45 protein-coding genes and 1 tRNA gene (1 of these 46 running past the window's edge) are annotated in these 43,627 nt (G+C 68.2%); 28 read left to right on the plus strand and 18 right to left on the minus strand.

All coding sequences use genetic code 11. The annotated features are described in order from the left end of the window. Nucleotides 1-339 carry the 3' portion of a sensor histidine kinase gene (locus VJ693_RS13725; RefSeq protein ID WP_324154958.1) on the plus strand. Its footprint begins 1,086 nt before the window's first position, so 339 of the gene's 1,425 nt are visible here — the last part of the coding sequence; the start codon falls outside the window, past its left edge; the stop codon is at nucleotides 337-339. Between the two features lie 15 nt (nucleotides 340-354). Here the strand turns inward: VJ693_RS13725 and VJ693_RS13730 are convergent, their stop codons facing one another. After that, on the minus strand, nucleotides 355-825 hold the full coding sequence (locus tag VJ693_RS13730; protein WP_324154960.1) for a DUF192 domain-containing protein: 471 nt from the start codon (nucleotides 823-825) through the stop codon (nucleotides 355-357). Nucleotides 826-928: 103 nt separating this feature from the next. Between VJ693_RS13730 and VJ693_RS13735 the strand changes: the two genes are divergently transcribed. The 9 genes from VJ693_RS13735 to VJ693_RS13775 all read left to right on the plus strand — a co-directional run bounded on the left by VJ693_RS13735 (nucleotide 929) and on the right by VJ693_RS13775 (nucleotide 8,785). After that, entirely contained in the window at nucleotides 929-3,271 is a 2,343-nt protein-coding gene (locus tag VJ693_RS13735; RefSeq protein ID WP_324154962.1) for a cation-translocating P-type ATPase, read from the plus strand. A 15-nt stretch (nucleotides 3,272-3,286) separates the two neighbouring features. Next, on the plus strand, nucleotides 3,287-3,433 hold the full coding sequence (gene ccoS, locus VJ693_RS13740) for a cbb3-type cytochrome oxidase assembly protein CcoS (RefSeq protein WP_324154964.1): 147 nt from the start codon (nucleotides 3,287-3,289) through the stop codon (nucleotides 3,431-3,433). 79 nt (nucleotides 3,434-3,512) lie between these two features. Further along, nucleotides 3,513-4,952 (plus strand): cytochrome-c oxidase, cbb3-type subunit I, encoded by a 1,440-nt coding sequence (gene ccoN / locus VJ693_RS13745; RefSeq protein WP_324154965.1) that lies wholly within the window; start codon nucleotides 3,513-3,515, stop codon nucleotides 4,950-4,952. A gap of 20 nt (nucleotides 4,953-4,972) precedes the next feature. Continuing rightward, nucleotides 4,973-5,593, plus strand: a complete 621-nt coding sequence (gene ccoO, locus VJ693_RS13750; RefSeq protein WP_324154967.1) for a cytochrome-c oxidase, cbb3-type subunit II — start codon at nucleotides 4,973-4,975, stop codon at nucleotides 5,591-5,593. A gap of 13 nt (nucleotides 5,594-5,606) precedes the next feature. After that, complete coding sequence (locus VJ693_RS13755; protein ID WP_324154969.1) at nucleotides 5,607-5,807, plus strand: cbb3-type cytochrome oxidase subunit 3; 201 nt, start codon at nucleotides 5,607-5,609, stop codon at nucleotides 5,805-5,807. Beyond that, a complete protein-coding gene (gene ccoP, locus VJ693_RS13760; protein ID WP_324154970.1) occupies nucleotides 5,804-6,718 on the plus strand; it encodes a cytochrome-c oxidase, cbb3-type subunit III in 915 nt (304 codons plus the stop codon). The genes VJ693_RS13755 and ccoP overlap by 4 nt, the downstream gene beginning before the upstream one ends. Nucleotides 6,719-6,727: 9 nt before the next feature. Further along, nucleotides 6,728-8,188: a cytochrome c oxidase accessory protein CcoG gene (gene ccoG / locus VJ693_RS13765; RefSeq protein WP_324154972.1), complete on the plus strand. Its 1,461-nt coding sequence runs from the start codon at nucleotides 6,728-6,730 to the stop codon at nucleotides 8,186-8,188. Between the two features lie 35 nt (nucleotides 8,189-8,223). Then, the gene (locus tag VJ693_RS13770) at nucleotides 8,224-8,496 is read left to right on the plus strand and encodes a nitrogen fixation protein FixH (protein ID WP_324154974.1); all 273 of its coding nucleotides are present in this window, start codon (nucleotides 8,224-8,226) and stop codon (nucleotides 8,494-8,496) included. Between the two features lie 40 nt (nucleotides 8,497-8,536). Continuing rightward, nucleotides 8,537-8,785 (plus strand): hypothetical protein, encoded by a 249-nt coding sequence (locus VJ693_RS13775; protein ID WP_324154975.1) that lies wholly within the window; start codon nucleotides 8,537-8,539, stop codon nucleotides 8,783-8,785. A gap of 91 nt (nucleotides 8,786-8,876) precedes the next feature. On the opposite strand, the gene fnr is transcribed toward VJ693_RS13775, so the two are convergent. Continuing rightward, nucleotides 8,877-9,632, minus strand: a complete 756-nt coding sequence (gene fnr / locus VJ693_RS13780; RefSeq protein ID WP_324154977.1) for a fumarate/nitrate reduction transcriptional regulator Fnr — start codon at nucleotides 9,630-9,632, stop codon at nucleotides 8,877-8,879. A gap of 109 nt (nucleotides 9,633-9,741) precedes the next feature. Between fnr and hemN the strand changes: the two genes are divergently transcribed. The 3 genes from hemN (at nucleotide 9,742) to icd (ending at nucleotide 13,266) form a co-directional block, all read left to right on the plus strand. After that, a complete protein-coding gene (hemN, locus tag VJ693_RS13785; protein ID WP_324155032.1) occupies nucleotides 9,742-11,178 on the plus strand; it encodes an oxygen-independent coproporphyrinogen III oxidase in 1,437 nt (478 codons plus the stop codon). Between the two features lies 1 nt (nucleotide 11,179). Further along, the gene (locus VJ693_RS13790; protein ID WP_324154978.1) at nucleotides 11,180-11,902 is read left to right on the plus strand and encodes a sulfite exporter TauE/SafE family protein; all 723 of its coding nucleotides are present in this window, start codon (nucleotides 11,180-11,182) and stop codon (nucleotides 11,900-11,902) included. Between the two features lie 110 nt (nucleotides 11,903-12,012). Then, nucleotides 12,013-13,266 (plus strand): NADP-dependent isocitrate dehydrogenase, encoded by a 1,254-nt coding sequence (gene icd, locus VJ693_RS13795; RefSeq protein ID WP_324154980.1) that lies wholly within the window; start codon nucleotides 12,013-12,015, stop codon nucleotides 13,264-13,266. Between the two features lie 190 nt (nucleotides 13,267-13,456). On the opposite strand, the gene VJ693_RS13800 is transcribed toward icd, so the two are convergent. Further along, a complete protein-coding gene (locus tag VJ693_RS13800) occupies nucleotides 13,457-13,702 on the minus strand; it encodes a cold shock domain-containing protein (protein WP_324154982.1) in 246 nt (81 codons plus the stop codon). A 234-nt stretch (nucleotides 13,703-13,936) separates the two neighbouring features. Between VJ693_RS13800 and clpS the strand changes: the two genes are divergently transcribed. Together clpS and clpA are read left to right on the plus strand one after the other, a co-directional pair. Continuing rightward, complete coding sequence (gene clpS / locus VJ693_RS13805) at nucleotides 13,937-14,293, plus strand: ATP-dependent Clp protease adapter ClpS (protein ID WP_324154983.1); 357 nt, start codon at nucleotides 13,937-13,939, stop codon at nucleotides 14,291-14,293. Continuing rightward, the gene (gene clpA / locus VJ693_RS13810) at nucleotides 14,290-16,602 is read left to right on the plus strand and encodes an ATP-dependent Clp protease ATP-binding subunit ClpA (protein ID WP_324154985.1); all 2,313 of its coding nucleotides are present in this window, start codon (nucleotides 14,290-14,292) and stop codon (nucleotides 16,600-16,602) included. Before clpS ends, clpA begins: the two co-directional genes overlap by 4 nt. Nucleotides 16,603-16,662: 60 nt before the next feature. Here the strand turns inward: clpA and eutC are convergent, their stop codons facing one another. The 3 genes from eutC to eat are packed head-to-tail and all read right to left on the minus strand — an operon-like array spanning nucleotide 16,663 to nucleotide 20,294. Further along, a complete protein-coding gene (gene eutC, locus VJ693_RS13815) occupies nucleotides 16,663-17,475 on the minus strand; it encodes an ethanolamine ammonia-lyase subunit EutC (RefSeq protein WP_324154986.1) in 813 nt (270 codons plus the stop codon). Next, on the minus strand, nucleotides 17,472-18,878 hold the full coding sequence (locus VJ693_RS13820) for an ethanolamine ammonia-lyase subunit EutB (RefSeq protein WP_324154988.1): 1,407 nt from the start codon (nucleotides 18,876-18,878) through the stop codon (nucleotides 17,472-17,474). The genes eutC and VJ693_RS13820 overlap by 4 nt, the downstream gene beginning before the upstream one ends. 39 nt (nucleotides 18,879-18,917) lie before the next feature. Next, nucleotides 18,918-20,294, minus strand: a complete 1,377-nt coding sequence (eat, locus tag VJ693_RS13825; protein ID WP_324154989.1) for an ethanolamine permease — start codon at nucleotides 20,292-20,294, stop codon at nucleotides 18,918-18,920. Nucleotides 20,295-20,437: 143 nt separating this feature from the next. Between eat and VJ693_RS13830 the strand changes: the two genes are divergently transcribed. Then, nucleotides 20,438-21,439, plus strand: a complete 1,002-nt coding sequence (locus tag VJ693_RS13830; protein WP_324154991.1) for a helix-turn-helix domain-containing protein — start codon at nucleotides 20,438-20,440, stop codon at nucleotides 21,437-21,439. Here VJ693_RS13830 and VJ693_RS13835 read toward each other — a convergent pair. The 4 genes from VJ693_RS13835 to VJ693_RS13850 form a co-directional block, all read right to left on the minus strand. Beyond that, nucleotides 21,412-22,194: a M90 family metallopeptidase gene (locus VJ693_RS13835; RefSeq protein ID WP_324154992.1), complete on the minus strand. Its 783-nt coding sequence runs from the start codon at nucleotides 22,192-22,194 to the stop codon at nucleotides 21,412-21,414. The two genes, VJ693_RS13830 and VJ693_RS13835, sit on opposite strands and share 28 nt — an antisense overlap. A 5-nt stretch (nucleotides 22,195-22,199) precedes the next feature. Further along, nucleotides 22,200-22,937 (minus strand): UDP-2,3-diacylglucosamine diphosphatase, encoded by a 738-nt coding sequence (locus tag VJ693_RS13840; protein ID WP_324154993.1) that lies wholly within the window; start codon nucleotides 22,935-22,937, stop codon nucleotides 22,200-22,202. 127 nt (nucleotides 22,938-23,064) lie between these two features. Further along, nucleotides 23,065-23,568: a peptidylprolyl isomerase gene (locus tag VJ693_RS13845; protein WP_324154995.1), complete on the minus strand. Its 504-nt coding sequence runs from the start codon at nucleotides 23,566-23,568 to the stop codon at nucleotides 23,065-23,067. A 5-nt stretch (nucleotides 23,569-23,573) separates the two neighbouring features. Beyond that, nucleotides 23,574-24,149, minus strand: a complete 576-nt coding sequence (locus VJ693_RS13850) for a peptidylprolyl isomerase (protein ID WP_324154996.1) — start codon at nucleotides 24,147-24,149, stop codon at nucleotides 23,574-23,576. A 164-nt stretch (nucleotides 24,150-24,313) separates the two neighbouring features. On the opposite strand from VJ693_RS13850, the gene cysS reads away from it, so the two are divergent. The 8 genes from cysS to VJ693_RS13890 all read left to right on the plus strand — a co-directional run bounded on the left by cysS (nucleotide 24,314) and on the right by VJ693_RS13890 (nucleotide 32,450). Continuing rightward, nucleotides 24,314-25,690, plus strand: a complete 1,377-nt coding sequence (gene cysS / locus VJ693_RS13855) for a cysteine--tRNA ligase (RefSeq protein ID WP_324154999.1) — start codon at nucleotides 24,314-24,316, stop codon at nucleotides 25,688-25,690. 1 nt (nucleotide 25,691) lies between these two features. Beyond that, nucleotides 25,692-26,348, plus strand: coding sequence for a DNA-3-methyladenine glycosylase (locus tag VJ693_RS13860; RefSeq protein ID WP_324155000.1), 657 nt, complete (start codon nucleotides 25,692-25,694; stop codon nucleotides 26,346-26,348). A 25-nt stretch (nucleotides 26,349-26,373) separates the two neighbouring features. Continuing rightward, on the plus strand, nucleotides 26,374-27,345 hold the full coding sequence (locus tag VJ693_RS13865; protein WP_324155002.1) for an acetyl-CoA carboxylase carboxyltransferase subunit alpha: 972 nt from the start codon (nucleotides 26,374-26,376) through the stop codon (nucleotides 27,343-27,345). 28 nt (nucleotides 27,346-27,373) lie between these two features. Next, on the plus strand, nucleotides 27,374-28,702 hold the full coding sequence (gene tilS, locus VJ693_RS13870) for a tRNA lysidine(34) synthetase TilS (protein WP_324155003.1): 1,329 nt from the start codon (nucleotides 27,374-27,376) through the stop codon (nucleotides 28,700-28,702). Between the two features lie 137 nt (nucleotides 28,703-28,839). After that, on the plus strand, nucleotides 28,840-30,132 hold the full coding sequence (locus tag VJ693_RS13875; protein ID WP_324155005.1) for an aspartate kinase: 1,293 nt from the start codon (nucleotides 28,840-28,842) through the stop codon (nucleotides 30,130-30,132). A gap of 57 nt (nucleotides 30,133-30,189) precedes the next feature. Then, nucleotides 30,190-30,282 (plus strand) — tRNA-Ser (locus VJ693_RS13880). A 26-nt stretch (nucleotides 30,283-30,308) separates the two neighbouring features. Beyond that, nucleotides 30,309-31,769 carry a phenylacetate--CoA ligase family protein gene (locus tag VJ693_RS13885; RefSeq protein ID WP_324155007.1) on the plus strand — a complete coding sequence of 487 codons (1,461 nt, stop codon included), beginning with the start codon at nucleotides 30,309-30,311 and terminating at the stop codon, nucleotides 31,767-31,769. A gap of 276 nt (nucleotides 31,770-32,045) precedes the next feature. After that, nucleotides 32,046-32,450: a hypothetical protein gene (locus VJ693_RS13890; RefSeq protein WP_324155009.1), complete on the plus strand. Its 405-nt coding sequence runs from the start codon at nucleotides 32,046-32,048 to the stop codon at nucleotides 32,448-32,450. Between the two features lie 138 nt (nucleotides 32,451-32,588). Here VJ693_RS13890 and pcaF read toward each other — a convergent pair whose 3' ends face one another. The 3 genes from pcaF to VJ693_RS13905 are packed head-to-tail and all read right to left on the minus strand — an operon-like array spanning nucleotide 32,589 to nucleotide 35,025. Next, entirely contained in the window at nucleotides 32,589-33,794 is a 1,206-nt protein-coding gene (pcaF, locus tag VJ693_RS13895; RefSeq protein WP_324155034.1) for a 3-oxoadipyl-CoA thiolase, read from the minus strand. Continuing rightward, nucleotides 33,788-34,240, minus strand: coding sequence for a MaoC family dehydratase (locus tag VJ693_RS13900; protein WP_324155010.1), 453 nt, complete (start codon nucleotides 34,238-34,240; stop codon nucleotides 33,788-33,790). The genes pcaF and VJ693_RS13900 overlap by 7 nt, the downstream gene beginning before the upstream one ends. Next, nucleotides 34,237-35,025 carry an enoyl-CoA hydratase-related protein gene (locus VJ693_RS13905; protein ID WP_324155012.1) on the minus strand — a complete coding sequence of 263 codons (789 nt, stop codon included), beginning with the start codon at nucleotides 35,023-35,025 and terminating at the stop codon, nucleotides 34,237-34,239. Before VJ693_RS13905 ends, VJ693_RS13900 begins: the two co-directional genes overlap by 4 nt. A 188-nt stretch (nucleotides 35,026-35,213) precedes the next feature. On the opposite strand from VJ693_RS13905, the gene VJ693_RS13910 reads away from it, so the two are divergent. The 4 genes from VJ693_RS13910 to VJ693_RS13925 all read left to right on the plus strand — a co-directional run bounded on the left by VJ693_RS13910 (nucleotide 35,214) and on the right by VJ693_RS13925 (nucleotide 40,184). Then, nucleotides 35,214-36,773: a 3,4-dehydroadipyl-CoA semialdehyde dehydrogenase gene (locus VJ693_RS13910; protein ID WP_324155014.1), complete on the plus strand. Its 1,560-nt coding sequence runs from the start codon at nucleotides 35,214-35,216 to the stop codon at nucleotides 36,771-36,773. Nucleotides 36,774-36,852: 79 nt separating this feature from the next. After that, nucleotides 36,853-37,896 (plus strand): hypothetical protein, encoded by a 1,044-nt coding sequence (locus VJ693_RS13915; protein WP_324155015.1) that lies wholly within the window; start codon nucleotides 36,853-36,855, stop codon nucleotides 37,894-37,896. Between the two features lie 19 nt (nucleotides 37,897-37,915). Next, nucleotides 37,916-39,109, plus strand: a complete 1,194-nt coding sequence (locus VJ693_RS13920; RefSeq protein ID WP_324155017.1) for a thiolase family protein — start codon at nucleotides 37,916-37,918, stop codon at nucleotides 39,107-39,109. Between the two features lie 79 nt (nucleotides 39,110-39,188). After that, on the plus strand, nucleotides 39,189-40,184 hold the full coding sequence (locus tag VJ693_RS13925; RefSeq protein ID WP_324155035.1) for a S1C family serine protease: 996 nt from the start codon (nucleotides 39,189-39,191) through the stop codon (nucleotides 40,182-40,184). Between the two features lie 49 nt (nucleotides 40,185-40,233). Here the strand turns inward: VJ693_RS13925 and VJ693_RS13930 are convergent, their stop codons facing one another. The 5 genes from VJ693_RS13930 to VJ693_RS13950 form a co-directional block, all read right to left on the minus strand. Beyond that, nucleotides 40,234-40,458, minus strand: coding sequence for a hypothetical protein (locus tag VJ693_RS13930; protein WP_324155019.1), 225 nt, complete (start codon nucleotides 40,456-40,458; stop codon nucleotides 40,234-40,236). A gap of 166 nt (nucleotides 40,459-40,624) precedes the next feature. Next, complete coding sequence (locus tag VJ693_RS13935) at nucleotides 40,625-41,290, minus strand: ankyrin repeat domain-containing protein (protein ID WP_324155021.1); 666 nt, start codon at nucleotides 41,288-41,290, stop codon at nucleotides 40,625-40,627. Continuing rightward, on the minus strand, nucleotides 41,287-42,105 hold the full coding sequence (locus tag VJ693_RS13940; RefSeq protein WP_324155023.1) for a TatD family hydrolase: 819 nt from the start codon (nucleotides 42,103-42,105) through the stop codon (nucleotides 41,287-41,289). Before VJ693_RS13940 ends, VJ693_RS13935 begins: the two co-directional genes overlap by 4 nt. Then, nucleotides 42,105-42,491 (minus strand): PilZ domain-containing protein, encoded by a 387-nt coding sequence (locus VJ693_RS13945; RefSeq protein WP_324155024.1) that lies wholly within the window; start codon nucleotides 42,489-42,491, stop codon nucleotides 42,105-42,107. Before VJ693_RS13945 ends, VJ693_RS13940 begins: the two co-directional genes overlap by 1 nt. Nucleotides 42,492-42,519: 28 nt before the next feature. Continuing rightward, nucleotides 42,520-43,530 (minus strand): DNA polymerase III subunit delta', encoded by a 1,011-nt coding sequence (locus VJ693_RS13950; RefSeq protein ID WP_324155026.1) that lies wholly within the window; start codon nucleotides 43,528-43,530, stop codon nucleotides 42,520-42,522. Between the last annotated feature and the right edge of the window lie 97 nt (nucleotides 43,531-43,627).

Below are 43,627 nucleotides of genomic sequence, written 5' to 3' on the forward strand. Positions count from 1 at the left end.
CGGGCCCATCCGATCTGGCTGGGCGAGGTGGTCAACAACCTGCTGGACAACGCGTTGCGCTACGGCGGCCCCCGAGTCACGCTGCGCGTGGCGCCTCGGGCCGAAGGCGGGGCGGTGGTAGAGGTCGAGGACGACGGCCCCGGCGTGCCGGCCGATCAGCTGTCGCGGCTGTTCGAGCCCTTCTGGCGCGGCGAGCGGGCCGACCTGCGCAACGACGGCGGCACCGGGCTCGGGCTCACCATCGCCCGCGAGGTCGTGCTGCGGCTGGGCGGCCGGATCGACGCCGCGTCGCGGCCCGATGTTGCCGGCCTGCGCTTCACGATCACGCTGGCCGCATAGGCCGGCCGAGGGGGGTCAGTTGAACAGCGGCCCCGTCAGGCGCGAGCCTGTCTTCAGGCCGCGTTTGGCGAACCAGCCCTGATTCATCTCGAGCACGAAACGCACCGGCTGTCTGGAGCAGTGCGATTCGTCCGACAGCGGCTTCATGTCCTCGATGTTGACGATGCTGCCGTCGTCGGCCACGAAGGCTGCCGACAGCGGGATCAGCGTGTTGCGCATCCAGAAGCACTGGGTGGCCGGGCTCTCGAACACGAAGATCATGCCCTCGTGGCCGGCCATCTGCTGGCGGTACATCAGCCCGGTCTGGCGCTGCTCGCCGGTCTTGGCCACCTGGGCGACGATGTTGTGCATGCCGGCGTGCAGCGTCACGGTCGGAAGTTGCTGCGGCTGGCCATCCGGCGCGGCCGGCGCGGAATGGCTGAGCGCGAGGGCGGCCAGGCCGGCCAACAAGGCAGCAGGAACACGGCGTGTCTTGATCAATGTCATGTCGGGGGTGGGGGTCGATCGGTAGATTATCGAACGCAGCAGGAGGCATGGCGCCGACAGGCTGCGTCCGAACATCTCGCCGCCAAACCGCTCCGCCGTTCCAATGAACCAGCCCGCCGCCTCCTTCGCCCCGGCGCTGGACGCGGCCGCCATGCCCACCCCGGCCGCCAACGACGACCTGGCGGTGCTCGACGACCCGATCGAACAGCAGGCCAGCACCCGCTGGGAGACAGACAGCGCCGGCCGGCGCGTGGCCGAGACCAGCCTGCTGCTGGAGGGCATGCACTGCGCCGCCTGCGCCGGCATCATCGAATCGGCGCTGATCCAGGTGGCCGGCGTCGAGCGCGCCGAGGTCAGCGCCGCCGGGCAGCGCGCGCAGGTCCGCTGGTGCCCCGAGCACACCCGGCTGTCGACCGTGATCCAGGCGGTGCGCGCTGCCGGCTACGACGCCTTGCCCGATGCGGCCGCACCGGCCCGCGCACTGCGCCAGCGCGAGCGCCGCACGGCGCTGTGGCGCCTGTTCGTGGCGAGCTTCTGCGCGATGCAGATCATGATGTTCGCCACACCCAGCTACGTGGCGGGCGCGGGTGAGCTGGCGCCGGACCTGCGGCAGTTGCTCAACTGGGGCAGCTGGCTGCTGAGCATGCCGGTCCTGCTGTTCTCGGCCGGCCCCTTCTTCCAGGGCGCCTGGCGTGCGGTGCGGCAGCGACGCATGGGCATGGACGTGCCGGTGGCGCTGGGCATCGCGGTGAGCTTCGTCGCCAGCAGCGGCGCCACCTTCGATCCGGGCGGCGTTTTCGGCCACGAGGTGTACTTCGACTCGCTGGCGATGTTCGTCAGCTTCCTGCTGGGCGCGCGCTATCTCGAAACACTGGCGCGCCACCGCGCGGCGGAAAGCCTGGAACAGGCGCTGGCGGCGATGCCGGAAACGGCCCAACGGCTGAGCGAAACCGGCGCGGCCGAGACCATCAGCGTGCACCGCCTGCGTCCAGGCGACCGGGTGCAGGTTGCGCTGGGTGCCAGCTTCCCGGCCGATGGCCGGCTGGAAAGCGGCTGCACCCAGGTCGACGAAAGCCTGCTGACCGGCGAGTCGCTGCCCGTGCCGCGCGGCGAGGGCGACGAGGTCGTCGGTGGCAGCGTCAACCTGGGCGCGCCGGTGCTGGTGCGGGTCGAGCGGGTGGGCGCCGACACGCGACACGGCGCGATCGTCAGCCTGATGCGCCAGGCGCTGACCCAGCGACCGGCGCTGGCACGCCAGGCCGATGCCTGGGCGGGGCCGTTCCTCTGGGCGGTGCTGGTGTCGGCGGCCGTCGCCGCCGTGGCGTGGAGCTGGATCGAGCCGTCGCGCGCGATCGGGGTGGCTGTCGCCGTGCTGATCGTCACCTGCCCATGCGCGCTGTCGCTGGCCGTGCCGTCCTCGCTGGTGGCCGCGGCCGGGGCACTGGCGCGCCGTGGCGTGATGTTGCAGCGCCTCGATGCGTTGGAGGCGCTGGCACGCATCGACCGCCTGTTCATCGACAAGACCGGTACCTTGACGGAGGACCAGCCGACCTGGGTCGGCACGCAGCTTGTCGACTCGAGCAATGCGCCGCTGGGCGACGTGGCGCCACCGACCCAGGTGGCCGCGGCCATCGCGCTGGCACGCTGGTCGAGCCACCCGCTGGCGCAGGCGCTGGCGGCGGCTCCGCCGCCCGCAGCCGCATCACCCGGCTGGGCGCAGGTGCACGAGCTGGCGGGCCAGGGCCTGCAAGCGCGCGATGCGAGCGGCCGCGCCTGGCGGCTGGGCAGCCGGCAGTGGGTCTGTGGCGATCGGGCCGGGGCGGGCGAGGGCGCGAGCCCCCTGCCGGCCGTCTGGTTCGGTGCGGCGGGCGCCGAGTTGTGCCTGCGCTTCGATTTCGACGAGCGTCTGCGCGCCGATGCCGCCGGAGCGGTGCAGGCGCTGCAGCAAGAGGGCGTGAAGCTGACGCTGCTGTCGGGCGACAGCCAGGCCCGTGCCGAGCGACTGGCGGCGCGCCTGGGCCTGACCGATGCGCGCGGCGATTCGACCCCGCAGGCCAAGCTGGCAGCGCTGGCTGCGGCGCAGGCGGCCGGCGAGCGCGCCGGCATGGTGGGTGATGGCGTCAACGATGCGCCGGTGCTGGCCCAGGCGGACGTGTCGTTCGCGATGGGCCGCGGCGCGATGGTGACGCGGGTGCATGCCGATGCGGTGATCGTCTCGAACCGGTTGGCCGACCTCGTGGCCGCACGGCGGCTCGCCCGACGCATGCTGCAGATCACGCGGCAGAACCTCGGCTGGGCCGCCGCCTACAACCTCGCCTGCGTGCCGCTTGCGCTCGCAGGCTACCTGCCGCCCTGGGCTGCGGGCCTGGGCATGGCCTGCAGCTCGCTGCTGGTGGTCATGAATTCGCTGCGCCTTTCGGGGAACCGCGAGCCTTCACGCAACTGACAACCGAGCAAATCGATGGACATCCTGTACCTGCTGATCCCTCTGTCCGCCGTGCTCGTGCTCGCGATCATCGGCCTGTTCGGCTGGGCCTTGCACAGAGGGCAGTTCGACGATCTGCAACGCGAAGGCGAGCGAATCTTCGACGAGCCCGACAACGGTTGATACCGATCAAGTGGTTTCAGGTTACCTCGCCGAACAATCCCGCAGGGCCTGCAAAGACGCGGGCATGAGGAGTCAATCGATGGCAATTGCTTCAGCGCCGGTGCGTCCGGCCTACAACGACACCGTCGTGCGCGGGTTCGCGCTGGCGGCGGTGATCTACGGCATCGTCGGCATGCTGGTGGGGGTGATCGTCGCCTCGCAGCTGGCGTGGCCCGAACTGAATTTCGGGATACCGTTCCTCAGCTACGGCCGCTTGCGCCCGTTGCACACCAACGCAGTGATCTTCGCCTTCGGCGGCAGCGTGCTGTTCGCCACCAGCTACCACGTGGTCCAGCGCACCTGCCAGACCACGCTGTTCCTGCCGAAGCTGGCAATGTTCACCTTCCTCGGCTGGAACCTCGTCATCGTGCTCGCGGTGATCACCTTGCCCCTGGGGCTGACGACCGGCAAGGAATACGCCGAGCTCGAATGGCCGATCGATCTGCTGATCGCGGTCGTCTGGGTGGCCTACGCAATCGTGTTCTTCGGCACCGTCGGCACGCGCAAGGTCAAGCACATCTACGTCGCCAACTGGTTCTTCGGCGCCTTCATCATCGCCGTGGCCCTGCTGCACATCGTCAACAGCGCCGAGATCCCGGTCAGCCTGACGAAGAGCTACTCGGCCTACGCGGGCGTGCAGGATGCGATGGTCCAGTGGTGGTACGGCCACAACGCGGTGGGCTTCTTCCTGACCGCGGGCTTCCTCGGGATCATGTACTACTACATCCCGAAGCAGGCCGAGCGCCCGGTGTACTCGTATCGCCTGTCGATCGTTCACTTCTGGGCCCTGATCTTCACGTACATGTGGGCGGGCCCCCACCACCTGCACTACACCGCGCTGCCGGACTGGGCGCAGTCGATCGGCATGCTGTTCTCGCTGGTGCTGCTGGCTCCTTCCTGGGGCGGCATGATCAACGGGATCATGACCCTGTCGGGTGCGTGGCACAAACTGCGTGACGACCCGATCCTGAAGTTCCTGATCGTCTCGCTGTCGTTCTACGGCATGTCGACCTTCGAAGGGCCGATGATGTCGATCAAGACGGTCAACGCGCTGTCGCACTACACGGACTGGACCGTCGGCCACGTGCACTCCGGCGCGCTCGGCTGGGTCGGCCTGGTGTCGATCGGTGCCCTGTACTTCCTGATCCCGCGCATGTGGGGCCGCAAGACGATGTACAGCACCCGTGCGATCGAGCTGCACTTCTGGATTGCCACTATCGGCATCGTGCTCTACATCGCCGCGATGTGGATTGCCGGCGTGATGCAGGGCCTGATGTGGCGCGCGGTCAACCCCGACGGCACGCTGGTCTACAGCTTCGTCGAGAGCGTGAAGGCGACCTATCCGTTCTACGTGATCCGCGTGCTCGGCGGCCTGCTGTACCTGACCGGCATGCTGATCATGGGCTGGAACACGGTGATGACCATCCGCAGCGGCAAGGTGCAACCGGCGACCATCCCCGCCGTGGCCGCCGCCGCCTGAGGAAACAAGGAGAACACCACATGGCACATGCCCACAACGTTGGCGGTCACGAAAAGATCGAGACCAGCAACTTCCTGATGATCGTGCTGATCCTGGCCGCGGTCGCCTTCGGCGGCCTGGTCGAGATCGTCCCGCTGTTCTTCCAGCGCTCGACGACGCAGCCGGTCGAGGGCCTCAAGCCCTACACCTCGCTGCAATTGGCCGGCCGCGACATCTACCTGCGCGAGGGCTGCTACAACTGCCACTCGCAGATGGTGCGCCCGTTCCGCGCCGAGACGTTGCGCTACGGCCCGTACTCGGTGGCCGGCGAGTTCGTCTACGACCACCCCTTCCAGTGGGGCTCGAAGCGAACCGGGCCGGATCTGCAACGGGTCGGCGGCCGCTACAGCGACGAGTGGCACAAGGTTCACCTGAACAACCCGCGTGACGTGGTGCCGGAGTCGAACATGCCCGCCTACCCGTGGCTGGCACAAGGCACGATCAACCCGTCCGACATGGCGCCCAAGATGAAGGCGCTGCGCGTGGTCGGCGTGCCTTACAGCGACGACGAGATCGCCAAGGCCGGCGACGAAGTCAAGGGCAAGACCGAACTCGACGCCCTGATCGCCTACCTGCAGGTGCTGGGCACTGCCCGCAAGTGACGGGAGCCGAAGCATGGAATTCGATGTCAACACCTGGCGCAGTCTGATCACTGTGCTGTCGTTGGTGCTGTTCCTGGGCCTGATCGCCTGGACGATGAATCGGCGGCGCCTGCCGGCCTTCGAGGAAGCGGCGCATCTGCCGTTTGCCGACGAAGGGCCGGCATGGGCTGGCGACGACACCACTGACGACTCGCAACGGAGCAACAAGCAATGAGCGACTTCTTCAACGCCGGCTGGTCCGTGTATGTCGGCGGCATCACCATCGCGGGTCTGGTCTTCTGCCTGATCCTGTTGATGGTGGCCAGCCGCCGCCGCGTGATGGCCAATGACAACACCACCGGGCACGTCTGGGACGAGGACCTGCGTGAAATGAACAACCCGCTGCCACGCTGGTGGATGGGCCTGTTCGTCGTGACGGTCATCTTCTCGGCCATCTACCTGGCGCTGTACCCCGGCCTGGGCAGCATGGCAGGCAGCCTCGGCTGGTCGAGCGCCGGCCAGTGGCAGGCCGAGCAGGACAAGGCGCGTGCCGCGATGGCGCCGGTCTATGCCGCGTTCGCCAACCAGAGCGCCGAGCAACTGGCCAAGAGCCCGCAGGCGATGGCGATCGGTGAGCGGCTGTTCGTCAACAACTGCGCCCAGTGCCACGGTGCCGACGCGCGCGGCAGCAAGTCCTTCCCGAACCTGACCGACGGCGACTGGCTGGGCGGCACCGGCGAGGAGTACATCCACAAGACCATACTGGATGGCCGCACCGGCATGATGCCGCCGATGGCTGCCGCAGTTGGCACCTCGGACGACGTGAAGAACGTGGCCAACTATGTGCTGAGTCTGTCGGGCAGCCCGCACAACGCGGTGGCCGCCCAGCTGGGCAAGCCGAAGTTCGCTGCTTGCGCCGCCTGCCACGGACCCGACGGCAAGGGCAATCAAGCGATCGGCGCGCCCAACCTGACGGACAAGGTTTGGCTGCACGGCTGGGGTGAGGCCGCGATCATCGCGATGGTCAACAACGGCAAGACCAACGTGATGCCGCCGCAGGGCCCGCGCTTCACGCCCGAGCAGGTGAAGGTGCTGACCGCCTACGTCTGGAACTTGTCGCACCCGACCCAGGTCGCCGAGAAGTAAGTGAGCGGCGTGAGCGAAACGGCCACCACTGCCACGCCAGCGCCTGCGGCCCCCGCCGCAGGCGACGATGGATCAGAAGCGGTCGTTTCGCTCTACCAGAAGCAGCGCAAGATCTACACCCGGGCCGTCTCGGGCACCTTCGCCACCTGGCGCTGGGCGCTGGTCTGGTTCACGCAGCTGCTGTTCTACGGCCTTCCCTGGCTGACCTGGAACGAGCGGCAGGCCGTGCTGCTGGACCTGGCCTCGCGCCGGTTCTACATCTTCGGCCTGGTCCTGTACCCGCAGGACTTCATCTACCTGACGGGCCTGCTCGTCATCTCGGCTTACTCGCTGTTCCTGTTCACTGCGGTCGCCGGGCGCCTTTGGTGCGGCTATGCCTGTCCGCAGACGGTCTACACCGAGATCTTCATGTGGGTCGAGGAGAAGATCGAAGGCGACCGCAACCGGCGCATGAAGCTCGACGCGGGCCCGTGGACCCTGGAGCGCGTGTGGCGCAAGACAGCCAAGCAGGGTGCCTGGATCGCCATCGGCCTGTGGACGGGCTTCACCTTCGTCGGCTACTTCACGCCGATTCGCACACTCGTCAATGAGGCGCTGACGCTCGGCTTCGGCCCGTGGGAGTGGTTCTGGGTGCTGTTCTACGGCTTTGCCACCTATGGCAACGCCGGCTACATGCGCGAGCAGGTCTGCAAGTACATGTGCCCGTATGCGCGCTTCCAGAGCGCGATGTTCGACCACGACACGCTGATCATCAGCTACGACACCGAGCGCGGCGAGCCGCGCGGTTCGCGCCCGCGCAAGGCCGACATCAAGCAGCTTGGCCTGGGCACCTGCATCGACTGCAGCCTGTGCGTGCAGGTCTGCCCGACTGGCATCGACATCCGCAAGGGCCTGCAGTACGAGTGCATCGGCTGCGCCGCGTGCATCGACGCCTGCGACGGCATCATGGACAAGATGAACTACCCACGGGGGCTCATCCGCTACGCCACGCAGAACAGCCTGAAGGAACACCTGCGGTGGCGGCAGATCGTGCAGCGGATCGTCCGACCGCGGGTGCTGGTCTACACCTCGATCCTCGTGCTGATCTGCGCTGCTTTCGTGGCCAGCATCGCGCTGCGCAGCCCCTTCCGGGTCGACGTGGTGCGCGATCGCGCCACGCTGGCGCGGCTGGTGGATGAAGGCCGGATCGAGAACGTCTACCGTCTGCAGATCATGAACGCGACCGAGCAGCCGCAGCGCTACCGGGTCGGCGTCAGCGGCCTGCCGGGCATCGCAGTAGCCGGCGAGGCGGAACTCAGCGTGCAGCCGGCCGAAGCCCGCTGGCTGACGCTGGGCGTGCAGATTCCGCCCGAGGCGGCGATGCAGGCCGGCGACGGCGCCCACGCGATCCAGTTCCACGTCGACCGCCTCGGCGATGACGGCAGCGTCGTTCAGGTCACCGAGAAATCCACCTTCATCGTGCCGCGCTGATGCGGCGATACTCAGACGGAAGCAGGACAGACATCATGCAAGCCATCGAACGACTCCCCGCCACCCCGGCAGATGCCGGGAAGGAAAAGCCCACCTCGTGGTGGCGCGTGCCGATGGTGTGGCTGGTCATCGGCGGGCCGTTGACGGTCGTGGTGGCCAGCCTGGCCACCGCTGTGATTGCGGTGCGCGGAGCCGACCCGGTGCTCGGGCCGGGCGAGCGAGGCAGTGTGAGCGAACGTACGTCGACGCCCGACGCGATGACGCCGGCACTGCAGGCTCGCAATCACGCCGCCACGCCCAAGCGCTGACGCATCCCCACGCCGCCATCACCGCCGCCGGACGCTCCACATGACGACACCGCCGACCGAGAAATCGACCCGAGCGTTGTGCATCCTCTGGCCCGCCTTCGTGATGGCCGGCGTGCTGGAGACCGTGGTCTTCGCGGTGGTCGACCCGCACCACCTGCAGTGGTTCGGCAGCACGCCGATCGAGTGGCAGCCGACGACGCTCTATTCCGTGGCCTTCCTGCTTTTCTGGGTCGTGATCTCACTGGCGTCATCGATCACCCAGTTCCTCGTGCATCCCGATGCACGGTGACTGAAGGCAGGGTGCTTGCGCGGATCCGGCTCAGCCGGTCCGCCGCAAGAGCCCCCCGGCGGGCAGCGACCGGAAGGGAGCGTGGGGGCCTTCAGCAAGCCGCGCCGTTGATCAACTGCTGCAGGCCGGCCTGGTTGATGATTCGGATCTGACGCTGCTTCACTTCCAGCAGGCCCTCGTCCTGAAACTTCGAGAAGGTGCGGCTCACCGTTTCGAGCTTCAGGCCCAGGTAGCTGCCGATCTCTTCGCGCGTCATGCGCAGGATCAGCGACGAGGGGGAGAAGCCCCGTGCCTGCAAACGCTGGGTGAGATTCAGCAGGAACGCTGCCAGTCGCTCCTCGGCGCGCATGCTCCCCAGCAGCAGCATCACGCCATGGTCGCGCACGATCTCGCGGCTCATGATCTTGTTGAACTGGCGCTGCAGGTCGGTGAATTCGCGCGACAGGTTTTCCAGCTGCTCGAAGGGGATCACGCAGACCTGCGAATCCTCGAGCGCGACCGCGTCGCACGAGTGGTGGTCGTTGCTGATGCCGTCCAGCCCCAGCAACTCACCCGCCATCTGGAAGCCGGTAACCTGGTCGCGCCCATCTTCCGAGGACACACAGGTCTTGAAGAAACCGGTGCGCACCGCATAGAGCGACTCGAATTCGTCTCCGGCACGAAACAGCGTTTCGCCCCGCGGCACGCCGCGGCGCGTGGCCACCAGCGTGTCCATCCGTTCCAGGTCTTCCCGGCTCAACCCGACGGGCAAGCAGAGCTCGCGCAGGTTGCAGCTGGAGCAGGCGACCTTGAAGGCCTGGGTTTTCGCGCGGGCGGTGGCTTCTGTCATGGGGTCGTGCAAGGACATGATCCTTCTCAAGGGTCGGGGTATTCTTGGCCCTTGCGGCTGGATAGGGCTTGAGCCAGATCAAGGTCCACCCCCTGCCTTCGAAGGCACCATCGGCCCCATGCTGACCATGCCTGACGATGTACGCGCCGCCACACCGGGCGGAGCCCGGCCGGAAAACGCCACGGGGTTGCCGATCGAGTTGCTGCGCCGGTTCGATGTGCCGGGCCCGCGCTACACCTCCTACCCGACTGCCGACCGATTTGTCGAAGCCTTCGGCCCGGCCGACTATCTGCGTGCGCTGCGCCAGCGTGCCGAGGGGGCCACGGTCGGCGGTAAGACGCCACTGTCGTTGTACGTGCACATCCCGTTCTGCGAATCGGTCTGCTACTACTGCGCCTGCAACAAGGTCATCACCCGCCAGCACGGCAGGGCCGTCGAGTACCTCGAGGCCCTGCGCGCCGAGATCCAGCTGCACGCCGACGCGTTTGGGGCACCGCAAGTCGTTTCCCAGCTGCACTTCGGCGGCGGCACGCCGACCTTCCTGAGCGACGAGGAGCTCGGCGGGCTGATGGCCGACATCGGCAAGGCGTTCCGCATCGCGCCGGGCGCTGAAGTGTCGATCGAGGTCGATCCCCGCACGGTCTCGGCCGCCCGGTTGGAGGCATTGCGCCGCATGGGCTTCAACCGTGTCAGCTTCGGAGTCCAGGACTTCGACCCCGAGGTTCAGAAGGCCGTCCACCGCGTGCAGTCGTTTGAGATGGTGCGCGACCTGATGCTGGACGCACGGCGGCTCGGCTTCGAGTCGATCAACGTCGACCTGATCTACGGCCTGCCCAAGCAGACGCCGTCGTCGTTCGCCCGCACCGTGGCACAGGTTAGCGAACTGCGCCCCGACCGCATCGCGCTGTACGCCTACGCGCACTTGCCGCAGCGCTTCAAGCCGCAACGGCGCATCGACGCCGAGCAACTGCCGCCCCCGGAAGACCGGGTGGCGATGCTGTCGGGCGCGATCGACGGGTTCCTGGCGCACGGCTACACCTACATCGGCATGGACCATTTCGCGCTGGCCGGCGACTCGCTCGCCGCGGCCAAGCGCCAGGGCCGCCTGCACCGCAATTTCCAGGGCTACAGCACCCAGCCGGACTGCGACCTGGTCGGTCTGGGCGTGTCGGCGATCGGCCGCATGGGTGCGACCTACAGCCAGAACGCCAAGACGCTGCCGGAGTATTACGACGCGATCCGCCAAGGCCAGTTTCCGGTCGTGCGCGGGCTCGCGCTGACCCGCGACGACCTGCTGCGTCGCGCTGTCATCATGGCGCTGATGTGCCAGGGCCGACTCGAGTTCGAATCGGTCGAGTTGGCTTACTTGGTCAACGTGCGGGAGTACTTCCGCACCGAGCTGGCCGAGCTCGAGCCGTTCGCCGAGCAAGGGCTGGTCACGATCGAGCCCGCAGCGGTGCAGGTGACCGCGCCCGGCTGGTTCTTCGTGCGCGCGATCGCGATGGTCTTCGACAAGCACCTGCGAGCGGACAAGGTGCGCGAGCGCTTCTCGCGCATCATCTAGCGTGGACCTGGCGCTGGCATTCACGGCGTTGTTGCTGGGCTTGGCCGGCTCGGTTCACTGCGTCGCGATGTGTGCGGCACCGAGCGCCGCGGCGGTTCGCGCTTGCACCGGTGCCGGCCGCGGGCGGGATGCCTGGTCAGCCTTTCATGTCGGGCGGCTGGTCGGCTACGCGCTGGCCGGGGCGGTCGCCGCCGCAAGCGTCGGGGCACTCGCCCGCTGGAGCGCATGGAGCCCGGCGCTGCGTCCGCTATGGACACTGCTGCACATTGCCGCGCTGGCACTCGGCCTTTGGCTGCTGGTGCGTGGCCGACAGCCCGAGTGGCTGGAGCGGATCGGCCGGGGCGCGCAGCGCTCGGCCGCGCCGGCCGGTAGCGGCTGGCAGCGCGTGCACGGGCCGGCGAAGGCGGGCGCCGCGGGTCTGGCCTGGGTGGCCTGGCCCTGCGGCCTGCTGCAATCGGCGTTGATGGTCGCGGCACTGGCCAACAGTGCCGCCGGCGGGGCGGCGGTGATGGGGGTCTTTGCGGTGGCCTCGGCCCCGGCCTTGGGCCTGGCGCCCTGGCTCTGGGGCCGCTGGGCGAGCGGGCAGGGCGCGTCGGCGCAGGTCCTGTCGGCCCGGGTCACCGGTGGGGCCGTTCGCGTGGCCGGCGGGCTGCTCGCCGCCGCCTCGGCCTGGGCGCTCGGCCATGACCTGATCCGTCAAGCCATCGCCTTTTGCGTCTCGTAGGCCCGCCTGCGTCAGGGTGGTCAGCCGACTGACAGGTGGGCTGCACTAGAATTTCAGTTTCCGAAATCCCTTTTCACAACCTACCACCACGAAGCGCGGAGCCAAGCGACATGTACCAGCACATCAAGGTGCCCGAGGGCGGCCAGAAGATCACCGTGAACGCGGACTTCTCGCTCAACGTCCCGAACAACCCGATCATTCCGTACATCGAGGGTGATGGCACCGGTTTCGACATCACGCCCGTGATGATCAAGGTGGTGGACGCGGCGGTCGCGAAGGCCTACGGCGGCGAGAAGAAGATCCACTGGATGGAGATCTACGCCGGCGAGAAGTCGACCAAGATTTACGGGCCGGACGTGTGGCTGCCCGAAGAGACGCTGGCTGCACTGCGCGACTACGTGGTGTCGATCAAGGGCCCCCTGACCACGCCGGTCGGCGGCGGCATCCGCTCGTTGAACGTCGCGTTGCGCCAGGAGCTCGACCTCTACGTCTGCCTGCGCCCGGTGCAGTACTTCGCCGGTGTGCCTTCGCCGGTGAAAGAGCCGCAGAAGATCGACATGGTGATCTTCCGCGAGAACTCGGAAGACATCTACGCCGGTGTCGAGTGGGAAGCCGAAAGCGACAAGGCGAAGAAGATCATCAAGTTCCTGATCGAGGAAATGGGTGTCAAGAAGATCCGTTTCCCCGATACCTCGGGCATCGGCATCAAGCCGGTGTCACGCGAAGGCACCGAACGCCTCGTGCGCAAGGCCCTGCAGTACGCCATCGACAACGACAAGCCCAGCGTCACGATCGTGCACAAGGGCAACATCATGAAGTTCACCGAAGGTGGCTTCCGTGACTGGTCCTATGCGCTGGCCCAGCGCGAGTTCGGCGCGGAGCTGATCGACGGCGGCCCGTGGTGCAAGTTCAAGAACCCGAAGACCGGCAAGGACATCGTCGTCAAGGATTCGATTGCCGACGCCTTCCTGCAGCAGATCCTGCTGCGCCCGGCCGAGTACTCGGTGATCGCCACGCTGAACCTGAACGGCGACTACATCTCCGACGCGCTGGCGGCGCAGGTCGGAGGCATCGGCATCGCCCCGGGCGCCAACCTGTCGGATTCAGTGGCCTGCTTCGAAGCCACCCACGGCACCGCGCCCAAGTACGCCGGCAAGGACTATGTCAACCCGGGTTCCGAGATCCTCTCGGCCGAGATGATGCTGCGCCACATGGGTTGGTCCAAGGCCGCCGATCTGATCATCAGCTCGATGGAAAAGTCCATCCAGAGCAAGAAGGTCACCTACGACTTCGCCCGCCTGATGGATGGCGCAACGCAGGTCTCCTGCTCGGGATTCGGCCAGGTGATGATCGACAACATGTAAGGCAACGCGGCGGTGCCGCGTGACCTGATGTAAGCCCCCGGTCTCGCCAAGCGAACCAGGGGCTTTTTACCGGGTATCGGGCGCCCAGACGCCCTCTGGCCGCCTGCATCCGGCGGCGAGAATCATTTCTGACGAAGCGGCGCCAGAACCCGCGGTGCAAGCTTCCGCCCGGCGGACCGGGGCGCTGCGCTCAGCCGGCCGAACGCTCTGACGACCCCGCGACTGCGCCGGCAACAGCCCGAATGTTCTGCGCGAGGTGCCCCTTCGGGCCCTGCACCAGTTCGAACATCACCTGACTGCCCTGCTTGAGGGTGCGAAAGCCATCCATCTGGATGGCTGAGAAGTGCGCGAAGACGTCGTCTCCGCCTCCCTGCGGTTCGATGAAGCCGAAACCCTTGGCGTCATTGAACCATTTGACGGTGCCCACCAGATCCATGTCGAATTCCTCCTGACGCCCTTTTTGGGAGGGCTTATGCGGCTATTTTTGAGGCCCGGCTCCGAGCCTGTCAATGGCAAGCGGGCCGGTATGGCGACACGAGCGCAACGGCAGGCGGGCGGGCCGGCGCATTAGGGCTTGCGGATGGCGGTTTTTCGCTCAATGGCCCGCCTCTTGCTCCGGCGAACATCGAGGCCTCCTGTGCCGTCGCGGCCAACTGGCTATACTGAATTCATGCCCTCGAAAGCGCCCAAGCCACCTGCTTCGCCGCCCTTGGTCTCACGGCCAGACGAGGGCGACGGGTCGGTCGTTGCCGAGCGCAAGGCGGCCAAGACAAAGCCGCCTCGCATGTACCAGGTCGTCATGCTCAATGACGACTTCACACCGATGGAATTCGTCGTGATGGTGCTGCAGGAATACTTCAGGCTTGATCTTGAAGCCGCCACCCTCATCATGTTAAAGATTCACCATGAGGGTCGGGCCGTCTGCGGCGTCTTTTCGAAGGACGTTGCGGCCACCAAGGTCGAGCTGGTGCTCGCCGCCGCGCGTCGCTCAGGGCACCCGCTTCAATGCATTATGGAGGCCGCATGATTGCCCAAGAACTGGAAGTCAGCCTGCACATGGCGTTCGTCGAGGCACGCCAGCAGCGACACGAGTTCATCACCGTCGAGCACCTGCTGCTCGCGCTGCTGGACAATCCCTCCGCGGCCGAGGTGTTGCGCGCCTGCGCAGCCAATATCGAGGATCTGCGAAAGAGCCTGGTCGCCTTCATCCGGGAGAACACGCCCACCGTGGGCGGCTCGGAAGAGGTCGATACCCAGCCGACACTGGGCTTCCAGCGCGTGATCCAGCGCGCGATCATGCACGTCCAGTCCACGGGCGGCGGCAAGAAGGAAGTGACCGGCGCCAATGTGCTGGTGGCCATCTTCGGCGAGAAGGACTCGCACGCCGTGTACTACCTGCATCAGCAGGGCGTGACGCGGCTGGACGTGGTCAATTTCATCGCCCACGGCATCAAGAAGTCCGATCCGCCCGAGCCTCAGAAGGGCAATGAAGGCTCTTCCGGCGATGGCGAGAAGGAAGAAAGCGGTGGCGAGGGCAAGGGTTCGCCGCTGGACCAGTTCACGACCAACCTGAACCAGCAGGCCCGCGAGGGCAAGATCGACCCGCTGATCGGCCGTGAACTCGAGGTCGAGCGGGTGATCCAGGTGCTTTGCCGCCGGCGCAAGAACAACCCGCTGCTGGTCGGCGAAGCCGGTGTCGGCAAGACGGCGATCGCCGAGGGCCTGGCTTGGCGGATCACCGAGGGCGACGTGCCCGAGGTGCTGGCCGATGCGACCGTCTACGCGCTGGACATGGGCGCACTGCTGGCCGGCACCAAGTACCGTGGCGACTTCGAGCAGCGCCTGAAGGGCGTGCTGAAGCAGCTGAAGGACAGCCCCAAGTCGATTCTCTTCATCGACGAGATCCACACCTTGATCGGCGCCGGTGCGGCCTCTGGCGGGACGCTGGACGCGAGCAACCTGCTGAAACCCGCCCTTTCGTCGGGCACGATGAAGTGCATCGGTGCGACCACCTTCACCGAGTACCGCGGCATCTTCGAGAAGGACGCGGCCCTGTCGCGGCGCTTCCAGAAGATCGACGTGGTGGAGCCCTCGGTCGAGCAGACGGTGGAGATCCTGAAGGGCTTGAAGTCGCGCTTCGAGGAGCACCACAGCGTCAAATACGCCCTGGGCGCCCTGCAGGCCGCGGCCGAGCTCTCGGCCAAGTTCATCAATGACCGGCACCTGCCCGACAAGGCGATCGACGTGATCGACGAGGCCGGCGCCGCGCAGCGCATCCTGCCCAAGAGCAAGCAGAAGAAGACGATCACCCGCTCCGAGGTCGAGGAGATCGTCGCCAAGATCGCGCGCATTCCGCCGGCCAGTGTGTCGAGCGACGACCGCGGCAAGCTCAAGAGCCTGGAGCGCGATCTGAAGAGCGTTGTCTTCGGCCAGGATCCGGCGGTCGACGCGCTGGCCGCCGCGATCAAGATGGCACGTTCGGGCCTGGGCAAGGCCGACAAGCCGATCGGTGCCTTCCTGTTCAGCGGCCCCACCGGCGTCGGCAAGACCGAAGTGGCCAAGCAGCTCGCCTACATCCTGGGCATCGAGTTGATCCGCTTCGACATGAGCGAGTACATGGAGCGGCATGCGGTCAGCCGGCTGATCGGCGCGCCCCCGGGCTACGTGGGCTTCGACCAGGGCGGGCTGCTGACCGAGGCGGTGACCAAGAAGCCGCATTCCGTGCTGCTGCTCGACGAGATCGAGAAGGCGCACCCGGATGTCTTCAACGTCCTGCTGCAGGTGATGGACCACGGCACGCTGACCGACAACAACGGGCGCAAGGCCGACTTCCGCAACGTGATCATCGTCATGACCACGAATGCGGGCGCCGAGACGATGAACAAGTCGACCATCGGCTTCACCACGCGGCACGAGCAGGGTGACGAGATGGGCGACATCAAGCGCCTGTTCACGCCCGAGTTCCGCAACCGGCTCGATGCGATCGTCAGCTTCCGCGCACTGGATGAGGAGATCATCCTGCGGGTGGTCGACAAGTTCCTGTTGCAGCTCGAGCAGCAACTGGCCGAGAAGAAGGTCGAGGTGACTTTCACCGACGCGCTTCGCAAGCACCTGGCCAAGAAGGGTTTCGACCCGCTGATGGGCGCTCGACCGATGCAACGGTTGATCCAGGACACGGTCCGTCGCGCACTGGCTGACGAGTTGCTGTTCGGTCGCCTGGTCGACGGTGGCCGGCTGACGGTGGACGTGGATGCGGAAGGGCACACCGTGCTCGACATTCAGCCGCCGGGCAAGAGCGGCGACAAGCCCACCAAGGCCGAGGCGACCGCCCTGTGAGGGACCGGCTGCTGAACGACTGAAACCACCAAGGCGCCGCGCGAGCGGCGCCTTCGCATTTCAGCGGCGGGATTCGCCAACCAGCGCGAATGGCGCGGAGCCGCCAGCGGATAGCGGCTGTTGCACGACGCTCTCGTCCTTCAATCCCACGCCGGTGATGGCGCGAGCGCGTGCAGCGCGCAGCAGCCACGCGGTGCGCCCCGCCGCTTCCGAAATGGCCAAGCCCTCGGGCCGCACGTTCGAGATGCAGTTGCGCTCGGCATCGGTGCGCCCGGGTTGCGGCGCCCAGGTGAGGTACAGCCCCATGCTGTCGGGCGAACTCAAGCCTGGCCGTTCGCCGATCAGCACCAGCACGAGGCGGGCGCCGAGCAGCGCGCCAACCTCGTCCCCAATCGCGACGCGCCCCTGGTGCACGATCGCAGCCGGCGCCAGGCGCCACGCCGCCGGATCGTCACGCAGAAGCTCGCGAAGGCGAGCCAGGAACGGCACGGCATGCCGCTCGACCGCCAGCGCCGACAGCCCATCGGCCACGACGACGGCGAGGTCGTTTGGTGTGGCGTCGCCATTGCGCCGGAGCAGGGCAGCGGACTTGTCGGACAGCCGCCGCCCCAGGTCGGGCCGCTGAAGATAGGCGCCTCGGTCCGGCGCGGCGCTGTGCAGGGTCAGGCTTGGCCAATCGATCTCGCTGAGCGCCGACGCCACCGCTGCTGCATCGAACGGCCGGTGGACCGCGTCGCGAGCCTGCGCATGGGCAAGCTGGAAGGCGAGGTGCGGCTCGGTGGGAAGGCTGACACCGGCACGGCCCAGCGCGATCCGAGCCGGGGTGTGGCGGCGCAGCGCGGCCCAGCCGTTGTCGACGACGTTCGACTTCATGGCGCCGGCAACCGGTTTGCGAAACGTTCCGGCATTGCCTCGGCCAGGCGAGCCGTGCCGCCCGGCTCGAAGATGCGCATGCGCTCGAGCCAGGCCTCGAATTCAGGCGCGGGCCGCAGCCCGAGCACGCGCCGCGCGTACAGCGCGTCATGGAACGAGGTGGTCTGGTAGTTCAGCATCACGTCGTCCGAGCCGGGAATGCCCATGATGAAGGTGCAGCCGGCGACTCCCAGCAACGTCAACAGCACGTCCATGTCGTTCTGATCGGCCTCGGCGTGGTTGGTGTAGCAGATGTCGCACCCCATCGGCAGCCCGAGCAGCTTGGCGCAGAAATGGTCTTCCAGCCCGGCACGGATGATCTGCTTGCCGTCGTACAGGTATTCAGGCCCGATGAAGCCGACCACCGTGTTGACCAGCAGCGGCTCGAAGTGGCGCGCCACCGCATAGGCCCGGGCCTCGATCGTCTGTTGATCGCAGCCATGGTGGGCGTTGGCCGAGAGTGCGCTGCCTTGGCCGGTTTCGAAGTACATGACGTTGCGACCGCGCTGGCCGTCGGCGAAGACGCTGCCGCGCTGGAGGGCCAGCGCCGCTGCGCGCGCCTCGGCCAGCAGCGCAAGGTCGATGCCGAAGCTGCGGTTGGTTGCTTCGGTGCCGCCGACGGACTGGAACACCAGATCGACCGGCGCGCCGCGCTCGATGGCCTGCATGGTGTTGGTCACATGGGTCAGCACGCAGGATTGGGTGGGGATCTCGTACTGGCCGATCACCGCGTCGAGCATCCGCAGCAGCTGGATGACCTGCGGGACGCTGTCGGTGGCCGGGTTGATGCCGATGACCGCGTCGCCGCTGCCGTAGAGCAGGCCGTCGAGCACGCTGGCGGCGATGCCGGCGGCATCGTCGGTCGGGTGATTCGGTTGCAGCCGGGTGGACAACCGGCCCGGCAGACCGATGGTGCCGCGGAACCGGGTCGTGACCTCGCACTTGCGGGCGACCAGGATCAGGTCCTGGTTGCGCATCAGTTTCGAAACGGCCGCCACCATTTCCGGTGTCAGGCCGGGCGCCAGGGCGCGCAGGCCAGGGCCGTCCGCGTCATCCGAGAGCAGCCAGTTGCGGAACTCGCCCACGGTCTGCGACGAGACCGGGGCAAAGGCAAGGCCATCGTGGCCGTCGATGATCAGCCGCGTGACCTCGTCGGTTTCATACGGCACGACCGCCTCCTGCAGGAAATGGGCGAGAGGCACCTCCGCCAACGCCATCTGCGCGGCGACCCGCTCTTCGGCAGACGCGGCCACCACCCCGGCCAGGTGGTCACCCGATCGTTCGGGCGAGGCGCGGGCCAACAGCGCAGCCAGGCCGTCAAAGCGGTAGCTGCGGGCGCCGATGCGGTGATGAAAGCTGGCCATGGCGCGACAACAGGGCAGGGTGGCCGCACTCTAGCGTTCTCAGGCGCTTGCTGCCTTGGCTGGCACCGAAACCGTGCGTCGCCGCGTGGCGAAGGTGAACCAGGCATAGCCGAGCAGGCCCAGAACCACGAACAGTGCGCCCACCAGGCGGTTGTAATAGAACATCGTCGCCAGGCAGACCAGCGCTGCGGCAAGCGCGAACGCCGGGAAGGCGGGGAACATCGGCGCCCGGAACGGCCGCTCCAGGCCCGGCTCGGTGCGCCGCAGCTTGAACAGGCTCGCCATGCTGACGATGTACATCACGATCGCTCCGAAGACGCTCATCGTCACGATGTTCGCGGTCAGCGTCTGCCCGCCGAAGGTGATCAATTCGTCACTGAAGATCGCCGCGATGCCGACCACGCCGCCGGCCAGGATGGCCCAGTGCGGGGTATGGAAGCGCGGATGGACGCGGCCCAGCACGCCGGGCAACACGCCGGCGCGGGCCAAGGCATAGATCTGGCGCGAGTAGCCGAGGATGATGCCGTGGAATGACGCGATCAGCCCGAACAGGCCCAGCCAGACCAGCATGTGCAGCCAGCCGCTCTGCGCGCCGACGATCAGCTTCATCGCCTGCGGCAGCGGGTCGTTGATGTTGGCAAGCTGCGCCCAGTCGCCCGCGCCGCCGGCGAAGACCATCACGCCAGCGGCCAACACCACCAGCGTCAGGATGCCGGCCACGTACGCGATGGGGATCGAGCGGCGTGGGTTCTTGGCTTCTTCCGCCGCCATGGCCACGCCTTCGATCGCGAGGAAGAACCAGATCGCGAAGGGAATCGCGGCAAACATGCCGGGGACCGCCGCGGCACTGAAGCCATCCTGGCCTGCCCAGCCGCCCTTGACGAAATGGGCGATGGAGAAGCCCGGCGCCACGACCCCCATGAACACCAGCAGCTCGAAGATGGCCAGCAGGGTGATGAAGAGCTCGAAGGTGGCGGCGATCTGCACACCGACGATGTTCAGGGCCATGAACGCCGCATAGGCGCCGACGGCCGCCAGCTTGGGTGACAGTGCCGGGAACTGCACGTTGAGGTAGGCGCCGATCGCCAGCGCGATGGCCGGCGGCGCGAAGACGAATTCGACCAGCGTCGCGTAGCCCGCCAGGTAGCCGCCCGTCGGGCCGAAGGCGCGGCGGCTGTACTCGAACGGGCCGCCGGCATGCGGAATGGCGGTGGTCAGCTCGGTGAAGCTGAAGATGAAGGTGGCGTACATCAGCGCGACGAAGCTCGCGGTGACGAGAAAGCCCAGCGTGCCTGCCGAGGCCCAGCCATAGCTCCAGCCGAAGTACTCGCCAGAAATGACGAGACCCACAGCGATGCCCCACAACTGCAGGGTGCTCAGGGATTTGTTCAGCGACGGGCTGGCGGTATGTTCCATGCGGTTCTCCGGGAGAGCGGGTCGTCCGGCCGGGCGGGTCAGTGGCCCGGCGATTGCTCCGACAAGGTCGCCGGCGCTGGCCGCAAGCGTATGAGCGGCGGCGGCGAGCCTGATAGCGGGAATCGGCAAAGTTCATGGACACGATGTCAGGTCTAGATGCACCGTCTTGGCGCCCGGGCTGGCAAGTCCAGGCCTTGCTCGCCCGCGATGTGGACGAGCATGCCGAACGCTTGAGCGGCTGGCGCCAGCGTTACGACCAGCTCACGCCAGGCGCCTTCAGCGGCCAGCTCGACGAGGTGGCCACCGGCACCGCACAGGTCTACCGCGAGAGGACGAGCCAGGCGCTGCACCAGCAGTGCGAGGTCTGGGCCGACTCGGTGTGGTGCGGCCTCACGGCGGTGCACGACGGCTCGCGCATCGACGGCCGCCAGGTCGGCCCGAGTGGCGTGATGGTCTGCGGCCGCGCGGGCCGGTTCGAACTCGTGAGCCCGGCGGGCCACGACCTTCTCGGCGTGGTCGTCGGCCGCGGGGAACTGGAGCGTCAGGCCATGGCGCAGCGCCTGCCGCTGGCGTGGCCGCTGGTGGATGGTTCCCCGTGGCTCGAGGTGGCGGCCGAACGCCGCCGCCTGGCGTTGTCTCGCCTGCGCGCCATCCTTGCCTTGGCGGCCTCGGCCGGCGAGGCGCACCATCGGGCCGCGGCGGCGCGAGAGACGCTGCAGCAGGCGATGCTCGATGTCGTGCTCGACCTGCTGGCTGCGCCACAAGCGCCGCACGACGCGCGCAGCAACGCGACCGAACGGCGGCGCGTCGTGCGGCAGGTGTACGAAATGGTGGCCGCGCAGCCGGAGACGGTACCCAGCGTGGCCGCACTGTGCGAGCGCCTGCACGTCAGCCGCCGCACGCTGCAGTACGCCTTCGAGGCCGAGACCGCCTTGGGGCCGAACGCCTACCTGCGCAGCCTTCGGCTCAACGGCGCCCGGCGGGCGCTGCGCAGCGGCGGGGCCCGCAATGTGCGGGAGGCTGCCGCGGCCTGGGGCTTCTGGAACCTGAGCCAGTTCGCGCACGATTACCGCCACCAGTTCGGCGAACGGCCCTCCGACACGCTGGCGCGCGCCGTTCAGGCGGCTGGGTCCTGCCTGAAGTAGCCGGCGAAGAGTTCGTAAAGCGCCGGGTGCTCGCGGCGCATGCCATCCGGGGCGACGAAAAAGGCCTCGACGGCCACCGCGAAGAACTCTTCGACGCCCTCCGCACCGTAGGGGTCGAGCGCGGTGTCCTCGGCGCCGGCATCGATGCGGTCCGTGAAACGCTCGTACTCGGTGTCGATGCAGTCGATCCAGCTGTCTCGGGCCCGCGCGTTCGGCAACAGCGGCACGCCGTCGGCCTCGCCGTCGGCCATGTCCAGCACGTGGGCGAACTCGTGGATCACCACGTTGTAGGCCAGCTCGGCCGTCTCGCCCGCGGTGAGCACATCGGCCCAGGCCAGCATCACCGGGCCACCGCCCATCGCCTCGCCAGACAGCACCTCGTCGTACTGGTGGACGACACCGTCCTCGTCCATCACCTCGCGCGGGGCGACCACCTCGTCCGGGTGGACGACGATGCCGACGAAGCCGTCATAGGCCTGAATGCCCAGCCGCAGGACGGGAAGGCAGGCCTGCGCGGCGATCGCCACCGCCATCTCGTCAGTCACCACCAGACCCTGCGCACCATGGAACTCCTTGCGTGACAGGAACAGGCTGGTGAGCGTGCGCAGGGCCTCGAGGTCGGCCGCCGGCCGCGTGGCAATGAAGGGGTAGGCGGCGAGCACCGTGGCCCACAGCGCGTCGGGGATCGCGTGCCGTTGCAGGGCCCGGGCCTCGCGCCAGCCGCTGACGCGACGCCACAGCCGTGGGAGCACCATGACGGTCAACCCGCCTGAGCAGGATCCAGCCGCGTGAAGCCCTGCGCCGTCCAGCGCAGCACCTCGGCGCGGGGCGGCGTGGCGTGGTCGAGGTCCCAGTCGCTGAGCACGTGGCGCTGCCAGCCGCCGTCGCGGCGCTCGGACTGCGGGCGGTGGGTGTGGCCATGGACCAGGACACGGGCGTCGGCAGCCATCAGCCACTGCCGCGCAAGCGTCGGATCGGCGTCGGCGTAGGTGACCGGCTCGGCACGCTGCTGGTGCTCGCGGCTCGCGGCGCGCATCTGTGCGCCTATGGCCTGGCGTTCGGCCAATGACTTGGCAAGAAACGCGGCTTGCCAGGCAGGCTGGCGCACCTGCGCGCGGAACTGCTGGTAGGCCGTGTCGTCGATGCACAGCGCGTCGCCGTGGCTCAGCAGCACCGGCGCGGGGGCGATGCCGGGCGCGTGCAACGCCACCGGGTCGGGCAGATCGACCGCCCCGGTGGCTTCGAAGAAAGCTGCGCCGAACAGAAAATCGCGGTTGCCGCGCATCACGTACAGCGGGTGCCGGCGCCCGGCGGCCGCCAGCATGTCGCCGCAGCGGCGTTCGAAGGGCAGGGTGATCGAATCGTCACCCACCCAGGCCTCGAACAGGTCACCGAGGATGAAGACGGCGTCAGCGCAGGTCGAGGCCAAGTAGGCCTCGAGCGCTGCCAGCGTGCGCGGCAACTCGGGGCTCAGGTGCAGGTCGGAGATGAAATCCACGACCCGTGCGGATGGTGCCAGGTCGACTCGTGCCGGGGCCGGCTCGCGGCCAGCGTACGGCCGCTCCGAAGCGGCCGCGGTGCCCCCGTGGGGGGCGGGCGCAGTGCCCTGCGCCCGGGGGCGCCACTCAGGCAATCTCAGTGACCTTCTCGATCGTCACAGCTTCCAGCGGGACATCGTCGTGGAAGCCCTTGTTGCCGGTGCGCACCTTCTCGATCGTGTCGACCACGTCCTGGCCGGCAACGACCTTGCCGAAGACCGCGTAGCCCCAGCCGCTGGGCGATTCGGCGGTGAAGTTCAGGAAGCCGTTGTCCTTGGTGTTGATGAAGAACTGCGCGGTCGCCGAATGCGGCGCGTTCGTGCGCGCCATGGCGACGGTGTACTTGTCGTTCTTCAGGCCGTTGTTCGCCTCGTTCTGGATCGGTGCGTCGGTCGGCTTTTGCTTCATGTCGGCCGTCATGCCGCCGCCCTGGATCATGAAGCCCTTGATCACCCGGTGGAACACGGTGCCGTCGTAGTGGCCCTTGTTCGCGTAGGCCAGGAAGTTGGCCACGCTCTGCGGCGCCTTGGCCTCGTCGAGCTCGAGGCGGATCACGCCGGCGCTGGTGGTCAGTTCAACGGTCTTGGTCATGCTTGTTACTCCAACGTCGCTTTCTTGATGAGGACGGGCTGCACCGGCACGTTCTGGTGCGGCCCCTTGTTGCCGGTGGGGACGGCCTTGATCTTGTCGACGACATCCATGCCGTCGATCACCTTGCCGAACACCGCGTAGCCCTCGCCATCGCGGGCGTTGGGCTGGTCGAGGAAGCTGTTGTCCTTCAGGTTGATGAAGAACTGCGCGGTGGCCGAATTGGGCACCATCGTGCGCGCCATCGCCACAGTGCCTCGCACGTTGCTCAGGCCATTGCGGCTTTCGAGCGGAATGGGCGGGCGCGTGGGCTTTTCGCTCATGTCGGGCTTCATGCCGCCACCCTGGACCATGAAATCCGGGATGACGCGGTGGAAGATCGTGCCGTCATAGTGGCCGGCCCTGACGTACTGGACGAAGTTGTCGACCGTCTTCGGCGCTTTGTCCTTGTCGAGCTCCAGCACGATGTCGCCCACGCTCGTGGCCAGTCGCACCTTCTGCGCCAGCGCCGGCGAGGCGGCGAGCGCGCCGATGGCCACGCCCACGCCAAGCTGCGCGGCGTATCGAGCGAATCGGCGGACCATGGTAGTTGCCCCGGTGGCGGTCGCTGTCACGTCAAAAGTCTCCTTGGCTATACTCAGACGATTCTACCGACCCCCCGCACAACGGGCGCACGGCCGAGCCCCTACCAGCTTGCAGCCACCGCTTCCTCAAGCGACGCCACCGCGCCCGTTGAAGCCTTTCGTTGATGGCCCTGCGCATCTATAACACCCTGACCCGCCGGGTCGAAGACTTCGTTCCGATCGAACCCGGGCATGTCCGCATGTACGTCTGCGGCATGACCATCTACGACCTGTGCCACATGGGCCATGCGCGCATGATGATGGCCTTCGACGTCGTCTATCGCTGGCTGCTGGCCAGCGGCTTGCGCGTCACCTACGTGCGCAACATCACCGACATCGAAGACAAGATCATCAAGCGCGCGGTGGAGCGCGGCATCAGCATCCGGGCGTTGACCGATGAGATGATCGCGGCGATGCGGGCCGACATCGGCGCCATCGGCGTGTCGGCGCCCACGCATGAGCCGCGCGCCACCGACTACGTGCCGCAGATGCTGTCGATGATCGGCACGCTGGAACAAAAGGGCCTCGCCTATCGCGCGAGCAACGGCGACGTGAACTACGCGGTGCGCAAGTTCCCGGGCTACGGCAAGCTCAGCGGCAAGTCGATCGACGAATTGCGCGCCGGCGAACGTGTCGCCGTGGCTGAAGGCAAGGAGGACCCGCTGGACTTCGTGCTGTGGAAATCGGCCAAGCCCGAAGAGCCGGTCGACGCCAAGTACGACGGCCCCTATGGCCCGGGCCGCCCGGGCTGGCACATCGAATGCTCGGCGATGAGCTGCGCGCTGCTGGGTGAGCGCTTCGACATCCACGGCGGCGGCATGGACCTGCAGTTTCCGCACCACGAGAACGAGATCGCGCAAAGCGAGGGCGCGCTCGGCCACCCGTTCGTCAACGTCTGGGTGCACAACGGCTTCCTGAATGTCGACAACGAGAAGATGTCGAAGTCGCTCGGCAACTTCTTCACCATCCGCGACGTGCTGAAGCGCTACGACGGTGAGACGCTGCGCTTCTTCATGCTGCGCACGCACTACCGCAGCCCGTTCAATTTCAGCGACGCTCACCTCGATGATGCGCGCAGCGCGCTGCGCCGGCTCTACACCGCGCTGGAGGCCGCCGGCTCGCCGCAAGCCACCAAGATCGACTGGTCCACCGGCCGCGCCGCCGAGTTCAAGGCGGCGATGGACGACGACTTCAACACGCCCGGTGCGATGGCCGTGCTGTTCGAGCTGGCCACCGAGGTCAACCGTGGCGGCTCGCGCGAAGCCGCGGGCCTGTTGCGCGCGCTGGGCGGCACGCTCGGCGTGCTGCAACAGCAGCCCACCGCTTTCCTGCGTGCCGGCTCGGGCCTGGACGAAACGTCGATCAACGAGCGCATCGAGGCGCGCAACGCAGCCAAGAAGGCGCGCGACTTCGCGGCAGCCGATCGGATTCGCGACGAGCTGCTGTCCGCCGGCGTGATGTTGAAAGACACGCCACAAGGCACCACCTGGATCAAATCCTGAGATGGCGGCCAAGGGCAACATGGCCGGCGTGACGCCGGACTACTGGGACGATGCCTGCAAGCACCTGGCCAAGCGCGACCGGGTGATGAAGAAACTGATCCCCCAGTTCGGCGAGGCGCGGCTGCAAAGCCGTGGCGATGCGTTCACGACACTGGCACGCTCGATCGTCGGGCAGCAGATCTCGGTGAAGGCCGCGCAGTCGGTGTGGGACAAGTTCGCCGCGGCCGTCGGCGGGCCGCCGACGCGCCTCACGCCCGACGACGTGCTGGCGCTCGACGCGCCAACGCTGCGCGGCGCCGGCCTGTCAGCGCGCAAGGCCGAGTACCTGACCGACCTGGCGCATCATTTCGCCGACGGGACCGTGCACGTCAGGCAATGGCAGCAGATGGACGATGAGGCCATCATTGACGAACTGGTGGCCATTCGCGGCATTGGTCGCTGGACGGCCGAGATGTTCCTGATCTTTCACCTGATGCGCCCGAACGTCCTGCCGCTGGATGATCTGGGCCTGCTCAAGGGCATCTCCGTGAGCTATTTCAGCGGCGAGCCGGTGTCGCGTGCCGAGGCGCGCGAGCTGGGCGAAGGCTGGGCACCGTTCCGTTCGGTGGCCACCTGGTACCTGTGGCGCAGCCTCGATCCGCTGCCCGTTGAATACTGATCTGCAACCATCGCGAGGGAACCCGATGAGCAAACGCCACTTCCTTGAATTCGAGCAACCGATCGCCGAGCTCGAATCGAAGATCGAAGAGCTGCGCTATGTGCAGAACGAATCCGCGGTCGACATTTCCGAAGAGATCGAGCGGCTCGACAAGAAGAGCCTGCAGCTGACGAAGGACATCTACACGCAGCTCAACCCCTGGCAGGTCACGCAGATCGCGCGCCACCCGCAGCGGCCGTACACGCTGGACTACGTCAACGAGATCTTCACCGAGTTCCAGGAGCTGCACGGCGACCGCGCGTTTGCCGACGACCTGTCCATCGTGGGGGGCCTGGCGCGCTTCAACGGCCAGGCGTGCATGGTGATCGGCCAGCAAAAGGGCCGCGACACCAAGGAGCGCGGCCTGCGCAACTTCGGCATGCCGCGCCCCGAGGGCTACCGCAAGGCGCTGCGCCTGATGAAGCTGGCCGAGAAGTTCGGCCTGCCGGTATTCACCTTCGTCGACACGCCGGGCGCCTACCCGGGCGTCGGCGCCGAAGAGCGTGGCCAGTCCGAGGCGATCGGCCGCAACATCTTCGAGATGGCGCAGCTCGAGGTGCCGATCATCACGACGATCATCGGCGAGGGCGGCTCCGGCGGGGCGCTCGCGATCAGCGTGGGCGACCAGTTGCTCATGCTGCAGTTCTCGGTCTATTCGGTGATCTCGCCAGAAGGCTGCGCCTCGATCCTGTGGAAAACGGCCGAGCGTGCCGCCGACGCCGCCGAGGCCCTGGGCATCACGGCGCACCGGCTGAAGGCCTTGGGCCTGATCGACAAGATCGTCAACGAGCCAGTCGGCGGCGCGCACCGCGACCCGAAGCAGATGGCCGCGCAGCTCAAGCGTGGCCTGGTCGACGCATTGCGCCAGGTGGCCGACCTGTCGATCCCCGAACTGCTCGAGCGCCGCTACGAACGCCTGAAGAGCTACGGCCGCTTCAACGACACGACGGCGCGCTGAGCGCCGAGGCGGCCCGCTCGCTTCGCCGATGCGCCGCGCGGGTGCCACACCCATCGTCGCGGTGGCGGCGAGCGGCGGGCGCGATTCGACCGCCTTGCTGCACGCCACGGTGCACGCAGCCCGTGGAACCGCGCTCCTGGTCATCGCGCTTCACGTCCACCATGGCCTGAACCCTGCGGCGGACAGCTGGCAGCAGCATCTGCAGCGTCAGTGCGCGCGCTGGGCCCGAGCGGGCTTGCCCGTCGCGCTACTAACGCATCGGTTGAACGGCTCGCCAGCACGCGGCGAGAGTGTCGAGGCCTGGGCCCGCCGCGAGCGCTACCGGGCGCTGGCCGCGATGGCGCGGGAGGCTGGCGCCGGCGTCGTTATGCTGGCCCATCACCGGCGGGATCAGGCTGAAACCTTCCTGCTGCAGGCGCTGCGCGGTGCCGGGCCGGCCGGCTTGGCGGCCATGCCGCGCGAGGTGATCCGCGACGGGCTGCTCTGGTGCCGCCCGTGGCTGGACCAGCCGGCCGAGGCGATCCGGGCCTACGTGGCCCGCCACCGCCTGAGCCACATCGACGACGACAGCAACCGGGACCGCCGCTTCGACCGCAATCGCCTGCGGCACGACGTCTGGCCCGCGCTGCTCGCCGCGTTTCCACATGCCGAGGCCACGCTGGCCCTGGCCGCGCACCAGGCACAGTGGGCGATCGAGCTGATCGACGACGTCGCCGAGACCGATCTCGCAGCCGTGCGGGCGGCGGCACCTAGCGGGCTGGGGGACCGAGTTATCGACGTAGCGGCCTGGCAAGCGCTGCCAGCACCACGTCGCGTGGCGGTCTTGCGGCGCTGGCTGGCACCGCTGGTGAGCGATGGCGTCCGCGACAGCCTGATCGACCGGCTTGGCCACGAACTGGCCGCCAGCCGCACCGCGCGCTGGCCGCTGGACGGCGTGCGCGAGCTGCGCCTCTACCGAGGGCGGCTGACGGTGGGCCCGGTGGCCACCCGGCACGCGCGTTCGCCGGCGCCGACCCCGATGCGCCTCGATCGACCCGGCGTCATGGACCTGCCTGACTGGGGCGGACGACTGGAACTCGAAGCGGTGGAGCAGGGCGGCGTCGCTGCCGGCCTGCTCGCCCGGGCGGCGCTGCGCGCGCGGGCGCCGGGCGACACCTTTCAGTTCAGCGCCCGCAGCACCGCGCGCAGCCTGAAGAAGCAATACCAGGCGCGGGCCGTGCCGGCCTGGCTGCGCGGAGGCCCGGTGATCGCTTGCGAGGCGCACCCCGTGTTCGTCCCCGGTTTGGGTATCGACGCGCGCGCACTCGCCGTGCCGGGCGAGCCGCAATTACTGATCCGCTGGCATCCGGCGTCTTGAGCGGTGTCAGCCTCGGTTGGGCGTGCTGCACCGCAGCAGCTAAAATTCGTCGGTTTGCGCTGGCCGTTCCCTAGCCGGCAGCGCCCGTGCAGCCACCGCAAGACCACACTGAAACACACACCGAAGAGCCCGAGCCCATGGCACTGATCGTTCACAAGTATGGCGGCACCTCGATGGGGTCCACCGAGCGCATTCGCAACGTCGCGAAGCGGGTGGCCAAATGGGCCCGCGCCGGCCACCAGATGGTGGTCGTGCCCTCGGCCATGAGCGGCGAGACGAACCGCCTGCTCGGCCTGGCCAAGGAGGTGGCCCCGGCCAGCCACAGCCCGTCGGTGCTGCGCGAGATGGACATGATCGCTTGTACCGGCGAGCAGGTTTCGGTCGGCCTGCTGTCGCTCGCGCTGCAGGCCGAAGGCATGGAAGCCGTCAGCTACAACGGCTGGCAGGTGCCGATCAAGACCGACTCGGCCTACACCAAGGCCCGCATCCAGAGCATCGACGATGCGCGCGTGCGCGCCGACCTCGCCGCCGGCAAGGTCGTGATCATCACGGGCTTCCAGGGTGTCGACGAAGACCTCAACATCACGACGCTGGGTCGCGGCGGCTCCGACACCTCGGCGGTGGCCGTGGCCGCCGCAATGAAGGCCGACGAATGCCTGATCTACACCGATGTCGACGGCGTCTACACGACCGACCCGCGTGTCGTGCCCGAGGCGCGCCGCCTGCACACCATCACCTTCGAGGAGATGCTGGAGATGGCCAGCCTCGGCTCGAAGGTACTCCAGATCCGCTCGGTGGAATTCGCCGGCAAGTACCGTGTGCCGCTGCGCGTGCTGTCCAGCTTCACGCCCTGGGACATCGACATCAACGAGGAAGCCAAGTCGGGCACCCTGATCACTTTCGAGGAAGACGAAAAGATGGAACAAGCCGTTGTCTCGGGCATCGCCTTCAACCGCGATGAAGCCAAGGTCACCGTGATGGGCGTGCCCGACAAGCCGGGCATCGCCTACCAGATCCTCGGCGAAGTGGCCGACGCGAACATCGACGTCGACGTGATCATCCAGAACGTCTCGCACGACGGCAAGACCGACTTCTCGTTCACCGTGCACCGCAACGACTACCAGCGCACGATGGACCTGTTGAAGAACAAGGTCCAGCCGGCCACCGGTGCGGCCACCGTCATGGGCGACCCGAAGATCTGCAAGGTCTCGATCATCGGCATCGGCATGCGCAGCCACGTCGGCGTGGCGAGCAAGATGTTCCGCGCCTTGAGCGAAGAGGGCATCAACATCCAGATGATCAGCACCAGCGAGATCAAGACCTCGGTCGTGATCGACGAGAAGTACATGGAGCTCGCGGTGCGCGCGCTGCACAAGGTGTTCGAACTCGACGATCCGAACGCGAAGAACGAGGGCGACGACGAGGAATAAACGCGCGGCCGGGCACAAAAAGGGCCCGCTGATCAGGCTAGAATGCCGGCTTCGGCTGGAGACGTGACCGAGTGGCCGAAGGTGCTCCCCTGCTAAGGGAGTATGGGGCTTAAAACTCCATCAAGGGTTCGAATCCCTTCGTCTCCGCCAAAAGCAAGTGATGAGGGGCGCCCGGGTTGACCGGGCGCCCCTTCGTCTTTTTGCCACGGCCTCTTCCCGCAAGCGGTCGCCGAGACGATAGTCGACAGATGCTCCCGCCCTTCGATCCTTGGTTCACCGGCACGGTGGCCGCCGATGTCTGGTCAGCGTCGCGCGACAGCGCCGAGGCGTTGGCGGCCAGGCAGGCACGCCGGCTTCGCCAGCTCCTGGCGGCGGCAGCCGAGGGGTCGCCGCTGTACCGCCGCATCCTCGGCACGGCAGATCCCGCCAGCATCCCGCTGAGCGCGCTGCCCGTGGCGCGCAAGGCTACGCTGATGCAGCACTTCGACGACTGGGTGGCCGACCCCGCGTTGCGGCTGGATGAGCTGCGACGCTTCACCGCAGACCGCTCGAACATCGCCGAGCCCTACCTGGGCCGCTACATGGTGTGGGAGAGCTCGGGCAGCAGCGGGGAGCCGGGCGTGTTCGTGCAGGACGCGGCCGCGATGGCCGTCTACGACGCGCTCGAAGGCCTTCGCCGCCCGGCGATTCCGGCGTGGCACGCCTGGGCCGATCCATGGTTGACGGGCCAGCGCATCGCCTTTGTTGGCGCCATCGGCGGGCATTTCGCGAGCATCGTGTCGATCGAGCGGGTGCGCCGTCTGAACCCGTCTTTCGCCCACAACGTCCATTGCCTGTCCTTCCTGCAGCCGATCGATCAACTGGTCGCCGAGTTGCGGGCGCTACAGCCCGACGTGCTTGCCAGCTACCCGACTGAGGCCCTGTTGCTGGCGCAAGAGCAAAGGGAAGGGCGGCTGGATCTGCATCTGCAACAGGTCTGGACCGGCGGCGAAACCTTGACCCCGGCAATGCGCCATGGCATCGGGCGCGGGTTCGGCTGTCAGGTCCACAACAGCTATGGCGCGTCCGAGTTCCTCGCGCTGGCCAGCGAGTGCGGCCACGGCCGGATGCACTTGAACACCGACTGGTTCATCCTCGAGCCGGTCGACGGGCGCGGCCACCCGGTGCCCGCCGGCCGGCCCAGCGCCACCACGCTGCTCACGAACCTGGCCAACCACGTTCAGCCAGTCATCCGCTACGACCTTGGCGATCGCGTCACGCTGGCTGCCGAGCCTTGCGCCTGCGGATCACCGCTGCCCCTCGTCGAGGTGCAGGGCCGGCGCGACGACACCTTGCATCTGCCGGGCATACGGCGCCGCCACGTGCCGGTGCCGCCGCTGGCGATCAGCACGGTGCTCGAGGACGAAGCCGGCCTGTTCGACTTTCAGCTGCGCCAGCAAGGGCCGAGCGACCTGCTGCTGTGCACGGGACAGCGTGGAGGCGATGCCAGCCGACGACTGCGCCGCGCGCGCGAAGCACTCGCCGGCTTCCTCGCCACCCAGGGTGTGGCACCCATGCATATCCACTGCCGCAGCGGCGAGCCGGGACGCCGCGGGCGCAGCGGGAAGATCCCCCGGGTCATCGCCGCGCGGGAATAACCACGCGGCCGCCGCATTAGGCCTTGTGCCTGCCATGCCACGGGTCTACCGTGCGCTCCACATGACCGGCGTGTCCTGCCACGAGCAGCCGTCACCGCCGGCCATGCGGTGCCCGGGGCGAATTGCGCCTTCCTCGCCAGCCGTCGATCGAAGCCTTCTGCGTTCCCGGGCTTGGGTGACGACCCAGGCAACCCCACCGGGTTGCCGCTCGCCGCCAGGACGAGGCTTCGAGCATTTTCCCGCCGCCTGCCTCGCTCGGTGGCCATGGAGGACGACATGCTTGGTGAAAAGATCGGTGAAGGCTCCGGCAAGGTGATCTCGCAGCGCGTGCTGCCCAACCCCGGCGGCTCGCCGAAGATGGAAACGACTTTTCAGGGCAGCGGCAAGCTGATGGGCCTGGCCTCGAACGAGACCGGCACCTACAGCGCCGAACTGCGGCCCGACGGCACCTTGTTCGGCCAGGGCCAGGGGCTCGTGATGGGCATGCAAGGTGAAGTGGCGAGCTGGACCGGCCAAGGCGTGGGGCTGCCGCAGAAGGACGGCAGCATCAAGTACCGTGGCGCGATCTACTTCGACAGCAAGTCGCCGACCTGGTCGCGTCTGACCAGCATTGCGGCGCTGTTCGAATACGAGGTGGACGCCCAGGGCCACACCAAGGGCCAGCTGTTCGAATGGAAGTGAGGTCTGCCGGCGTCGTGCCCGGCGAACGATCCGGAGAGATGCTCAGGGGCGCGCAAAGCGCCCCTTGTCATTCCGGCTTCGCGTCAGTCATTTGACATAATATACATTGTCGCGCATCGCAGGTACTCCCGTTCCTGATCAGACTCTCTCGACGATCAACGCGATGCCCTGGCCGACCCCAATGCACATCGTGCACAGGCCGCGCTTGCCGCCGCCGGCGTGAAGCTGATTGATCGCGGTGGTGACCAGCCGCGCGCCGGAGGCGCCCAGTGGGTGCCCCAGCGCGATCGCGCCGCCGTTGGGGTTCACGCGCGGGTCGTCGTCGGCGATGTCGAGCTGGCGCAGCACCGCCAGGCCTTGCGCGGCAAATGCCTCGTTCAGCTCGATCACGTCGATCTGCGACAGCGACAGCCCCGCCAGCGCCAACACCTTGCGCGTCGCCGGCGCCGGGCCGATGCCCATCACCCGCGGCGGCACGCCGGCCGTGGCCATGGCGACCACCCGCGCGCGCGGCGTCAACCCGTGACGGGCGGCGGCCGCCTCGCTGGCCAGGACCAGCGCGCAGGCGCCGTCGTTGACGCCGGACGCGTTGCCGGCGGTCACCGTGCCGTCGGGCCGCACGACACCTTTGAGCTTGGACAGCGCCTCCAGCGAGGTCTCGCGCGGGTGCTCGTCCCTGGCCACGACGATCGGCTCGCCCCTCTTTGGCGTGATGGTCACCGGCGTGATCTCGGCATCGAAGAAGCCGCGCGCCTGCGCCGCCACCGCCTTGCGCTGGCTGGCCAGCGCCATCTTGTCCTGGTCGTCGCGCGAGATGCCGAAATCGGCTGCGACGTTCTCGGCCGTCTCGGGCATCGAGTCGACGCCGTACTGCGCTTTCATCAACGGGTTGACGAAGCGCCAGCCGATCGTGGTGTCGTAGACCGCGTTGTCGCGGCTGAAAGCCGAACCGGCCTTGGGCATCACGAACGGCGCGCGGCTCATGCTCTCGACGCCGCCGGCGATCATCAGCCCGGCTTCACCGGCGCGTATGGCGCGTGCGGCCGAGCCGACCGCGTCCATCCCCGAGCCACACAGGCGGTTGATGGTGCCGCCCGGCACGCCGACCGGCAATCCGGCCAGCAGCGCGGCCATGCGCGCGACGTTGCGGTTGTCCTCGCCCGCCTGGTTGGCGCAGCCGTACAGCACATCGTCGATGGCCGCCCAGTCGAGGTTCGGGTGGCGCGCCATCAGCGCCTTGATCGGCACGGCGGCCAGGTCGTCGGCGCGCACCGGCGCCAAGGCGCCGCCGTAGCGGCCGAAGGGAGTGCGGATGGCGTCGCAGATGTAGGCGTGGGTCATGATCTTGTCTCCTTGGAACCCAGGTCGAACAGGCTGGTGGCCTCGAGATCGAGCACCTCCTGGTCGCACTGATTGAACAGTTGCCAGCGCCAGCTGAGGATGCCCAGATCGGGCTGGCTTCGCGAACGCCGGGTTGCCAGGACCGTTGCCACCAGGCGCAGCCGATCCCCCGGGCGCACGGGGCATGGCCATCGAACCCGCGACACCCCCGGGGAGGCAAAGGACTCCGAGCCCTGAAGAGCGGCGTCGACGGCCAGCCGCATCGCGATCGCGCAAGTGTGCCAGCCGCTCGCGATCAGCCCGCCGAAGCGCCCTTGCGATGCCAGCCCCGCATCCACATGGAACCACTGCGGATCATAGGCTTGAGCGAAGCTCAGCACCTCGTCCTCCAACACCTCATACGGGCCTGCGACGATGCGCTGCTCCACCTGGAACTCGGCGAACCTCATGCTTCGTTCACCCAGGCGGCGGGCCGCTTGCCGAGAAAGGCGGCAAAACCTTCGCGGGCCTCTTCGGTACCTCGCACGCGTGCGATCGTGGTCGCGGTCAGCTCCCGCATTTCAGGCGTGATCGGCCCCACCTCGAACTGTGCATAGAGCTGCTTGATTTCCCGCTGCGCGTGAGGTCCCCCTTGCAGCAGATCCCGCAGCACCGCGTCGATCGCCTGGTCGAGCTCGGCCAATGGCACCACCTGCTGCACGAGCCCGATCGCCAGCGCCTCCACCGCACCGATGCGTGCGGTGGTCAGCGCCAGTCGGCGCGCTTGCCGCTTGCCGATGGCGTTGGTGACGTACGGGCCTATCACCGCCGGAAGAATGCCGAACCGGGCCTCGCTGACCGAAAAGCTGGCATTGCCGGCCGCTACGGCGATGTCGCAGGCGGCTGCCAAGCCGACCCCTCCCCCCAGTGCGGCGCCCTGCACGCGCGCGACGGTCGGCTTGGGGCAAGCCTCGATGCGCGCCAGCATGGCTGCGAAGCGCCGCGCGTCTTGCAGGTTCCACGCCTGGTCTGCCTGGCTGGCACGTTGCATCCATTTCAGGTCGGCCCCGGCCGAGAAATGCCGGCCACTGCCGGCCAGCACGATCACCCGCACGCCGGCGTCGCCGGCGAGCGTGGAGAAGGCCGAATCCAGCTCGGCGATCATGGCCTCGTCGAACGCGTTGAACACGTCGGGACGAGACATCGTCACCCAGGCCACGCCGGTGGCTCGGCATTCGATGGTCAGTGTTTGCATGGTCGTTGCGTCGGACGCGAGAGAGAAGATCAGGGCATCTTGATGGGCAGTATAGTGCACTTAACGATCCGAAATTGGGCCACAGATCATCGGCAGAAGATGCACTATGGTGCTTGACAGGCTGAGATCGACGCGCCTACAGTGCAGCACGCAAAATACTGCATGTCACCCACGGAAAGACCACTGCGATGCCCGAATTGCTACCCAACCATCTGCAAGGCCGCTGGCAGACGGGCACCGGCGAGGGCGCCGTCCTGCTCGACCCGGTGCGGGGCACACCCCTGGTCCGCGTGGATGCCAGCTCGCTGGACTTGGCGGCGGGCTTTGCCTTCGCCCGTGACACGGGCGGCGTGGCGCTGCGGTCGCTCACCTATCGCCAGCGCGGCAAGCTGCTCGAGGCCATCGTGGCCGTGCTGCAGGCCAGGCGCCAGGACTACGACGAGATCGCGACCGCCAACAGCGGCACTGTCAAGAGCGATTCGGCCGTGGACATCGACGGCGCGATCTACACGCTCGGCCATTACGCCAGGCTCGCTGCCGCCCTCCCCGACGCCCGCTTCATGCCGGACGGCGAGCCGGTTGCGCTGGCCAAGGGCAGCGCCTTCCAGAGCCAGCACCTGCTGGTGCCATCGACGGGCCTGGCGCTCCTGATCAATGCCTTCAACTTCCCGGCCTGGGGGTTGTGGGAGAAGGCCGGCCCGGCGCTCCTTTCCGGGGTGCCGGTGGTCGTGAAGCCGGCCACGGCCACGGCCTGGCTGACTCAGCGCATGGTGCGCGATGTGATCGACGCGGGGGTGCTGCCGCCAGGCGCCCTGTCGGTGGTCTGCGGCAGCCCCGCCGGCCTGCTCGATGCGCTGGAGCCGTTCGATGTCCTGTCATTCACCGGTTCGGCCGAGACCGCGGGGCGGTTGCGCTCGCACGACGCCATCACGCGGCGCTCGGTGCGCATGCACGTGGAGGCCGACAGCATCAACAGCGCCGTCCTGATGCCCGATGCCACGCCGGGCAGCCCGGCCTTCGAGCTGTTCGTCAAGGAACTGGTGCGCGAGATGACCGTCAAATCCGGCCAGAAGTGCACGGCCATTCGCCGGGCTTTCGTGCCCGAGGTGGTGTACGGCGCGGTGGCCGAGGCGGCGGCCGCGCGCCTGGCCCGCATCAGCGTCGGCGACCCGCGCAATGAAGCCGTCCGCATGGGGGCGTTGGTCAGTCGCGCCCAGCTCGACAGCGTGCGACAGGGCCTCGCCCTGCTGCGGACCGAAGCGCGGGTGCTGCACGACGGGGCTGCCCAGCCGCTCATCGACGCTGACCCGGCCGTGGCCTGCTGCATCGGGCCGACGCTGCTGGGCGCGGACACACCCGAGGCGGTGGACGGGGCCGCCGTGCTGCACGACGTCGAGGTCTTCGGCCCCGTCGCCACCCTGCTGCCCTACCGTACGCTGCCACAGGCCCTGGCGGGCGTCCGGCGTGGCCAGGGCTCGCTCGTTGCTTCGCTCTACGGCGCCGACGCCGCGCCCCTGGCGCACAGCGCGCTCGATCTCGCCAGCCACCACGGCCGCGTGCACGTCGTGAGCCCCGATGTGGCGGCCACCCACACCGGCCACGGCAACGTGATGCCGCAATCGCTGCACGGGGGCCCCGGGCGCGCCGGCGGCGGCGAAGAACTGGGCGGGCTTCGCGCGCTGAACTTCTACCATCGCCGGGCGGCGCTGCAGGCGGCCCCCGCGGTGCTGAGTGCGCTCCAGGCATAACGGGCAGGTCTGTGGCATGCGGGCAAGCGTGACCTTCGCGGCCACAATCGCGTCCACTCATTGACACGGAGGCCACCGCATGACCCAGACCGCGCTTCTTGATGGGGTTCTCGAATTCGCTCGGCGCTTGGCTGCCGCCTTGCTGGTGTGGCCGGTATTGGCGGCCGCCGGGCCCCAATACCAGGCGAGGGAAATACAGGACCCGCAAGGGCGCACGCTGTATGCCGGCGCGATCAACGCGGACGGTCTCGTGGCAGGGCGCACGAATGCCAAGCGCTTCGTCGGCAGTGCCCAGGCATTCGTGGCCAGCCGGCATGGCTACGAGCAGGAGGCCATCCTCGCGTCGCGCTACAGCTTCGCTGCGGGCATCAACGTCGCCGGGGATGTGGTCGGAAACCATGGTGCCAAGCCCGGTTTCGTGCAGGCCTTCATTCGCCGTCATGACGAGTCGGCCATCGACTTGTTCGACGTCGATCACACCTTCAGCAGCGGCGCCAACGCGATCAATCACGCCGGTGTCGTGGTCGGCAACGTCCAGCCTGCCGGCACGGACCAACCCCAAGCGTTTGCCTGGCACGATGGCCAGGTCACGCTGCTCGGCGGCTTGGGCGGCGCCTACGGCAATGCCCATGCCATCAATGATGCCGGGACCATCGTCGGAACCGCCTCCATCGCGGGTGGCCTCTTGCGCGCCTTCCGCTACGAGAACGGGCAGATGACGATGCTGTCGTCCATCACGGCGCAGGATCCAGGCGACGTCGCTTATGCGATCAGTTCAATCGGCGTCGCGGCGGGGTCGTGTGCCGTGCGCAACTCCCGGCGGCACGCCTGTGTTTGGCAGGGTGACGAGGTCATCGACCTCGGCACGCTGTCGGGCGGGTCCAGCGAGGCCTTCGGCATCAACGGCGCCGGCGTGCTGGTCGGCCGAGCCGACAACGGTACCGGCGGGAAGGCCGCATTCGTCTATCGGGGCGGCCAGATGCGCGATCTCAACGCCATCACCGAACTGCCCACGGGGGTCTACCTGGACGTGGCGATCGCCATCAACGACCAGGGGCAGATCCTTGCTCACGGCAAGGGCCCGAACATGCGGCACAGCTTCGTGCTGGAGCCGATTCGCTGAGAACCCCTTCACAGACGCCATGAAGTTCCATCGCACTGCCCTTCCCTTGACGTCGCTCTGGTCGTCGCCTTTCGTCCGTTGGCAAGGTAGCCTGGCTGATGTGTCCAGCATCGACCTGGCCGCGGCCGTCGCCGGCGATGCGCTCGCGCAGCGCGGCGTCGACCGCGACGCGATCGGCCGGCTCGTCGTCGGCACCACGATCCCGCAGCCCCATGCCTTCTACGCACCCCCGTGGCTCGCCGCCCGGCTGGGCATGCCGGGCGTCACCGGCCCGATCGTCGCCCAGGCCTGTGCGACCTCGGTGGCTGGCCTGGTCTCGGCCGCGGTTGAATTCGAGTCGGGCGCCGACGGGCTCACGCTGTTCGTGGCCACCGACCGCACCAGCAATGGGCCGCTGCTGATCTATCCGCGCAGCCAGGGCATTGGCGGCAGCCCGGCCACCGAGCACTGGGTGCTCGACAGCTTCGCTGCCGACCCGAACACCGGCCAGCCAATGGTGGCAACGGCCGAGAACGTCGCCCGCGACGGCGCCATGACCCGCCAGGCGCTGGACGACCTGACGATGCTGCGCTGGGAGCAGTACCAGCGCGCACTCGCCGACGATCGGCGCTTCCAGCGCGGCTATCTGCAACCCGTGGCGCTGCCGCGTGGCAAAGGCAAGGTGCTGCGCGTGGAAACCGACGAGGGCGTGCATCCCTACAGCGCCGAGGGGCTCGCGGCGCTCAAGCCCGTCGTCAACGAAGGCGGCGTCGTCACCTTCGGCAGCCAGACGCACCCGGCCGACGGCTGCGCCGGTGCCTTGGTCACCGACCCCGCGCGCGCTCGCGCGCTGAGCGCCGGCGGCGGCGTGATCACGCTGCTCTCGGCTGCGTTCGCTCGCGCCGAGAGAGGCCACATGCCGAAAGCCGCGACGCTGGCCGCACAGCGGGCGGCCGAGGAAGCCGGGATCGCGCTGAGCGAGGCCCGCTTCGTCGTCAGCCACAACCCGTTCGCGGTGAACGACCTGTGGTTCGCGCAGCAGACGGGTTTTCCGCTCGAGCGCATGAACCCGTACGGCTGCAGCCTGATCTACGGCCACCCCCAGGGGCCGACCGGCCTGCGCGGCATCACCGAACTGGCGCACGCGCTACGCGAGGCCGGCGGTGGCACGGGGGTGTTCACCGGCTGCGCCGCCGGTGACACGGGCGCGGCCATCGTGATCCGCGTCGACTGAAGACCCGTGGCATCGGGGTCAGCCGGCAGGGCTTGCTTTGTCGTGCGCCGCCGCCACATGCGGCTCAAGGGTTTCGACCATGGACGCACGAGCAGACCTCCCCAGCCACACGACGGCGGCTCCGCCGGCGAACGACGACGACCTGCTCGATGTGTATTCCGAGACTGTCGCCGGCGCCGTGGAGCACGCGCAGGATGCCGTTGTCTTCATCGCCGTCACTCAGGCCGGGCCTCGCGGGCGGCAAAGCGGCTCGGGCTCCGGATTTCTCTTCACGCCCGACGGCTATGTGCTGACCAACAGCCATGTCGTGCACGGCGCGTCGTCGATCGAGGTGACGCGGCCCGACGGCACGAAGGCGCCGGCGCAGCTCGTCGGCGACGACCCGGAGACGGACCTGGCGGTCTTGCGCATCGGCGCCAGCCGGACGTTGACCCATCTGAGCCTGGGCGATTCGGCCAGGCTGCGTGTCGGCCAGATCGCCATCGCCATCGGCAACCCGCTCGGCTTCGCCCACACCGTGACGAGCGGCATCGTCTCGGCGCTGGGCCGTTCGTTCCGCTCGACGGCCGGGCGCATGATCGACAACATCATCCAGACCGACGCCGCGCTCAACCCGGGCAATTCCGGCGGGCCATTGCTGGATTCGCGCGGCCGGGTCATCGGCGTGAACACCGCGATCATCCCGGGGGCGCAGGCCATCTGCTTCGCCGTGGCGGTGAACTCCGCGAAATGGGTGGTCACCCAACTCTTCACGCACGGTCGCGTGCGGCGCGCGTTCGCCGGCCTGTCCGGCTCGACGGTGCCCATTTCACGTCGGGTGGCGCGGTTCCTGGGGGTGGATCAGGGCAGCGCCGTGCGTGTGTCCGACGTGCACATGGGCTCGCCGGCGGGCGCGGCGGGGCTCAAGGTGGACGACCTGATCGTCGGCATCGACGGTGCCCCGGTGAGCAGTGTCGACGACCTGCAGCGGCTGCTCGACGAATCGCGCATCGGCAAGCAGTGCGTGATCCGCATCCTGCGGGGCAACCAGCCGCTGTTTCTGAACATACAACCGGTGGAGTCGCGGCGCGCGTAGCGCGCGGTCGAGCCCAGCGGGAGGCGATGGCCGGCCAGCGGCCAGCCTGTCAGACGGCGAGGTCGCCGGCGTCGTCTTCAGCGGCGTCGATCTCGTGATCGAAGGCCGCCAGTTCGGCCGCGCTGCCCTTCTTCGGAATCAGCGGCCGGTCCAGCGGGCGGCAGATGCGGCGCTGCAACCGATTCAGGCGTTCGGATCGCTCCACCGCCTGCAGGATGGCCTCCGGATCCGTCATCATCGTGAACGGGTTCAAGCGGCTTTGGGCTTCGCGCATGGCGGTTCTCCTGTCGGGTGCCAGATGGGTCGCATCGGGTGGGCTTCGGGTTGAAACCCATGTGACGGACTGTAGGCGCGCCGCCCTCGAGACCAAAGTCGGCCTTGCGACAAGGCGCTTGTCGGAAAAAGCCTGACAAACGCGACGGCGCAGGCCGCGCGGCCCGTCAGCGCCCGCGCTTGGCCGCCAGGGTGTCGAGCCGCTGCGCCAGCTCGTCGCGGTCGGCGTGCCGGGCGAAGTCGCTGGCGCGCGACCCCGACTTGTTCTGCAGCGTGACGTCTGCACCACGGCGCGCCAGCAGATCGGCCGCGTCGATGCTGCCGAAGCCCGCCGCCATCATCAGCGGCGTGTTGCCGTTGGGCGCCCGGGCGTCGATCTCGGCGCCCTGGTCGAGCAGCAGGGCCACAGCCTGCGGCTCGCTGCCGGACGCGGCATAGTGCAGCGGCGTCCAGCCATCCTTGTCGACCCGGGCCCCGCGGGTGATCAGTTGCCGCATCGCCGCCAGGCGGCCGCGCAGCGCAGCCATCATCAGCAGCGTCTCGCCGGCCGCGTTGCCGGCGTTCGGATCGAGGTCGGGACGCCCAAGGAGCAGTTCGGCCACGGCGTCGGCGTTCTCGCGAAATGCCAGGTACAGGCCATGCTGGCCTTCCGGGCTGCGGGCATTGACATCGAAGCCCCGGGCGAGCAGTGGCGCGACGATGCCCGGCCGGTCCAGCGCGATGCCGAGGAAGAAGTCGTCGTAGGAGCCGGCGCGCGCCAGCTTGGCGACGGAACAACCGGCGAGCATGCCGAGCAGCGCGCGGCGGCGCGCCATCAGGCCCGCCGGCTTCAAGGTGCGCCCCCGGCTGCCAGCGCCGGCACCGTCACCTGGAACAAGCGCTCGAAGTTGCGCGTGGTGGCCTGTGCGATCTCATCGACGCCGACGCCCCTCTCGGCCGCCAGCACCGTTGCCACATGCGGCACATAGGCGGGGCTGTTGGTCTTGCCGCGGTAGGGCACCGGCGCGAGGTAGGGGCTGTCGGTCTCGATCAGGCAGCGATCGAGCGGCACGAAGCGCGCGACCTCGCGCAGGTCGGCCGCGTTGCGAAAGCTCACGATGCCCGAGAACGAGATGTGGAAGCCCAGGTCCAGCGCGGCGCGGGCCACGTCCATCGTCTCGGTGAAGCAGTGGAAGACACCGCCGATGCCACTGCCCTCGGTGCCGGCACCCTCCTCCTTCAGCACGGCCAAGGTGTCGTCGCTCGCGCTGCGGGTGTGGATGACCAAGGGCAGCCCGGTGCGGCGCGCGGCGCGGATGTGGGCCCGAAAGCGGTCGCGTTGCCACTGCATGTCGGCAATGCTGCGGCCGTTGAGGCGGAAATAGTCGAGCCCGGTCTCCCCGATCGCGATCACCTTGGGCTGGGCGGCGAGGCGGCAGAGCTCGTCTTCGCTCGGCTCGGCCAGGCCCTCGGTGTCGGGGTGGACGCCGACGCTGGCCCACAGGTTCGGGTGCGCGGCGGCCAGGGCCTGCACGGTCGGGAATTCTTCGAGCGTGGTGCAGATGCACAGCGCCGCCGCGACACGGGCCTCGTGCATCTCGGCCAGGATCTGCGGCAGCCTGCCATGCAGCTCCGGAAAGCTCAGGTGGCAATGCGAGTCGACGAACACTACAGGGTCTGGGTCGGCTTGGCGGACTGGATCGAGGTGCCCAGGATCTCCTCGATCTTGAGCTTGAGCTGGCGGGTCTTGTCGTCGCTCGGGAAACGCACGCCCACGCCCTGGGTGCGGCCGCCGGAGGTGTTGGCCGGGGTGATCCAGCCGACCTTGCCGGCCACGGGGTAGCGCTGCGGGTCTCCCGGCAGCGACAGCAGCAGGTAGATGTCGTCGCCGAGCTGGTATTCACGCGTCGACGGCACGAACAGGCCACCCTCGGAGAAGACCGACACGTAGGCGGCATACAGCGCACCCTTCTCGCGAAACACGAGCTGGATCACGCTGGGGCGTGCCGCACCGGCTGGTGCGGAAGCAGGATTGCGGCCGTCGACGTCGCTCATGGTCACAGTGTATCCAGCGATGCCAGCGTCACGCGGTGCTCCAGGCGCGTTGCCCCTGCGCAATGAGTGCTTCGACACGCAATGGCACGTTCCAGGGGTGCTCGTCGTGGCGGGCGACGCGGGCGAGTTCCCGGGCCCATTCGGCCAGCTCGGGCATGTGCGCACCGGGCGGCACCTGGCCCGGCTCGAAGAAGCGCGCCGGGCCGCCGGCGGCCTGGGCCATCGCATCGTGGCAGACCTGCTGCAACACGCGCACCACGCGCGGCAAAGGCAGTCCGGCCAGCGTGCGCGTGTCGCCCCGCGCCACCTGGGCCGGCAGTTGCGACCAGGTCGCCGCATCCAGGCCCTCGTCGAGCAGCGCTCGGGCGGCCAGCGGCTCGCCACCGCTGGCGCGCAGCAGCGCCGCGGCGCCGGCCACGCCCTGCTTCGTCAGCCACGCCTCGGCGGTGGCCGCATCCGGCGGGGTCAGGCGGACGCGCTGGCAGCGGCTGCGCACGGTCGGCAACAGGTGCTCGGGATCGGCGACACACAGCAGCAGGCGGGTGCCGGCGGCCGGCTCCTCGAGCGTCTTCAGCAGCGCGTTGGCCGAGGTGGCGTTCATTGCGTCGGCCGGGTAGAACAGCAGCACCTTGCCGCGGCCGCGGCTGGAACTGGTGTGGGCCCAGTCGATCGCGGCGCGCACCGCATCGATCTTGATCTCGCGGCTGGGCTTGCGCTTGCCCTTGCCGCCCTCGCCCGCGTCGGCCTCGCCGTCGTCCGCCGTGGCGCTGCCTTCGAACCAGCCGAGCGCGTGCTGCATGGCCTCGGGCATCAGCACCTTCAGGTCGGGGTGGCTGTGTGCTGTGGCCAGGTGGCAGCTCGGACATTCGCCACAGGGCCGCGAGGCACCTTCACAAAGCCAGGCCTGGGCCACGCGCCAGGCGAGTTCCCACTGCCCGGAGCCCGCGCCGCCGTGCAGGATCAGCGCATGGCTGCGCGCATGGTCGCGCAGCTCCGCCAGTGGCGCCGCCAGCCAGGGCAGGTCGCGCTCGTCAAGCATCGCCGGGCTCCGCGCGCCCACTGATGCGGGCCAGCGCCTCGAGCACCGCAGCGCGCACCACCGACAGCTCGGCGTCGGCATCGATGCGCACGATGCG

Source organism: Ideonella sp. (assembly GCF_035254525.1).
GTDB lineage: Bacteria > Pseudomonadota > Gammaproteobacteria > Burkholderiales > Burkholderiaceae_C > Ideonella.

Coding starts and splice junctions, on each gene's coding strand:
- VJ693_RS13730 (WP_324154960.1), bottom strand. CDS start 825: ATGACATTGATCAAGACACGCCGTGTTCCTGCTGCCTTGTTGGCCGGC.
- VJ693_RS13735 (WP_324154962.1), top strand. CDS start 929: ATGAACCAGCCCGCCGCCTCCTTCGCCCCGGCGCTGGACGCGGCCGCC.
- ccoS (WP_324154964.1), top strand. CDS start 3,287: ATGGACATCCTGTACCTGCTGATCCCTCTGTCCGCCGTGCTCGTGCTC.
- ccoN (WP_324154965.1), top strand. CDS start 3,513: ATGGCAATTGCTTCAGCGCCGGTGCGTCCGGCCTACAACGACACCGTC.
- ccoO (WP_324154967.1), top strand. CDS start 4,973: ATGGCACATGCCCACAACGTTGGCGGTCACGAAAAGATCGAGACCAGC.
- VJ693_RS13755 (WP_324154969.1), top strand. CDS start 5,607: ATGGAATTCGATGTCAACACCTGGCGCAGTCTGATCACTGTGCTGTCG.
- ccoP (WP_324154970.1), top strand. CDS start 5,804: ATGAGCGACTTCTTCAACGCCGGCTGGTCCGTGTATGTCGGCGGCATC.
- VJ693_RS13770 (WP_324154974.1), top strand. CDS start 8,224: ATGCAAGCCATCGAACGACTCCCCGCCACCCCGGCAGATGCCGGGAAG.
- VJ693_RS13775 (WP_324154975.1), top strand. CDS start 8,537: ATGACGACACCGCCGACCGAGAAATCGACCCGAGCGTTGTGCATCCTC.
- fnr (WP_324154977.1), bottom strand. CDS start 9,632: ATGTCCTTGCACGACCCCATGACAGAAGCCACCGCCCGCGCGAAAACC.
- hemN (WP_324155032.1), top strand. CDS start 9,742: ATGCCTGACGATGTACGCGCCGCCACACCGGGCGGAGCCCGGCCGGAA.
- icd (WP_324154980.1), top strand. CDS start 12,013: ATGTACCAGCACATCAAGGTGCCCGAGGGCGGCCAGAAGATCACCGTG.
- VJ693_RS13800 (WP_324154982.1), bottom strand. CDS start 13,702: ATGGATCTGGTGGGCACCGTCAAATGGTTCAATGACGCCAAGGGTTTC.
- clpS (WP_324154983.1), top strand. CDS start 13,937: ATGCCCTCGAAAGCGCCCAAGCCACCTGCTTCGCCGCCCTTGGTCTCA.
- clpA (WP_324154985.1), top strand. CDS start 14,290: ATGATTGCCCAAGAACTGGAAGTCAGCCTGCACATGGCGTTCGTCGAG.
- eutC (WP_324154986.1), bottom strand. CDS start 17,475: ATGAAGTCGAACGTCGTCGACAACGGCTGGGCCGCGCTGCGCCGCCAC.
- VJ693_RS13820 (WP_324154988.1), bottom strand. CDS start 18,878: ATGGCCAGCTTTCATCACCGCATCGGCGCCCGCAGCTACCGCTTTGAC.
- eat (WP_324154989.1), bottom strand. CDS start 20,294: ATGGAACATACCGCCAGCCCGTCGCTGAACAAATCCCTGAGCACCCTG.
- VJ693_RS13830 (WP_324154991.1), top strand. CDS start 20,438: ATGTCAGGTCTAGATGCACCGTCTTGGCGCCCGGGCTGGCAAGTCCAG.
- VJ693_RS13835 (WP_324154992.1), bottom strand. CDS start 22,194: ATGGTGCTCCCACGGCTGTGGCGTCGCGTCAGCGGCTGGCGCGAGGCC.
- VJ693_RS13845 (WP_324154995.1), bottom strand. CDS start 23,568: ATGACCAAGACCGTTGAACTGACCACCAGCGCCGGCGTGATCCGCCTC.
- VJ693_RS13850 (WP_324154996.1), bottom strand. CDS start 24,149: ATGGTCCGCCGATTCGCTCGATACGCCGCGCAGCTTGGCGTGGGCGTG.
- cysS (WP_324154999.1), top strand. CDS start 24,314: ATGGCCCTGCGCATCTATAACACCCTGACCCGCCGGGTCGAAGACTTC.
- VJ693_RS13860 (WP_324155000.1), top strand. CDS start 25,692: ATGGCGGCCAAGGGCAACATGGCCGGCGTGACGCCGGACTACTGGGAC.
- VJ693_RS13865 (WP_324155002.1), top strand. CDS start 26,374: ATGAGCAAACGCCACTTCCTTGAATTCGAGCAACCGATCGCCGAGCTC.
- tilS (WP_324155003.1), top strand. CDS start 27,374: ATGCGCCGCGCGGGTGCCACACCCATCGTCGCGGTGGCGGCGAGCGGC.
- VJ693_RS13875 (WP_324155005.1), top strand. CDS start 28,840: ATGGCACTGATCGTTCACAAGTATGGCGGCACCTCGATGGGGTCCACC.
- VJ693_RS13890 (WP_324155009.1), top strand. CDS start 32,046: ATGCTTGGTGAAAAGATCGGTGAAGGCTCCGGCAAGGTGATCTCGCAG.
- VJ693_RS13900 (WP_324155010.1), bottom strand. CDS start 34,240: ATGAGGTTCGCCGAGTTCCAGGTGGAGCAGCGCATCGTCGCAGGCCCG.
- VJ693_RS13905 (WP_324155012.1), bottom strand. CDS start 35,025: ATGCAAACACTGACCATCGAATGCCGAGCCACCGGCGTGGCCTGGGTG.
- VJ693_RS13910 (WP_324155014.1), top strand. CDS start 35,214: ATGCCCGAATTGCTACCCAACCATCTGCAAGGCCGCTGGCAGACGGGC.
- VJ693_RS13915 (WP_324155015.1), top strand. CDS start 36,853: ATGACCCAGACCGCGCTTCTTGATGGGGTTCTCGAATTCGCTCGGCGC.
- VJ693_RS13920 (WP_324155017.1), top strand. CDS start 37,916: ATGAAGTTCCATCGCACTGCCCTTCCCTTGACGTCGCTCTGGTCGTCG.
- VJ693_RS13925 (WP_324155035.1), top strand. CDS start 39,189: ATGGACGCACGAGCAGACCTCCCCAGCCACACGACGGCGGCTCCGCCG.
- VJ693_RS13930 (WP_324155019.1), bottom strand. CDS start 40,458: ATGCGCGAAGCCCAAAGCCGCTTGAACCCGTTCACGATGATGACGGAT.
- VJ693_RS13945 (WP_324155024.1), bottom strand. CDS start 42,491: ATGAGCGACGTCGACGGCCGCAATCCTGCTTCCGCACCAGCCGGTGCG.
- VJ693_RS13950 (WP_324155026.1), bottom strand. CDS start 43,530: ATGCTTGACGAGCGCGACCTGCCCTGGCTGGCGGCGCCACTGGCGGAG.